Raw genomic sequence first — 55,584 nt, 5'->3', positions numbered from 1 at the left:
ACCACCTGCCAGACGGTGGAGGAGCGGAGCGAGGCCAGCGGCGTCAGGTTGGCGTCGTACACCCAGGCCACCGGCAGCGGTCTCAGCACCAGCCAGAGCACCAGCGCCAGGTGGCAGGCCAGGCCCGCCAGTCCGGTCAGCCGGAGGGAACGGTGGACGGCCGTCGCCGGCCCGGTCTCGGTCCCCGTGCCGGAACGCTCGTCGCGTGTCCTGGTGCCATCTCGCTGCACGGGGGGAAGGACGTGAGCCGGTGGCACGGCGGTTCCACACCGGGCGTGAACATTCCCGGCCGCGCCCCCGGCGCCCGCCGCTCCTCGTCCGGAGGGGCGGTCACTTGCAGGGGGCGGCGGTCGGCACCGCGCCGAACACGTTGTCCGGCGGCGGGCTGCCCGGCGTCACCGGGGTGGGCGAGGGGCTCGGGCTCACGGAGCCCTTGGCCACGCCGCGGCTCGGCGTCACGGCCGGTGCGGGGCCAGGCGGGGTGGCCAGCGCGGGCGGTACGCGCGGGGTGGTCGGGCAGGCCGTCCGGCTGGCCGGGGCGCCGGCGTCGACCGGTACGGCGGTCGGCCGGATGCCGCAGCCGGAGGCCAGCGCGAGCAGGAACACCACGCCGGCGGTGCGGCGCAGGGCGGTACGGGTGGTGCGGGTGGGGGCGGTCACGTGGCGTCCTTGTCGTCCTCGGCGGCGTCGCGGCCGGGGCCGCCCTCGCCCGCCGACGGCGGAGGCGGCGGGGCCAGCGGCAGTGTCAGGGTGAACACCGCGCCGACCTCCCCGTTGGCCGCCGTGATCGTCCCCCCGTGTATCCGGGCGTTGGCCATCGCGATCGACAGGCCCAGCCCGCTGCCCTCCGAGCGGGCCCGCCCCCGGTCCGCCTTGTAGAACCGGTCGAAGACGTGCGGCAGCACGTCCTCGGGGATGCCCGGGCCGCTGTCGGAGACCTCGACCACGACCGACTCCCCGGCCTGCCGGACCTTGACCCGCACCGGCGAGCCGCCGTGCTTGAGGGCGTTGCCGATCAGGTTGGCGAAGACCACGTCGAGCCGGCGCGGGTCGACCACGGCCAGGATGCCGCGCGGGGCGTCCACCTCGACGGCGTCGTACCAGGCCCGGCCGTCGATGCAGGACATGATCAGGTCCGCGATGTCCACCTCGTCGGCGACCAGCTTGGCGGTGCCGGCGTCGAAGCGGGTCACCTCCATCAGGTTCTCCACCAGGTCGGACAGCCGCCGGGTCTCGCTGACCACCAGCCGTACGGCCGGCTCGATCATCGGGTCCAGCGACTCGGCCTCGTCCTCCAGGATGTCGGTGACCGCCGTCATGGCGGTCAGCGGGGTGCGCAGTTCGTGCGACATGTCGGCGACGAACCGCCGACTCTGCGCCTCGCGCGCGCTCAGCTCCTCGACCTGCTCGTGCAGCGACTCCGCGGCGCGGTTGAACGTCCGGGCCAGATCGGCGAGTTCGTCCGAGCCCTCGACTTCGAGCCGGGTGTCCAGGTGCCCCTGGCCGAGCCGCCGGGCGGCGTCGCCGAGCCGCTTGACCGGCCGCAGCACGGTGGCCGAGGCGGCCTGGGCGAGCAGTGCCGAGCCGATCAGCGCGAGCAGGGTGGCGATGGCCAGCGACCAGCCCAGGGTGTTGAGGTCGGCCCGCTCGTTCTCCAGCGACTTGAACATGTACGCCGTCGGGCCGTTCGGCACCACCTTGGTGCCGCCGATCACGAACGGCCGGCCCTCCAGGTTCTGGCGCTGCCAGTACAGGTGGTACGGGTACGGGTTGCTCTCGGAGACCTCGCGCGGCTTGGCGACCGTGGACTGCAGCGCGGCCGGTACGTCGGCCAGCGTGAAGTGGGTGGGGTCGGAGGAGGTCGCCGGGCACTCCGGGTGCGCCGGGTCGACCACCACCACGTCGTAACTCAGACCGGAGCTGGCCACGTTGGACGCCAGCGCGGCCAGCTCGGGGCAGGCGGCGTCCAGCGGCAGCTCGGAGACGTTGCGGCTGAGCGAGACCCGGAAGTCGTTCAGCGCGGTGTCCTGGGCGCGCTTGAGCACCGCGTCGCGGTTCAGCCAGTACGCGATGCCGGAGGCCGAGACGGCGGCGAGCAGCGCCACCGCCGCGAACACCGCGATCAGCCGCACCCGCAGGGAGCGCAGCCGGCGCCACCGGCCCGCCGGGAAGCGCCGGGCAGTCTTCTGATGATCGGTCACAGGAGCCTGTCGTGGTACGGGAGTTCGGGAGTTCGGGATTCGGAGAGCCGGGGGCGGGGGCGGGTCAGGCCGGCGGGTCCAGCCGGTAGCCCACCCCGCGCACGGTGCGGATCAGCGTCGGCGCGGACGGCACGTCCTCGACCTTGGCCCGCAGCCGCTGGACGCAGGCGTCCACCAGGCGCGAGTCGCCGAGGTAGTCGTGCTCCCAGACCAGCCGCAGCAGCTGCTGGCGGGAGAGCGCCTGTCCGGGGCGGCGGCTGAGTTCCAGCAGCAGCCGCAGCTCGGTCGGGGTGAGTTGGAGGTCCTGACCGTCCTTGGTGACGGTCATCGCAGCCCGGTCGATGACCACGCTGCCGTACGCCGAGGAGTCCGAGCTCTCCCGCTCGCCGCGCCGCAGCACCGCCCGGATCCGGGCGTCCAGCACGCGCGGCTGCACCGGCTTCACCACGTAGTCGTCCGCGCCGGACTCCAGACCCACCACCACGTCGATGTCGTCCGAGCGGGCGGTCAGCAGGATGATCGGCAGCTGGTCGGTGCGGCGGATCCGCCGGCACACCTCGAAGCCGTCGATTCCGGGCAGCATCACGTCGAGCACGATCAGGTCGGGCCGCTGCTCCTTGAAGAGCCTCAGACCGTCCTCGCCGGACGCGGCGGTGGCCACGCGGTGGCCCTGGCGGGTGAGGGCGAGTTCGAGGCCGGTCCGGATGGCGTCGTCGTCCTCGATCAGAAGGAGGAAAGGCACGGCCCCATTTTGGCCCACCCGCAGCCCCGAATCACCCCCCGGAGCGATCACCGCCCGCACGGGAACCGGAACGAGCGCCACCGGCGTCCGGAACGGAGGGAGGCGGACCGGGGCGAAAGCCCCCCGCCTGTGACACCCCTGTGACAGTCGGCGGACAGCGCCATCACAACCGGCGGGCAGGATTTTCCATGTCGCCGCAGGACAGCGGGCCGCAAGGCCGGCTGGAGGGCGGCTACCGGAACCGCTCGAACCGCAACAAGGGGGCGCACGATGAACGCCATGCTTCAGACCCGGACCAACCCGGCTGTCCGCACCGCGCGTTCGTCAGCCACCGCCCACCGCACCCGGTACGAGATCAGGACCGACGAGAACTCCGGTGCCGTGACCGTACGGGGGTGCGCGCACAGCACCGGGGGGAACCCTGCCGCACGCCGGGTGAGCGGCGGTGGCAGGACGGGGGAGCTGTACGGGATCGGCCGGCTGGGGAGTTCGGTCGACTCCGCCAACACCCTCACGCTGCGGGGGATCCTCCCCGTCCGCGTCGAGGGCACGGACACCCCGGGGGGGAACCGGGGTACCGGGGGGAACGGTCTGCGCACGGTCGGTTCGGGGGAACCGTCCGGTCGCGAGGCCGCCGGTGCGACGCTGCTGCGGCTGAACCCCGCCGCGGCCCGCACCACCGAGGCCGGACAGGGAGGCGCGCAGGGGGAGCACTCGGCCGCCGCGGAGGACCACATCACGGAGTTCACCGCGTACGTGCGCGAGCGCCGCGCCTCCCTGTACGCCACGGCCTACCACCTCACCGGTGACCGCTACGAGGCCGAGGACCTGCTGCAGAGCGCGCTCTTCAGCACCTACCGGGCCTGGGGCCGGATCACCGACAAGGCCGCGGTCGGGGGCTACCTCCGCCGCACCATGACCAACCTGCACATCTCCGCCTGGCGGCGCCGCAAGGTCAACGAGTACCCGACCGAGGAGCTGCCGGAGACGGCCGGTGACACCGACGCGATGGGCGGCACCGAGCTGCGCACCGTGCTCTGGCAGGCGCTGGCGAAGCTGCCGGAGAACCAGCGGACCATGCTGGTGCTGCGGTACTACGAGGGCAAGACCGACCCGGAGATCGCCGACGTGCTGGGGATCAGCGTCGGCACGGTCAAGAGCAGCATCTGGCGCGCCCTGCGCCGGCTGCGTGACGACGAGCACCTGAACAAGTCGGGCGACACCGTCCGGGCGTTCGGCGAGCTGGTCGCGTAACGCGGCCGTCCGCGCGGCGCGGCGAAGGACTCCCGTCGGGGGACGGGAACGGACGGTCACGGTCCGGGGGCAGAGGCTCGGGGGAGCATGCCCGTGGGGGAGCCGAGGACCGTTCGGGAAGGGCGAAGGGCCCGGTGCGGGGGAGACGCACCGGGCCCTTCGTCGTGTTCCCGTTCAGACGGCGGAGAGCTCCCGCCGGCCGGCCGCGGCGCGGATCCGCCGCGCGGCCTCCGGGCCGGCGCACGCGTACGAGCCGAGCGCGACCTGCCGCCCGACGATGGAGCGCTCGGCCCGCATCAGCCGGAAGCCCCGGCGCAGCAGCACCGGCAGCGACTTGCGGCCCTCCCGGACGTCCCGGCGCAGTCGGCGCCAGGCCGTGGTGAGCGCGCCGTTGCGCAGGCACAGGGCGTCGCCGAGCAGGTCCTCCTCGGCGCACTCGGCGGTGATCTCGGCGGCGAAGATGCCCTCCGCGATGAAGGCCCCGGCGCCGTCCAGGTCCAGGACGCGGGTGCCGATCCGGCCGTTGTCCGGGATCGAGTACACCGGCACGTCGGCGCGGCCGTGCTCGTGCAGGGCGCGGATGACGGCGACGGCCTGGTCGCGGTGCCAGGCGAGCGGGGAGTCCCAGTCGACGGCGCCGTCGGGCAGCCGCGGCAGCGTGGGGTCGTCCCCGTCCTTGTAGAAGTCGTCGAGCTGGAGCACCGGCAGGCCGCTGAGCTCGGCGAGCGAGGACTTCCCCGACCCGGAGGGCCCGGAGAGCAGGATCACCCGGGCAGGCCCGGTCGGTGCGGGGTTCATGGGGGAGTCACTCACGGGACACCAGTCTGACGCATCCGGGCCCGTTACCGAAACCGGTCGGCGCGGACTCCTACCCCGGGTGCGCCCCCGACCGGGGACCGGCGAGGGCGGCGTGGAGCACCGGGAGGTAGCGGCTGTCCACCTGGAGGTAGACCAGGCCCTCGGCGCCGGGCGGCAGGTAGGCGGTGGCGGCCCAGTCCTGGCTGTGCCAGGTGTCGGGCTCGGGCTCGTGGAAGGCACCCCCGGAGGGCAGTTCGCGCCGGTCGGCTTCGCGCGTGACGAGGACCACGGCTCCGGCCCCGGGCGTGATGTGCAGGCTGCCGTTGACGTAGTCGGGCTGCCGGTCGGTCCGGGCCGAGCAGGGCACCCGGACCGGACGGCCGGCGGCCAGCCGCCGCGTGGTGCGGGCCACGTGCCACCTGCGGTAGAAGCCGTCCGCGAAGAGTGCCGTCAACTCGCCGATGAGCTCGCCCATGCGTCCCCCTTCGTCCGTCCCCGTCAGCGGTGATTCTGGCCCGGCGGGACGGGCGGGCGGGAGCGGCGAAAGTCGGCGGTGGCGGTGACGAAAGTCGTTGCGGGACGGCCGGGATCCGGCGGAACGCCGACGGACCCGCGCCAGGGGGGGGAGAGGCGCGGGTCCGTCCAATGACCGTCCGGGCCCTGGGGGGGTGAGGGCACTGGGGACGGCCAGTCTGTGGAGTTGTGACGCGGTGGCGACGGAGGGTCAGATACCCATCGGGTGCCAGACCGTCTTCGTCTCCAGGAAGGAGAGTAGCCGGTCCGTACCGGGCGCATTCGTCCAGTCCTGGGCGAACGGGTCCAGCTCCGGACGGACCACTCGCTTGAGGGTATCGGCGGCGGCCGCCTCCAGGGCCTGCGCCGCGCCGGGGCCGTCGGCGGCGATGGCCCCGGTGAGGTCCAGCGCGTTGACGTCCTGGTGCGAGGCCAGGGTGGGGGCGATGTCCGCGGTCCGGCCCGAGATGATGTTGACCACACCGCCCGGGACGTCCGAGGTGGCGAGCACCTCGCCCAGCGACAGCGCGGGCAGCGGGGCGTCCGCGGCGGCCGCGACCACGACCGTGTTGCCGGTGGCGATCGCCGGGGCGATCACCGAGACCAGGCCGAGCAGCGAGTGCCCGTACCCAGCCTGCGGGGCGACGATCCCGACCACGCCGGTCGGCTCCGGGGTCGACAGGTTGAAGTACGGGCCGGCGACGGGGTTGGCACCGCCCGCGATCTGGGCGACCTTGTCGGTCCAGCCCGCGTACCAGACCCAGCGGTCGATCGCGGCGTCCACCAGCGCGGCGGCCTTCTTCGAGCCGATGCCCTCGGAGAGCGCCACCTCGGCGGCGAACTGCTCGCGGCGGCCCTGCAGCATCTCGGCCACCCGGTACAGCACCTGGCCGCGGTTGTACGCGGTGGTGCCGGCCCAGCCCTTGACCGCGGCGCGGGCGGCCACGACGGCGTCGCGGGTGTCCTTGCGGGTGCCCAGCGGGGCGTTGGCGAGCCAGTCGCCCTTCGAGTCGGTCACCTCGTACACCCGCCCGCTCTCGGAGCGCGGGAACTTCCCGCCGACGTACAGCTTGTAGGTCTTGAGGACGTCAAGACGCTGGAAGGTCGTGTCAGACATCTCGGGCCTCGACATTCAGGTAGGGCTCCAGACCGTGGCGGCCACCCTCGCGGCCGTAGCCCGACTCCTTGTAGCCGCCGAACGGCGAGGTCGGGTCGAACTTGTTGAAGGTGTTGGCCCAGACCACGCCGGCCTTGAGCCGGTTCGCCGTCCAGAGGATCCGCGAGCCCTTCTCCGTCCAGATGCCGGCGGAGAGGCCGAACGGGGTGTTGTTGGCCTTCGCGACCGCCTCGTCGGGGGTGCGGAAGGTCAGCACGGAGAGCACCGGGCCGAAGATCTCCTCCTGGGCGATCCGGTGGGCCTGGCTGACGCCGGTGAAGATGGTCGGCTTGAACCAGAAGCCGCTGCCCGGGAGTTCGCACTCCGGGGACCAGCGGTCCGCGCCCTCGGCCTCGCCGGCGTCGGTCAGCTCGGTGATCCGGGCCAGCTGGGCGGCCGAGTTGATGGCACCGATGTCGGTGTTCTTGTCCAGCGGGTCGCCGACCCGCAGGGTGGACATCCGGCGCTTCAGGGCGTCCAGCAGCTCGTCCTGGATCGACTCCTGGACCAGCAGGCGGGAGCCCGCGCAGCAGACGTGGCCCTGGTTGAAGAAGATGCCGTTGACGATGCCCTCGACGGCCTGGTCGATCGGCGCGTCGTCGAAGACGATGTTGGCGGCCTTGCCGCCCAGCTCCAGCGACAGCTTCTTGCGGCTGCCGGCCAGCTGCTTGGCGATCGCCCGGCCGACCGGCGTGGAGCCGGTGAAGGCGACCTTGTTGACGTCCGGGTGCGCGGTCAGCGCGGCGCCGGTGCGGCCGTCACCGGTGACGATGTTGACGACGCCCTTGGGCAGACCGGCCTGGCGGCAGATCTCGGCGAAGCGCAGCGCGGTCAGCGGGGTGGTCTCGGCCGGCTTCAGGACGACCGTGTTGCCGGTCGCCAGCGCGGGCGCGATCTTCCACGCCAGCATCATCAGCGGGAAGTTCCACGGGATGACCTGGCCGGCCACGCCCAGCGGCTTCGGGTTCGGGCCGAAGCCCGCGTAGTCCAGCTTGTCCGCCCAGCCCGCGTAGTAGAAGAACCACGCGGCGACGGTCGGGATGTCGAAGTCGCGGGTCTCGCGGATCGGCTTGCCGTTGTCGATCGACTCCAGCACGGCCAGCTCGCGGCCGCGCTCCTGGATGATCCGGGCGATCCGGAACAGGTACTTGGCGCGCTCGCTGCCCGGCAGCGCCGACCAGTCGCCGAAGGCCTTGCGGGCGGCGGCGACGGCGCGGTCCACGTCCTCGTCGGTGCCCTGGGCGAACTCGGCGAGCACCTGCTCGGTGGCCGGGTTGACCGTCTTCAGGGCCTCGCTGCCGGAGGAGTCGACGAACTCGCCGCCGATGAAGTGGCCGTAGGAGCTGGCGATGTCGCCCGCGGCGGCGGGGGACTCGGGGGCCGGCGCGTACGTGAAGAGGCCTCCGGCCGGCTTGGCCGCGGGCTCCTCGATGTTCTTCTTCTTGGCCATGGTGATCAGTCCACCGTCACGTAGTCGGGGCCGGAGTAGCGGCCGGTGGCGAGCTTCTGGCGCTGCATCAGCAGGTCGTTGAGCAGGCTGGAGGCACCGAAGCGGAACCAGTGCGGGGTCAGCCAGTCGTCGCCGAGGGTCTCGTTGACCATCACCAGGTACTTCATGGCGTCCTTGGTGGTCTTGATGCCACCGGCGGGCTTCACGCCCACCTGGACGCCGGTGGCCGCGCGGAAGTCGCGGACCGCCTCCAGCATCAGCAGGGTGACCGGCGGGGTCGCGTTGACGGCGACCTTGCCGGTGGAGGTCTTGATGAAGTCGGCGCCGGCCAGCATCGCCAGCCAGGAGACCCGGCGGACGTTGTCGTAGGTCTGCAGCTCGCCGGTCTCGAAGATCACCTTGAGGTGGGCGTAGCTGCCGTCGGGGCGCTTGCACGCCTCCTTGACGGCGACGATCTCGTTGTAGACGTCGAAGTAGCGGCCGGAGAGGAAGGCGCCGCGGTCGATCACCATGTCGATCTCGTCGGCACCCGCGGCCACCGCGTCGGCGGTGTCGGCGAGCTTGACCGGGAGGGCGGCGCGGCCGGCCGGGAAGGCGGTGGCCACCGAGGCGACCTGGATGTCGGTGCCCTTCAGGGCGTCCTTCGCGGTGGCGACCATGTCCGGGTAGACACAGATGGCGGCGACGCGCGGGGTGGTCGGGTCGGTCGGGTCGGGGGTCCTGCCCTTGGCGCACAGCGCGCGCACCTTGCCGACCGTGTCCGCGCCCTCCAGCGTGGTCAGGTCGATCATCGAGATGGCCAGGTCGATGGCGTACGCCTTCGCCGTGGTCTTGATGGAGCGGGTACCGAGGGTGGCGGCACGCGCCTCCAGGCCGACCTGGTCGACGCCGGGCAGGCCGTGCAGGAAGCGGCGGAGCGAGGCCTCGGACGCCGCAACGTCCTGAAGGCCGCTGCCCGCAACGCCGGGGGCATTGGCTGCAACAGTGGACATAGTCACCAGACCAGCATATCTACGCGCGTAGCCGTCCGCCAGGGTGCCAACTTTTCGTGGCCGGACCGAGACCTCGGGGTGAGGGGCATGGGGCAGAATCGACGCCATGACCGATTCCGACGGCAAGCCCCACCAGGGCCCGGCCGCCCCCGACGGGGAGCCCGCGTACGCGGACCGCGTGTACCGCTCCGTCCCCGGCGTGATCTCCGGCGTGTTCCTGCTGGCCGTCGCCGCCTGGCTGATCGGCGACGCGGCGGTGACCGGCACCGGGAAGACCCCGTACGTCGCCCTCGCCGCGCTGCCGGTGTTCGCGTTCCCGGTGATCGCCTACACGCTCCGCCCGGTGGTGCGGGCCTCCAGCAGCCGACTGGTCGTGCGCAACCCGTGGCGGACCATCACCGCGCCCTGGGCCTCGGTGGACGCGCTGCGCGCCGGGTACTCGGTCGAGCTGCTCGCGGGCGGCAAGAAGTACCAGGTCTGGGCGGTGCCGGTGTCGCTGCGCCAGCGCAAGCGGGCCACCCGGGCGCAGAGCCGCGGCAACGCCGAGCACGCCTCCCGGACCGGACTCGGGCTGGGCCTGGCCGCGCGCACCAACCCGGTGGTCCAGGGCTCGCCGGACCCCACCCGCGCGTGGTCCGACCAGGTGACCGACGTGCTGCAGGAGATGGCCGAGCGCAACGCCCACCGCCCCGAGGCGGCCGGCCCGGTCGAGGTGCGCTGGTGCTGGTGGGTGATCGCCCCCGCGCTGGCCGGCCTGGTCGCACTGATCGCGGTCATCGCCGCCTGAGCCGGACCCCGTACGAGGAGGCCCGCCGGTCACGTACCGGCGGGCCTCCTCGTGACGGCGAACCGGACGCGTGGCCGTGCCGCGCCGGCGGGTCAGTGCTTCAACTGGGCGGCCAGGGCGTCGACCGCCTTCTTCGCCTCGGCCAGGCCGGCCCCCGTCCGCTCGCGGTAGGCCTTGATCGCGCTGATCTGCTTGCCGCGCCGTACGTGGTCGACCACCTCGGGCATCGTGCGGGGGTCGCGGGACGGTACGGCCGGCGGCAGGCCCTCGGGGCGGGGGTAGGGGATGCCGAAGTGGCCGATGATGGCGTCGAGTTTGGCCTCGATCGCCGCGAGTCGCTGCTCCGTGCTCACCTTGTCGAACATGTCCATGGGCCGAGAGCCTATGCCAGGCGGCCGGCCCGGACGCGGCGCGAGCGCCCCCGGACGGGAGGCGCTCGCGCGGGCGGCGGACGGTCCGTCAGCCGTCGATGCCGGCGGCCGCGGCCAGGTCCCGCTTGATGGTGTCGAGCAGGGCGGTGGCGCGCTCGCGGGTCGGGGCGAGGTCCGCGGCGGAGGTGACCGGGAGGACGACCTCCAGGTAGCACTTGAGCTTGGGCTCGGTACCGGAGGGGCGGACCACGATCCGGGCCGAGCGGACGCCCTCGCCGGACAGGTAGTAGCGCAGGCCGTCGGTGGGCGGCAGGTCGGCGGAGCCGGCCGCGAGGTCGTCGGCGCGGGTGACGGACAGGCCGGCCAGGACGGTCGGCGGCTGCTCGCGCAGGCGGGCCATGGCGTCGGCGATCAGCGACAGGTCCTGGACCCGGACCGAGAGCTGGTCGGTGGCGTGCAGGCCGTGCTCCAGCGCCAGGTCGTCCAGCAGGTCGGACAGGGTGCGGCCGGACTGCTTGAGGGTGGCCGCGAGCTCGGCGACCAGCAGGGCGGCGGTGATGCCGTCCTTGTCCCGGACGCCCTGCGGGTCGACGCAGTAGCCGAGCGCCTCCTCGTAGCCGTAGCGCAGGCCCTCGGCGCGGGAGATCCACTTGAAGCCGGTCAGCGTCTCCTCGTAGCCCAGGCCGGCGGCCTCGGCGATCCGGCCGAGCAGGGTGGCGGAGACGATGGTGGTGGCGAAGGTGCCCTCGGCCTTCTTCGCGACCAGGGCGGAGCCCAGCAGCGCGCCGACCTCGTCGCCGCGGAGCATCCGCCAGCCGACCGCGCCGTCGCCGCTGCCGGCCGCGTTGCCGTTGGTGGGGACGGCCACCGCGCAGCGGTCGGCGTCCGGGTCGTTGGCGATCACGATGTCCGGGCCGACCGAGGCGGCGGTGCGGAAGGCGAGGTCCATCGCCCCCGGCTCCTCCGGGTTGGGGAAGACCACGGTCGGGAAGTCCGGGTCGGGCTCGGCCTGCTCGGCGACCACGGTGGGCGCCGGGAAGCCGGCCCGGCGGAAGGCGGCGACGAGCGTGTCGCGGCCGACGCCGTGCATCGGGGTGTAGACGACGTCCAGCTCGCGCGGGCTGCGCGGGTCCACGATGGACACGGCGCGGGACAGGTAGGCGTCGACGACGTCCTCGCCGAGCACCTCCCAGCCGTCCTCGGCGCGCGGGACCTCGTCCAGCGAGCCGATGGCGTCGATCTCGGCGGCGATCCCGGCGTCGGCGGGCGGGACGATCTGCGAGCCGTCGCCCAGGTAGACCTTGTAGCCGTTGTCCTGCGGCGGGTTGTGGCTGGCGGTGACGGTGACGCCGGCGGCCGCGCCCAGGTGGCGGATGGCGAAGGCGAGCACCGGGGTGGGCAGCGGGCGGGGCAGCAGCGCGGCGCGCAGGCCGGCGCCGACCACCACGGCGGCGGTGTCCCGGGCGAAGTCGTACGACTTGTGGCGGGCGTCGTAGCCGATGACGACCAGGTCGCCGAGGCCCTGCTTCTTGACGTACGCGACCAGGCCGGCGGCGGCCCGGATCACCACGGAGCGGTTCATCCGCATCGGGCCGGCGCCGATCTCGCCGCGCAGGCCGGCGGTGCCGAACTGGAGGCGGTCGGCGAAGCGCTCGGCGAGCTCGGCCCAGGCGAGCTTGCTGTCCGACTCGGCCTGCGGGCCCTCGGCCCGGGCCAGCAGGGCGGTGAGCTCCTCACGGGTCTGCGGGTCGGGGTCCTCGGCCAGCCAGGTCCGGGCCCGGGCGAGGAGGTCGGTGGTGGGTGCCTGCGTCATGGTGCCTGCTCCATCGGAAGGTGCGTCGGTGCGTCGGCCGGAGGGTTCCGCGCGAGGGGTGAAGAGGTGTGCACACGCGGACGGGGCCCGCGGGCGGGTGTGATCAGCGGATCACGACCGCCTGCGGGCCCCGTCACTCATGATTCTGCGCCTGGGGGGCGTCAGATCCGCTCAAGGACCTTCGCCAGCAGCTCGCCCATGCGCTCGGCGGAGGCCTTGCCGGCCTCCAGCACCTCTTCGTGGTTGAGCGGCTCGCCGGTCATGCCGGCGGCCAGGTTGGTGACCAGGGAGATGCCGAGCACCTCGGAGCCGGCCTCGCGGGCGGCGATGGCCTCCAGGGTGGTGGACATGCCGACCAGCTCGCCGCCGATCACCCGGGCCATGTTGACCTCGGCCGGGGTCTCGTAGTGCGGGCCGCGGAACTGCACGTAGACGGCCTCGTCCAGGGACGGGTCGACCTCGCGGCAGAGCGCGCGCAGGCGCTTGGAGTACAGGTCGGTGAGGTCGACGAAGTTGGCGCCGACGATCGGGGAGTCCGCGGTCAGGTTGATGTGGTCGCTGATCAGCACCGGCTGGCCGGGGGTCCAGCCCTGGCGCAGGCCGCCACAGCCGTTGGTCAGCACGATGATGCCGCAGCCGGCCGCGGCGGCGGTGCGCACGCCGTGGACGACGGTGGCCACGCCGTGGCCCTCGTAGTAGTGGTTGCGGCCGAGGAAGATCAGGGCGCGCTTGTCGCCGATCTTCACCGAGCGGATCTTGCCGGCGTGGCCGGCGACGGCGGGGGCGGGGAAGCCGGGCAGGTCGGTGACCGGGAACTCGGCCACGGTCTCACCCAGGGCGTCGGCGGCCGGCACCCAGCCGGAGCCCATCACCAGGGCGACGTCGTGCCGCTCGGCACCGGTCAGCTCGCGCAGGCGCTCGGCGGCGGCCTGGGCGGCGGCGTAGGGGTCGGTGGAGACGACCGACTGAGGAGAAGCGTTCACGGGTCCGAGGATAGACGGGAATCGACTACGCGCGTAGAAAATTCGCCCGCGGCATGCCGGATCGTTACCCGGTTGACCCGAAAGCACAGCTCCGTGCCGCTTTTCGGGTGACCCTGCTTGTCGCTTTCCACACAGACGGGGTTCCACACCTCCGGGGCGCGGAGGGGTCGTGGGCGCGGCTCAGAGCCGCTTCGCGCTGCGCAGTCCCTTCGCGTACATGCCGTTGTCGTCGAGCCGGGCCGTGCCGCCCTTGTCCCCGAAGGTCGGGCCGTCCGCCTCCTCCCGGCTGGAGATGTACCGGGGGTGGCCGTCGGTGTCCAGTCCCAGGTAGATGCCGGTGTGGTCGAGCCGGGCGCCGGTGCGGGCGTCGATCTCGAAGAACACCAGGTCACCGGGTTGCAGCGGGTCGATCGAGGCCGGGCGCAGGGTGGTGTCCGAGCCGGTGGCGGTGGTCAGCGGGATCACCGGGACGCCCGGGCCGACCCGGGCCAGGCCGTTGGCGGTGCGGGGCAGCCCGTTCCCGGGCGCGTCCTTGGACAGCAGCGGGTAGCCGGAGCGGTAGCCGTACACCATCCGGACGAAGCCCGAGCAGTCGAAGGCGCCGTAGCGGGTCCTGTCGGGCTGCCGGGTCACCTTGTCGGCGAAGGTGTACGGAACGCCGAGGTAGTCGAAGAAGTCGGTCTGCTCCAGCCGCAGGTCGTTGCCGACCGAACCGTTGGGGTTGAGCGGGCCGAAGGAGGCGTCGCCCTTGAAGCGCACGCCCTTGGCGTCCTTCTCGGCGGGTGCCCCGGCCACGTACTGGGTGGCCGCGGCCAGCACGTCGTCGGCGGTGGAGCCGAGCGACTGCTGGAACCAGGCACGGAACCAGCCCTCCTGCTCGGCGCCCGGCTTCCAGGGCTGCGGCATCAGCCGGACCCAGCTGTCGGTCACCACGGTGGCGGTGGTGGTGCCCGGCTCGGCGAAGGTGCGGCTCGGGCCGGCCAGGACGGCGGTGCGGGCGTTGTCGGTCAGCGTGGCGACCACGCCGCCGCGGGCGTCCCGGACCACCGTGCGGTCCGGCCCGGCCAGCCGCTCGTAGCGGTACCGGTCGGGCGCGGCGGCCCGGGCGGTGCCGGCGTCCCCGGCGGAGGACGGTGCGGCGGCGGTGACCAGCGGCGCGCCGCTGCCGGCCGAGGGCTGCCGGTCGCGGTCCCGCAGCTGGACGGTGAGGTAGCCGCTGGCGGCCAGCAGGGTCACGGCGAGGCCGCCGCTGAGCAGGGACTTGCGGGTGACGGGCATGGGGGCTTCCGGTGGGGATCAGGTGCCGGGCAGGGCGCCGAGCAGGACGCCGGCGGTGAGGACGACGTAGTTGGCGAGCGTCACCGTGCTGGTGGCCATCAGGGTGGCCGCCCGGGGCTGGCGGACCAGCTGGTAGGCGATCAGGCCGGGCACGATGAAGCCGAGTGTCTGGTTGGCGTACAGGGTGGGCAGTTCGCGCTGCAGGACCAGCATCACGGTGGCCTGCAGCAGCACGCCGATCAGCACCACGGCGGCGAACAGCCGCTTGCCGTACAGGATCACCAGCTTCTGGACGACCCGGATGGCGAGGAAGGTCAGCACCGTCACGCCGATCACGATGGCCACCCGCTGGAGCGACTCGACCAGGGTGAGGGCCAGCCAGCCGGGGGTGATCATGCCGCCGGGGGAGAGGTTGGTGGTCAGGTAGCAGACCAGCGAGAAGACCAGGCCGAGCGCGATGCCGATGGCGGCGATCTCGGGGGTGAGCTCGGTGGGGATCACGGCTGGTCTCCGTAGGGGGCGGTGGTGCGGTGGTGGGGGTCGTACCAGGAGTCGGGGACCGGTTCGGGGCGGTGTACCGGCTCCGCGTACGGGGCCTGCGGCGGGTACGGCTCGGGTTCGGCGTACGCGGCCCGGTGCGGGTACGGCTCGGGTTCGGCGTACGCGGCCCGGTGCGGGTACGGCTCGGGCTCCGCGTCGTACGGGGGCCAGGGGTGGTCCGGCTCCGGGTAGAGCGGTTCGGGCTCGTGGTACGCGTACTCGGGCGCCGGCGGCCCGTCCGGGGCCTCGTCGGGTTCGAGCCGGGCGAGCTCCTCCAGGAACAGCTCGCCCTGGCCGTGGATGTTGCCGACGGCCACCAGCGAGGAGTCCGGCCCGAGTTCGGCCAGCAGCTCGGCGGTGAGCCGCTCCGGGTCGCGCTTGTCGCCGCCGAGGTCGACCACCCGGCCCGACCAGCCGGCCGGGATGCCGTCGCGGGCGCTCTTGGTGGGGTGGCCGATCAGGAAGACCGTGTCCGGGTCGAGGTCCGGGACGATCTGGCCCATCTGGCCGTTGCGTTCGACCCGGTCCGGGCGGCAGTTGATCACCACGTTGAGCGGGCGGTGGATCGCGCCGAGGCCCTCCAGCTGGCGGACGTTCATCAGGGTGGACTCGGGGTCGTTGGCGGCGAAGACGTTGGCGAAGCGCAGCCGCTTGCCGTCCGCGGTGCGGTAGCGCTCGACCGAGAGCACGCCCGGGTCCGGCGGGGCCGCCCACATGCCCTGCAGCGCGGTCTGCCGTTCCACGCCGAGGAGTTCGGCGACGGCGAGGGCGATCGCCACGTTCTCCTTGAAGGTGAACCAGCTGAACCCGCGCAGCTCCTCGTCGGTGACCGTCTCCGGGTCCACCACGATTAGCCGGCAGTCCCGCTTGGCCGCCTCCTCGCGCAGGATGTCCGCGCGCTCCCGCTCGGCGGTGACGCACACCCCGCCGACCGGCATCGAGCGCGACAGCGAGCGGGCGACGTCGTCCAGGGTCGGGCCCATCTCGGCCAGGTGGTCCTCGCGGACGTTGCACAGCACGCCGATGGTGGAGCGGATCAGCTTGGTCTGGTTGACCTCCTGGAGCGCCGGCATGACGGCCATGCACTCGATCACCAGGGCGTCCGGCCGGTAGGTGGCGGCGCGGCGGACGATGCCGATCTGCTCCACCACGTTGGCGATGCCGAACTTGCGGTAGACCGGCTCCTCGGTGGCGTCCGGGTGGATGAACCGGGCCGCGGTGCCGGTGGTCTTGGCGACCGTCACCAGCCCGCCGCCGCGCAGCGCGCCCGCGCACAGCCGGGTGATCGAGCTCTTGCCGCGGATGCCGTTCACCAGGACCCGGGTCGGGATCTGCTCCAGCGCGGCGAAGTGCCGGCGCTGCTCGACGATGCCGGCCACCAGCAGCACGGTGCAGCACACCAGCAGCACGACGTAGAGGAAGAGCACGGGAGGTCCTTCGGGCGGGGCTCGGCGGGCGGGCTCAGTGGGCGGAGGCGGGTGCGGACGCGGTGGTACCGGCGGGGGCCCGGCGGACGGCGCGCTCGGCGAGTTCGGCGCGCACCAGTTCCTGCCGGATCAGCTCCAGGCTGCGGGCGACGGCGCCGACCTCGTCGTGGTGGACGGGGTAGAGCACCGTGCGGCGGTCCCCGGCGGCCAGCGCCTCGGCGCTCGCGGCGAGCCGGCGCAGCGGCAGGCCGACGGCGATGTACAGCCAGCCGAGGCAGAGCGCGGCGGCGGCCAGGCCGAGCATGCCGGCCAGGACCGCGCGCCGGTCGGCCCGGTTCTGGTCGAGGTGCAGCCAGGCCACCGGGTGGGCGGTGACCACCGACCAGCCGAGCTTGGCGACGCCCCCGTTGCCGCCGAGCGGGGCGGCGGCGAGCAGGGCCGGGTCGCCGCCGTCGCGGACCACGTCGGCGGTGGCGGCCTTCTTGGCGTCGTCGAGGAGCTTGCGGGCCCGGCCGTCCGGCAGGTCCCCGAAGGAGCTGTAGCCCTCGTTGGCGGCCAGCACCCGCTGCCGGTCGTCGACCAGCCAGACCCGGCCGAGGCCGGGGCGGACCAGCAGGCCGCTGAGGAAGTCGGTCTTGAACTCGCCGACCAGGACCGGCCCCTTGGGCTCGGGCGAGCCCGCCTGCCCGGCATCGGCCGGTGCGTCGGTGAGGGCCGCGCGGGCGGCGATCCTGGGTTCCTTGCCGGAGCTGTTGAGCAGCAGGACGCCGCTCTCGCCGAGGGCCTCCGGGCCGGTGCGGTGCGGGGGCTCGCCGGCGTGGGCGAGCACCGCGCCGTCGGCGCCGAGGACGTACAGCGAGCGGTAGCGGTCGTGCTCGGCGAGGGTGTCGCGCAGCAGGTTCCCGGCCTTGCCGACGGAGGCCTCGGCGAGCGAGGGGGCGAGCGAACGCAGGTCCGCGTAGCCCTCGTTGAGCGCCTGGCGGATCCGGTCGGCGGCGGTGTCGGTGCGGTCCCGCTGGCCGGCCACGACCTGGCCGGGCACCCGGACGGTCGGGTCGTTGCCGCCGAGGAGGAGCAGCGGGCCGGACCAGCCGAGCACCAGGACGGCGCAGAGCGCGAGCGGGAGGGCGGTGCCGGGACGGCGCCCGTGGGCGGGAGCGGCGGCCGGGGGGCGGGCCGGGTCGAGGAGCTGGCGGCGCAGCTCCTCCAGGGCGCGGGCGATCCGTCCGGTCTCGCCGCGCTTCGGGCCCTTCACCGGCCGCTCCAGCCGGTCGCCGCGGGTGAGCCGGCGGGACTCCAGGAACAGCCCCAGCAGCGGGCGCTGCAGGCTGCGGACCAGGTACCAGGCGAGCAGCAGGGCCAGCACCAGCAGGGCGCCGGCGGCGGCCAGGCCGAGCAGGGGGTGGCGCAGGTCGCCGGGCTTGCCGTCGACGGTGCTGGTGGAGACCACGGTGAGGCCGAGCGGGGTGGCCTGGTCGTGGCCGCCGGCGGTGGCGACGGCGGCCCAGCCGGCGACCCGGCGCAGGCCCTTGTCGTCCGGGCCGCCGGCCAGGCTGCCGGAGGCCGTCGCACCGGGGACCGGGTGCTGCCGGACGGCGCGCTCGCGGGCGGTGGCGACCACCCGGCGGTCGCCCTCGGCGGTGAGCGGGGCGCCGGTGGTGTCCAGGACGGCGCCGGTGGCGTCGAGGACCTGAATGGTCTGTTCCTTGCGGGTGGCGATCCCGGGCAGCCGCAGGTTGTCGGAGGCGACCAGCAGGGCGCGGCCCTCGCCCTTGGTGGCGACCAGCGCGAAGGTGAGCAGCCGGGTGCCGGCGGTGGAGGGCACCAGGACGGGAGCGGGCGCGGTGTCGGTGACCTTGGTGAGGTCCAGACCGGCCAGCGGGACGGTCTCGCCGCGGGCGGCCAGCAGCCGGCCGGTGTCGGGGCGGACCACGACCGTGCCGCGCCACTTGTGGTACGCCTGGCCGAGCGCGGTCAGCACGGCGGCGGGATCGGCGGGCGCGCTCTCGTAGCGGGCGGCGGCCCGGGCCAGGTCGGTGGCGCTCTCGTGCAGTCCGGCGCGCAGCGAGGCGGCGGTGTCCTCGGCGGCGTACTGGTGGGACTCGCGGACGGCCTGCGGGGTGTCGTCGACGCGCAGCCCCCCGACGGCCAGGGCGGTGATCGCGGCGACCGCCAGCAGCAGGACCAGCAGCAGGACGATCGGCGGGCGGATCCCCCCGAGCAGCGGCATGTCGGCCCGGCGGCGGTAGCGGTGCTGCCGCGGCGGGTTGGGTGCCGTGCTCACGAGGGGCCTCGTTCTCCTCCGGGCTCGCCGCGCCGGCTCCGGGAGGGCGGCGGCCGGCCTTCCCGGTCAAGCGATGATCAAGAATTGGTCAAGCCGAACCAGCGTACGAAGCGGTTCGCCGAAAGCTGTCACATATCGGTTGCGATCCGATGGCGCTTGGGTCTCGATCCCTTCGAACCCGGCGTGGATCATGGCCGGGACGCCCGGCACGGTAGGTTCGACCGCCATGGAGACTCGGGGTTCGCGACGCAGGCTGCTGCCGCTGGCCGTGCTGCTGGTGCTGGCGGCGCTGGCCGGGGTGCTCACCCTGGCGGTGCGCGGCGGGCAGGACCGGCCGCGGGCCGTCCCGGTGCCCTCCGGCCCGGCCCCGGTGGACCTGGCGGCCCGGGTGGACGCGTACACCGCGGACTTCTCGCCGTCCGACCCGTACACCGCGCCGGACGCGGCCCAGCGCCGGGCGGTGGCCGACGGCGTGCTCGGCGCGCTGGACGGGCAGTCCGAGCCGGCGGGCCGGGAGCTGGCCCGGGCCGGCTACCGGCTGACCGAGTTCACCGAGGCCGCCACCGGCCGCCGGGTGGCCGAGATCGCCGAGACGGGCGGGGACGCCGGGGCCGGGGGGGACGGCGGCCGCGGCTGGGGCCGGATCTACCTGGACCTGTCGACGCGGCCGTACTGGTCCGTCCAGGTGCCGCACCCGGTGTCGGACGCCCGTACCGAGGCGCTCGGCGTGGAGCTGTTCCGGGCCGCGCCGGGCGGCGTGCTGGTGCTCGCCGGGGCGCACCGCCGGGCCGGGGCGGACGGCTCCTCGGACGTCGCGCACCGGTCCGACACCGTCTTCGCCGCCGTGGTCGAGGCGCTCACCGGGCGCGGGCTGCCCGGCATCCAGGTGCACGGCTTCGACGAGGGCAGCCTGCCGGGGCAGGACGCGGTGGTCTCCAGCGGCGCCGGGCAGGCCGGCCCGGCCGCCGAGCTCACCGCCGCCGGGCTGGGCCGGGCCGGGTACGCGGTCTGCCGGGCCTGGCGGGAGAAGTGCGGGCAGCTGGAGGGCACCACGAACGTCGAGGGCCGCTTCGCGGCCGGCGTCGGGGTGCCGTGGCTGCACGTCGAGCTGGGCAACGGGCTGCGCACCGAGCCGGCCCGGCGCGCGGTGGTGGCCGGGGTGCTGGCGGAGACCGCGCGCGGCTGGAGCGTCAGGCAGCCCTGAGGCGCCGGCCGGCGGGGGCGACGGGCGGCGGGGACGACGTCGGCGGGGACGACGGGGTGACGGTCAGCAGGGACGGCGTCGCAGGTCCATGACGTAGTCGTCCGGGGCGCCGGCACTCTCCGCGGCGTCGGCGATCAGGCCGAGGTAGCGGGCCGCGGGCAGGCCGCCCTCGTAGTCGTTGAGCACGTACGTCCAGACCGGGATGGAGCCGTCCAGGGTCTGCGCCCGCAGCTTGATCTTGCGGTAGATGCCGAGCTGGACGCCCTCCCAGCGGTCTAGGCCGTCCTCGTCCATCGGCGAGACGTCGTACAGCGAGACGAAGACCTGGTCCTTCTCGTCCTCGACGACGGTGGCCAGCGAGCCCTCCCAGCCGAGCTGCTCGCCGCCGAAGGTGAGCCGCCAGCCGTCCAGCCACCCCGTGCCGCGCAGCGGGGAGTGCGGGGCTCGGCGGGTCATCTGCCGGGCATCGAGGTTGGTGGCATACGCGGCGTAAAGGGGCATGGGTGCCAGCGTAGCCCGGGCGGCGGGCGGACCGGGGCGACCGGGCGATCCCGCGGAGGCCCGACCCCGGCGTGGCGGCGCTCTCGGCGTGCGGGACAATGGGGAGCGTGACTCGGATCGTGATCATCGGTGGCGGACCCGGCGGCTACGAGGCGGCTCTCGTCGCCGCACAGCTCGGCGCGGAGGTGACCGTCGTCGACCGCGACGGTCTGGGCGGATCGGCGGTGCTCACGGACTGCGTTCCGTCGAAGACCCTGATCGCGACCGCGGAGGTGATGACCACCTTCGACAGCTCGTACGAGGAACTCGGCATCATCGTCGCCGACGACACGCCCCCGAACGAGCAGGCCGCCAAGGTCGTCGGCGTGGACCTGGGCAAGGTCAACCGCCGTGTGAAGCGCCTGGCGATCGCTCAGTCCCACGACATCACCCAGTCCGTCACCCGCGCCGGGGTCACCGTGCTGCGCGGCCGCGGCCGGCTCGGCACCGGCGGGCAGGCCGTGGACGGCTCCCGCGAGGTCCTGGTGGACGCGCCCGACGGCACCGTGCAGTCGCTGCGCGCCGACGCGGTGCTGATCGCCACCGGCGCCCACCCGCGCGAGCTGCCGGACGCCCAGCCGGACGGCGAGCGGATCCTGACCTGGACCCAGGTGTACGACCTGGAGGAGCTGCCCCGCGAGCTGATCGTGGTCGGTTCCGGTGTGACCGGCGCCGAGTTCGCCGGCGCCTACCAGGCGCTCGGCTCCAAGGTCACCCTGGTCTCCAGCCGCGACCGGGTGCTCCCGGGCGAGGACCCGGACGCCGCCGAGGTGCTGGAGGACGTCTTCCGCCGCCGCGGCATGAACGTGATGGGCCGTTCGCGCGCGGAGAGCGTCAAGCGGATCGGCGACCGGGTCGAGGTGACCCTGGCCGACGGCAAGGTCATCGAGGGCTCGCACTGCCTGATGGCGGTCGGCTCGATCCCCAACACCTCCGAGATGGGCCTGGAGGAGGCCGGGGTCAAGCTCAACGACTGGGGCCAGATCCAGGTCGACCGGGTCTCCCGGACCACCGCCCCCGGCGTCTACGCGGCCGGCGACTGCACCGGCGTCTTCATGCTCGCCTCGGTGGCGGCCATGCAGGGCCGGATCGCCATGTACCACGCGCTCGGCGACGCGGTGCAGCCGCTGAACCTCAAGACCGTGGCCTCCAACGTCTTCACCGACCCGGAGATCGCCACCGTCGGCTACACCGCGGCCGACGTGCAGTGCGGCAAGATGGACGCCGTCGTGGTCAAGCTCCCGCTGCGCGGCAACCCGCGGGCGAAGATGCAGGGCATCCGGGACGGCTTCGTGAAGCTGTTCTGCCGCCCGGGCACCGGCATCGTGGTGGGCGGCGTGGTCGTCGCCCCGCGCGCCAGCGAGCTGATCCACCCGATCTCGCTCGCGGTGGACGCCAATCTGACGGTCGAACAGGTGGCCAGCGCCTTCACCGTCTACCCGTCCGTCTCCGGCTCGACCGCCGAGGCCGCCCGGCAGCTGCACATCCGCAAGCGGGCCGACGGCGAATCCTGAGCTCAAGGAGCGGAGTTGAGGGCGGCCGCCGATCGGTGGCCGCCCTTCGCGCAGGGGTGATCGTCACCCGGACGGCGGGCGCAGTCCCGGGTTGTTGACGGCGCGTATTGTACGGTCACGCGCCGCTCGTGCGTGAGCAATTCCCGCTACCAGCTGCAAACGCCTGAAAGCAGACGGTCACGCAGGTTACCGTCGGTTCTGTGTTTGCTGCAGAACGTCGCCAGTTGATCCTCGAAATGGTGCGCGCCAACGGAGCCGTCTCGCTCCGGGAGTTGGCCCGCGTCGTCCAGACCTCCGAAGTGACCGTGCGCCGTGACGTGCGGGCGCTGGAGGCAGAAGGGCTCCTCGACCGCCGGCACGGCGGCGCGGTGCTCCCCGGCGGCTTCAGCCGCGAACCCGGCTACCCACAGAAGACCCACCTGTCCGCGGCGGAGAAGAGCGCCATCGCGGACCTCGCCGCCGGCCTGGTGGAGGAGGGCGACGCGGTGGTGGTCGGCGCCGGCACCACCACCCAGGAGCTGGCCCGCCGGCTCGCCCGGGTGCCCGGGCTGACGGTGGTCACCAACTCGCTGCTGGTCGCCCAGGCACTGGCGCACGCCAACCGGGTCGAGGTGGTGATGACCGGCGGGACGCTGCGCGGCTCCAACTACGCCCTGGTGGGCAGTGGCGCCGAGCAGTCGCTGCAGGGGCTGCGGGTCACCAAGGCCTTCATCTCCGGCAGCGGGTTGACCGCCGAACGCGGCCTGTCGACCGCGAACATGCTGTCCGCGAGCGTGGACCGGGCACTGGTGCAGTCGGCCGCCGAGGTCATCGTCCTCGCCGACCACACCAAGCTCGGCACGGACAGCATGTTCCCGACCGTCGCCACCGAGACGATCACCCGCCTGGTCACCGACGAGCAGGCCACCGCGGACGACGCCACCGCCCGCGAACTGGACGCGCTCGCCGACTGCGGGGTGCAGATCGACCTGGCGCCGATCGGGGCCGCCCCCAGCGGGGACGCCCCGGTGCACGGCACCGGCAGCGGGCCGGTCCACCAGACCCAGCCGGGCCCGCTGGCCCGCCGCAGCGCCCCGCCCCCCGGCGGCGCCCCGCTGCCCGGCCAGCGCCGCCCCGGCGCCCACGGCGGCCCGGGCGGGCCGGTCGGCCACGGCGGGATGCCGGTCCGGCTGGCCGAGCTGGGCCTCCCGCGCGGACGCTGAGCGGAGAGGCTCCCGGGACCCGCTGGAAACACGACCGGTCCGCACACCCCGAAGGGCGTACGGACCGGTCGACGGATTGACGACCCTCGACGAGGGCGGGGATCAGTCCTTGATCTCGCAGAGCGCGGCGCCGCTGCTGACGCTCGCGCCCACCTCGGCCTTGAGGCCGACGACGGTGCCCGCCTTGTGGGCGTTCAGCGGCTGCTCCATCTTCATCGCCTCCAGGACCACGATCAGCTCGCCCTCGGCGACGACCTGGCCCTCCTCGACGGCGACCTTGACGATGGTGCCCTGCATCGGCGAGGCCAGGGTGTCACCGCTGACGGCCGAACCGGCCTTCTTGGCGCCCGCCCGGCGCTTGGCCTTGGCGGCACCCGCGGCACCGGCCGCCGGGGCCGACGCGACGCCCAGCGAGGACGGCAGCGAGACCTCGATCCGCTTCCCGCCGACCTCGACCACGACGGTCTCGCGGCCCTCGGCCTCCTCGCCGTCACCGGCCGCGCCGGCGAACGGCGGGATGGTGTTGTCGAAGTCGGTCTCGATCCACCGGGTGTAGACCTTGAACGGCTCGTCGCTGCCGTGCACCTCGGGCGCGAACGCCGGGTCGGTGACGACCGCCTGGTGGAACGGGATGGCGGTGGCCATGCCCTCCACCTTGAACTCGCCGAGCGCGCGGCGGGCCCGCTCCAGGGCCTGCTTGCGGTCGCGGCCGCTGACGATCAGCTTGGCCAGCAGGGAGTCCCAGGCCGGGCCGATGACCGAGCCGGTCTCCACACCGGAGTCCAGGCGCACGCCCGGGCCGGACGGCGGGGCGAACAGCGTCACGGTGCCGGGCGCGGGCAGGAAGTTGCGGCCCGGGTCCTCGCCGTTGATGCGGAACTCGAAGGAGTGACCGCGCACCTCGGGGTCGTCGTAGCCGAGCTCCTCGCCGTCGGCGATCCGGAACATCTCGCGGACCAGGTCGAGGCCGGTGACCTCCTCGGTGACCGGGTGCTCCACCTGCAGACGGGTGTTGACCTCCAGGAAGGAGATCGTGCCGTCCTGCGCCACCAGGAACTCGCAGGTCCCGGCGCCCTGGTAGCCGGCCTCCTTCAGGATGGCCTTGGACGCCCGGTACAGCTCGGCGTTCTGCTCGGGGGTCAGGAACGGCGCGGGCGCCTCCTCGACCAGCTTCTGGTGCCGGCGCTGCAGCGAGCAGTCACGGGTGGAGACGACCACCACGTTGCCGTGCTTGTCGGCGAGGCACTGGGTCTCCACGTGCCGCGGGTTGTCCAGGTACCGCTCGACGAAGCACTCGCCGCGACCGAAGGCGGCGACCGCCTCGCGCACCGCGGACTCGTACAGCTCCGGGATCTCCTCCAGGGTGCGGGCGACCTTGAGGCCGCGGCCGCCGCCGCCGAAGGCCGCCTTGATGGCGACCGGCAGGCCGTGCTCCCGGGCGAAGGCGACGACCTCGTCGGCGCCCGAGACCGGGTCCGGCGTACCGGCGACCAGCGGGGCACCGGCGCGCTGCGCCACGTGCCGGGCGGTGACCTTGTCACCGAGGTCGCGGATGGCCTGCGGCGGCGGGCCGATCCAGATCAGACCCGCGTCGAGGACGGCCTGGGCGAAGTCGGCGTTCTCCGACAGGAACCCGTAGCCGGGGTGGACGGCGTCCGCGCCGGAGTCGGCGGCCGCCTTGAGGACCTTGGAGATGTCCAGGTAGCTGGTAGCGGGGGTGTCACCGCCCAGCGCGTAAGCCTCGTCGGCCACGCGGACGTGCAGCGCATCCCGGTCCGGCTCGGCGTAGACGGCGACGCTGGCGATACCGGCGTCCGAGCAGGCCCGGGCGACGCGGACGGCGATTTCCCCGCGGTTGGCGATGAGCACCTTGCGCACTGTGGCTCCCTTCTTGAACCTCGTCGAGTTTATGGATTCCTGGGCAGTACCGGCGAGTAGCCCCCGGTTGTGAACTATCCCACACGCTCGGTGATGGGATCACGGGCCCCGCTACCGGCCGGTACGAAGACTTCGCAGGTCGCGAGCGGTGGGGTCACCGCGGTGGGGGCCACGGCGGGTGACGGGGCGACGGCGTGGCGGGACGGTGGCATGGGCCACACTCTCGCGCGGACCGCTCAAGCGGCACCGGAGCGGGCGCCGGGCCGCTGCACGGCCTCGGCCGTCACGTCGGCCGCGAGCTCCACCACGTCCGGCCCGTACGCCTTGGGGTTGACGACCCGGAGGACGAGGGCGAAGGTGCCGGTCTCGCCGTACCGCCGGGCGAGCCGACGGTGGTTTGCGACCAGGTAACGCACGGCGGCGTGGTTGGAGACCGCGGTCTGCCCGGCCACCAGGAAGGCGGGCCGGCCGTCGGGCGAAGGGTGCAGCCGGGCGAGCAGGGCGAAGGCCTGGCCGCCGGAGGGCGCGGAACCGGGCTCGTACCGGTACTCCTCGCCGCCCACTGCGAGCGACAGCTCCGGGGCGTTACCGCCCACGTCCTTGAAGGTCACCCCGGGCAGCCAGGAGGCCAGGTGTGCCGCCGTCCGGTCGTTGCTGGACGGGCCGCCGAGGCAGAACTCGGCCTTGTGACCCAGCCCCTGGCGGACGTCCTCGTGGCCGACGAGGTCGGCGTGCGCCCCGCACTCCTTGACCAGCGAGGCCAGCTCCATGAGTGCGAACACGTCGTTGCGCGAGACGCTCTTGCCGCTGGCCGAGGCGGTGTGCCGGTTCACCACCAGCAGGCACTCGCCCCCGGGCGGCATTCCGAAGAACGCGCGGATCCGCTCCAGCCGTCGTCTCCGCCGCAGGTTCTGCGCGAGCCAGCCCAGCCCGGCGCTGATGGCGCTGGCCACCAGTCCGAGCACCACGTTGAGCACGCTGTCGGTCATCGCCGCGTTCCCTCCCCGTTCGGACGGCGGTCAGCTTAGAGGCCCGACGGCCGGATGCGGCAGGTCAGTTGGTCCACAGATCGACGATCCGGACGTCCAGGTCGGCGAGCAGGCGGCGCAGCAGCGGCAGGGAGAGGCCGATGACGTTGCCCGGGTCGCCGTCGATGCCCTCGATGAACGGTGCCGAGCGGCCGTCCAGGGTGAACGCCCCGGCCACGTACAGCGGTTCGCCGGAGGCGACGTACGCGGCGACCTCGTCGTCGTCCGGAGTGCCGAAGCGGACGGTGGTGGAGGCGGTGGCCGAGGACTGCCGGCCCGTCACCGTGTCGATCACGCAGTGGCCGGTGCGCAGCACCCCGGCGCGGCCGCGCATGGACTGCCAGCGGGCCACCGCCTCGGCGGCGTCGGCGGGCTTGCCGAGGGCCTGGCCGTCCAGCTCCAGGACGGAGTCGCAGCCGATCACCAGCTCGCCGCCGGTGAGTTCGGCGGCGACGGCCTTCGCCTTGGCCTCGGCCAGCACGAGCGCGAGCTCGGCGGGGGAGGCGGCGCTGATCGCCTCCTCGTCGACGCCGCTGACCACCACGCGCGGGTCGAGACCCGCCTGGCGCAGCAGCCCGAGGCGGGCGGGGGAGGCGGAGGCGAGGACGAGGGCGCGTCGGTCGGTCATGCCCACCAGACTAGGGCGTCGCGGTGTCCGCCGTTCAGGTGAAGTACCGCGAGACCATCATCAGGACGGAGCCCACCACGACCAGGGCGAAGAGCACCCGGCCGGCCCGCTGCATCCGCTCCTGCATCCGACGGGCCTCGGGCGAGGGCTCGTCGCGGGGGTCTGACCAGAGCACCCGTCCAGAGTGCGCCGCGCCGGGGCCGGGCGCCTGAGTATCCGTACTCAGGTTTCGGGCGTTCCCGGCGAGTTCCCCGCCCGAGCCGCGCCTGGAGGCGAGGGGGCGAGTGGCGGAGCAGGAAGTCGGACGGGCCGACTTCCTGCTCCTCCTACGGTCGGCTCAGTGCGCCCAGCCCGAGGTCCGCCAGGCGTTGCGGCCGGGGTGGAGGGCGGGGCGGAGCCGGCGCGAGCGGTCGTTCCAGGGGGAGGCCGGGCCGGCGCCGGCCTGACGCGCCGCCTCGGCGGCGGCCTGCGCGGCGGCGGCCCGGGCCTGGACCACCGCCAGAACGGTGGCCAGCTCCTCGGGGGTCGGCTGCCCGTGCAGCACGTGGATCGGGGACATGGCTGGTTCTCTCCCGACAGGGATGGGGCCTACAGGGGGATGTTGCCGTGCTTCTTCGGCGGGAGCACCTCGCGCTTGCCGCGCAGCGCCCGCAGGCCCCGGACGATGTGCCGGCGCGTCTCGCTCGGCGCGATGACGGCGTCCACGTAGCCGCGCTCGGCCGCCAGGTACGGGTTCAGCAGGGTGTCCTCGTACGAGGCGATCAGCTCGGCCCGCTTCGCCTCGGCGTTCCCGGCCGCCTCGGCCTCGGCGATCTCCCGGCGGTGCAGGATGTTGACCGCGCCCTGCGCGCCCATGACGGCGATCTGGGCGGTCGGCCAGGCCAGGTTGAGGTCGGCGCCCAGGTGCTTGGAGCCCATGACGTCGTACGCGCCGCCGAAGGCCTTGCGGGTGATCACGGTGATCAGCGGGACGGTGGCCTCGGCGTAGGCGTAGATCAGCTTGGCGCCGCGGCGGATGATGCCGTCCCACTCCTGCTCGGTGCCGGGCAGGAAGCCGGGCACGTCCACGAAGGTCAGCACCGGGATGTTGAACGAGTCGCAGGTGCGGATGAAGCGGGCGGCCTTCTCGCTGGCGTTGATGTCCAGGCAGCCGGCCAGGTCCATCGGCTGGTTGCCGACGATGCCCACCGACTGGCCCTCGACCCGGCCGAAGCCGGTGATGATGTTGCCCGCGTACAGCGGCTGGGTCTCCAGGAACTCGCCGTCGTCGACGATGTGCTCGATGACCTTGCGCATGTCGTACGGCTGGTTCGCCGAGTCCGGCACGATCACGTCGAGTTCGAGGTCCTCGTCGGTGAGCGTGAGGTCGGCCTGCTCCGGGTAGGACGGCGGGTCGCTCAGGTTGTTGGAGGGCAGGTACGAGAGCAGGTTCTTGACGTACTCGACCGCCTCCTTCTCGTCCGAGGCCAGGTAGTGCGCGTTTCCGGACTTGGTGTTGTGGGTGCGGGCGCCGCCCAGCTCCTCCATGCCGACGTCCTCACCGGTGACGGTCTTGATGACGTCCGGGCCGGTGATGAACATGTGCGAGGTCTGGTCGGCCATCACCACGAAGTCGGTGATCGCGGGGGAGTACACCGCGCCGCCCGCGCAGGGGCCCATGATCAGCGAGATCTGCGGGATGACGCCCGAGGCGTGCACGTTGCGGCGGAAGATCTCGCCGTACAGGCCGAGCGAGACCACGCCCTCCTGGATCCGGGCGCCGCCGGAGTCGTTGATGCCGATGACCGGGCAGCCGGTCTTCAGTGCGAAGTCCATCACCTTGACGATCTTCTCGCCGAAGACCTCGCCGAGGGAGCCGCCGAAGACGGTGAAGTCCTGGGCGAAGACCGCGACCTGGCGGCCGTCGACGGTGCCGTAGCCGGTCACCACGCCGTCGCCGTAGGGGCGGTTCCTCTCCTGGCCGAAGTTGGTCGAGCGGTGCCGGGCGAACTCGTCGAACTCCACGAAGGAGTCCTCGTCCAGCAGTTCCACGACGCGCTCGCGGGCGGTCAGCTTGCCCTTGGCGTGCTGCTTCTCGACGGCCTTGGCGGAGCCGGAGTGCACCGCCTCGTCCAGCCTGCGCCGCAGGTCGGCGAGCTTGCCGGCGGTCGTGTGGGGGTCGTACGGCGCCTCGGTCATCCGGTGGCTCTCCCTGATCCATGGCCGCGACCTGTTCGAGTGCGCGCGGACCGGATCGGTGGGGCCCGCGCATGAGGGCAGGGCGGCGCTACGAACTACCGCTGGGTAGCGTAGCCAGCGCGGAGGGCTATCCGTCATGTCCTGGCGTTATGGCCATCGACACAGTTTTGTTGACGCCCGATCTGCGGGACGATGGGTCGGCCTACGCCCCCCGGCTGCGCTCACACCCTAGGGTCTTCCCCATGACCGCACCCGAGACTCCCCGCCGCAGCGGACTGCGCGGCTTCGGCCACACCGGACCGTCCCCCTGGACCGACCTGGACCGGCCGCCGCTCGACGAGGAGGCGCTGCGCCGCGACCTGCTCGTGCCCGGCGGGCTCTGGACCTCCCTGGACGTCGTCGCCGAGACCGGCTCCACCAACAGCGACCTCGCCGCCCGCGCCAAGGCCGGTGCCGCCCAGGGAGCCGTGCTGGTCGCCGAGGCGCAGAGCACCGGGCGCGGCCGGATGGACCGGCAGTGGACCGCCCCGGCCCGCTCCGGCCTGTTCCTCTCCGTGCTGCTGCGCCCCGAGGAGGTGCCGGTCGAGCGCTACGGCTGGCTGCCGATCCTGGTCGGGGTGGCCGCCGCCAGCACGCTCGGCCGGGTCGCGGAGGTCGAGGTGGGCCTGAAGTGGCCCAACGACCTGCAGGTGGAGATCGACGGCGCGGAGCGCAAGATCGGCGGCATCCTCACCGAGCTGGCCGGCGGCGCGGTGGTCGTCGGCCTCGGCCTCAACGTCACGCTGCGGGCCGAGGAGCTGCCCGTCCCGACCGCCGCCTCGCTCGCGCTGGCCGGCGCCGCCACCACCGACCGCGGCACCCTGCTGCGCGCACTGCTGCGCGAGCTCGCCGAGCTGTACCGCGAGTGGACGGCCGCCGCCGGGGACCCGCACGCCAGCGACCTGCTGCGCGCCTACGTCGACCGCTGCACCACGCTCGGCCGCCGGGTGAAGGTCCACCTGCCCGGTGACACCGAGCTGCTCGGCGAGGCGGTGGCGATCGACGGCGACGGGCGGCTGGTGGTTCGTACGCCCGACGGCGCACGCCGGGCGGTCGGCGCGGGCGACGTCGTCCACGTGCGCCCCGAACCCCGCTGAACGGCAGTCTTCACCTCTCCTTGACCCGGGCGGATGCCCCGGATCCGGCGATTCCGTGCGAACATTCCACCTGGCAGCGGTGTGAGGCGCGCCACTGCCCGCCTGGGTGGCGGGCGACGCGCCCGGACAGGTAGGACACGAGGCGAGTGCGGCGACCGCACGGGGACGGACCGGTGGCAGAGGACGGCAGCAGCGGCACGACGGCGGGCAGCCACGACCCCACGGTCGCGCTCGAACTGGAACGCCTGATCCTGGACGCGCCACGCCGTTACACCCCGTACCAGGCCGCGCGCGCCGCCGACGTCCCGATGGAGCTGGCCACCCGCTTCTGGCGGGCGATGGGCTTCCCCGACATCGGCCAGTCCCGGGCCCTCACCGACGGCGACGTGATCGCGCTGCGGCGGCTGGCCGGCCTGGTCGAGTCCGGGCTGCTGAGCGAGTCGATGGCGATCCAGGTCGCCCGCTCCACCGGCCAGACCACGGCCCGGCTGGCCGGCTGGCAGATGGACACCTTCCTGGAGAACCTCACCCAGTCCGTCGAGCCCGGGCTGACCCGCGCCGACGTCGCGTACCCGCTGGTCGAGCTGCTGCTGCCGGAGCTGGAGCAGTTCCTGGTGTACGTCTGGCGGCGCCAGCTGGCCGCCGTCACCGGCCGGGTGGTGCAGGCCGCCGAGGACCACGAGATCACCAGCGGGCGGCTCGCCGTCGGCTTCGCCGACCTGGTCGGCTTCACCCGGCTCTCCCGGCGGCTGGAGGAGGAGGAGCTCGGCGAACTCGTCGAGACCTTCGAGAACACCTGCTCCGACCTGATCGCCGGACAGGGCGGCCGGGTGATCAAGACCCTCGGCGACGAGATCCTCTACGTCTCCGAGGACCCGGCGACCGCCGCCGAGATCGCGCTCAGCCTGATCGAGGCGCTGGCCGGGGACGACGCCATCCCGCCGCTGCGGGTCGGCATGGCCTTCGGCACGGTCACCTCGCGGATGGGCGACGTCTTCGGCACCACCGTCAACCTGGCCAGCCGGCTCACCTCGATCGCACCCAAGGACGCGGTGCTGATCGACGGCGAGTTCGCCGCCGCGCTGGAGCAGAACGGCAGCGTCGCCCCGGCCGACTCGGAGGGGCCGGGCCTCGCCGAGGCGCTGTCGGCCGCCGCCGGGATGCCCGCCTCCGGGCTGCCGATGCCGGGGCCGGACGCCGAGGCCCGGTTCCACCTGCAGCCGATGTGGCGGCGGCCGGTGCGCGGGCTCGGGCTGGTCGAGCCGTGGCTGCTCACCCGGCGGCTGAAGCCGGAGTAGGCCGGCCCTCACGGCGGCCCGGATGCCCGCCCTGGCGGCTCCCGCCGGGCGGCGGCCTCGCGGCTCCCGCCGGGTGCCGAACGGTTGAAAGCCGTACGGTCTGGCGTAGCTGCTTCCCGGCAAACGGGGCATAACCGAACGAAATCGCCCTAGTCTTGGTGCAAGCGGCCGGTCGGGTGTGGCCGGCTGACGGGGGTCCGGCAGGACCGAGCACAGGGAGCGAGGCGAGCCGGTGGGCAGTGAGGCGACCATGACGGACCGCGGCTGCGACTGCGGCGGCTCGCCGCACCGGGACCCGCTGCCCGACCTGAGGCTGCAGTCCGTGGTCGAGCTGGCCCAGGACATGGCCGGCGCGCTCACCCCGCTGGAGGCCGTCCGGGCCGCCGCCGCCCGGGCCACCGAGGCGCTCGGCGCCACCATGGCCGCCGTCTCGGTCTGGGACCGCGAATCCGGCCGGCTGAGGGTCCTGGTCAACCACGGCGACCTCGCCCCCGGCGAGGAGGAGCTGCCCGAGGACGAGTCGTACCCCGTCGCCGACTTCCCCGAGATCGTCACGTACCTGGAGGAACGGTGGACCACCGGGCGCCTGCCGCGCGCCTGGCTGCAGTCCGCCGAGGACAGCGAACCGCACGCCGGTCACGTGCACCCGACCGCCGGCGCGTACTGCCGGGAACGCGCCGCGGCGCTGCGCCGGCGCGGGCGGGCCTGCTGCGTGGTCGCGCCGATCGTGCTGCACGGACAGGCCTGGGGCGAGCTCTACCTCGCCCGCTCGATCGGCATGCCCGAGTTCACCGAGGCCGACGCCGACTACGCGACCCTGCTCGCCGCCCAGGTCTCGGCCGGACTCGCCCAGACCGAGCGCCTCGCCGACCTGCGGAAACTCGCCTTCTCCGACCCGCTCACCGGCCTCGCCAACCGGCGCGCCGTCGATGCCCGGCTGGAGAGCGCGCTGCAGGCGCACAACCGGGACAACACCGTCGTCTCGCTGGTCGTCTGCGACGTCAACGGCCTGAAACGGGTCAACGACCAGCTCGGCCACGAAATGGGCGACCGGCTGCTGGAACGGTTCGCCCACCAGCTCTCGCTGGCCGCCGCCAAACTCCCCGGCAGCCTCGCCGCCCGGCTCGGCGGCGACGAGTTCTGCCTGCTCGTCGAGGGGCAGAAGGCCGACGAGGTGGTCGCCGTCGCCGAGGAGCTGTGCGCGCGGGCCCTCGCGCTGTCCGAGGGCGAGGGCGTCGCCTGCGGGGTCGCCTCCACCGGCGACTCGATCGGGCCCGTCACCACCCCCGACCGGCTCTTCCGGCTCGCCGACGCCGCCCAGTACCGGGCCAAGGCCGCCCGCGCCGCCCACCCCGTGGTCGCCGGACGCAGCCACGGCCCCGGCTTCTCACCCGACCCCACCGTGCTGCTCGCCGACGCCGCCGACCCCCACCACCGGGCCGACGGACGGCGCGGGTCCACCGGACGGGCCGGCGCGGGCGACCGGCGACGGTTCCGCGGCGCCGCCCACAGTGCCGACCCGGGCCAACTGCTCACCGCCGTCCTCGCCGCCCTCGACCAGGCCGCCACCACCCGGGCCGTCCACCCGGCCGACACCCTCGGCAAGCTCGTCGTCGTCGCCGAGACCTCCGCCCGGCTGCTCGACGCCGTCGGCTGGTGGGTCTCGTACGTCCCGCCCGGCTCCCACTTCATGCGCACCGCCCAGCACGCCGTCTACCGGATGACCAGCGGCCCCACCAGCACCCGCGCCGAGACCCAGCGCGCCCAGATCGAGGCCCCCGACGCCGTCTTCGACCTGCGGCACTACCCGATGACCCGCCGCGCCGTCCGCGGCAGCGCCTTCGCCCTCCGGGCCGGGGCGGCCGGCAACGACCCGGCGGAGGAGGCCATGCTCGTCGTCTCGGGCTACCGCGGCATGGTCGCCGCCGGCGGCCACAACCCGGCCGGCGGCTGGCTCGTCGAACTCTTCGCCGACGACGCCACCCTCCCCCTCGGTCAGGCCACCAGCGCCATGCGCGCCCTCGTCGCCGTCGCCCTCTCGGGCGCGGCGTCGCCACCGGTGGTGTGAGGGCGGCTCGCCTCGGGGGTGGGGTGGTGCGCGGTTTCGCCGTGTGGGGTGGGGGAGCCGGCCGCCTGTTGGCCGCGGTGCCGCCACCGGTGGTATGAGGCGGGCCTGCGTGGGGCGGGTGGCGCTTGGCGGCAGGTGGGCGTGTTCCGGTTTGGTGACCGGGGTGTCGCGGGTGGGTCGCGGTCGGGGGCCGGGGGGTGCCGGGGTGGGGGTGCCGATGGGATGGTGGGCGCCGGTCGAGCGGGAGCGGGGGCGGGTCGTGGGCAGACGGTGGGTGGGCGCGGCGGTGGCCGGGGTGCTGGTGCTCGGTGGTGGGGCGGCGCTGGCGGCTCCGGCGTCGGCGGCGTCGGCGGTGCCGGTGGCGCGGACGACGGGGGCGGCGCGGACGGCGCCGGAGCGGACGCCGCAGGTGCGGGACCGGGTCGGGGCGCACCGGATCGCCCAGCTCGCCGGGTCGAAGTCGAAGTCGAAGACGAAGAAGAAGGTGAAGCACGGCTTCTTCCACGGGTTCTTCCACGGCTTCTTCGGGTGGCTGACCACGCTCCTGCTGGTCGGCCTGCTGGTGACGGTCCTGGTCGTCCTCTGGGTCAGGCGTTCGAGCCGCCGCTAGTCGCGGATGGGTCGAGGGCCCGCACCGCGGCGTCGACCAGGTGGTCGGCGTGGTCGTGGGTGAGCGGGCCGAGCCGGTACTGCCGGCGGTAGTGGAGCGGGCCGTAGACGAGCTCGACGGCCAGGTCGAGGTCGGTGTCGGGGGCTGTCCGGCCCGCCTCGCGGGCGCTGCGGATCGCGGTGCCGCAGGCCACCGACCAGGGCGATCCCGCGGTGGCCGAGCGGCTGCGGGAGCTGTCGGCGGCCGGCCGGGCCGAGGGCGGCACCGCCCGGGCGGCCGATCTGATCGAGGCGGAGCCGGTCCGGTAGCCGGTTGCGGGGCGGGGTGGGGGGCCGCGGCGTGCGGTGCGGATCCGGACGGCGGAGAATCCGGATGGCGGGCACCTGTTGTCATATCTTCATTCACCTGATGTGATGGTGTATATGGATATGCACAGTGCTGTGGCCCCCGACGCTCCGCTGGTCCTGGTCGGCAAGGCCGACGTCAGCGCCGAGGACGTCCTGGCCGTCGCCCGGGGCAACGCCCGGGTCGAGATCGGTCCCGACGCGCTCGCCGAGATGGCGGCCGCCCGCGCGCGGATCGACGCCCTCGCGGCCGAGCCGCGTCCCGTCTACGGCGTGTCGACCGGCTTCGGCGCGCTCGCCGTGCGGCACATCAGCCCCGAGCTGCGCGCCCAGCTGCAGCGGTCGCTGGTGCGCTCGCACGCCGCCGGCATGGGCCCGGCGGTCGAGCGCGAGGTGGTCCGCGCGCTGATGTTCCTGCGGATGAAGACGCTGGCCTCCGGCCGCACCGGTGTCCGGCCGCTGGTCGCCCAGACCATGGCCGCCCTGCTCAACGCGGGCATCACCCCGGTGGTCCGGGAGTTCGGCTCGCTCGGCTGCTCCGGCGACCTCGCGCCGCTGTCGCACTGCGCGCTCGTCCTGATGGGCGAGGGCACCGCCACCGGCCCGGACGGCGTGGAGAAGCCCGTCGCCGAGCTGCTCGCCGCCGCCGGCATCGAGCCGGTCGAGCTGCTGGAGAAGGAGGGCCTCGCCCTCATCAACGGCACCGACGGCATGCTCGGCATGCTGGTGATGGCCATCTCCGACCTCAGCCGCCTGTTCACCACCGCCGACATCACCGCCGCGATGACCCTGGAGGCGCTGCTCGGCACCGACAAGGTGCTCGCCCCCGAGCTGCACGCCCCGATCCGCCCGCACCCGGGCCAGGCGCTGAGCGCCGCCAACATGCTCGCCGTCCTCAAGGGCTCCGGCCTCACCGGCCACCACCAGGACGACGCGCCGCGGGTCCAGGACGCGTACTCGATCCGCTGCGCCCCGCAGGTGGCCGGCGCGGGCCGGGACACCCTGGCCCACGCCCAGCTGGTCGCCTCCCGCGAGCTGGCCGCCTCGGTCGACAACCCGGTCGTGCTGCCGGACGGCCGGGTGGAGTCCAACGGCAACTTCCACGGCGCCCCGGTCGCGTACGTGCTGGACTTCCTCGCCATCGCCGCCGCCGACCTCGGCTCGATCTCCGAGCGCCGCACCGACCGGCTGCTCGACAAGGCCCGCTCGCACGGCCTGCCGGCCTTCCTGGCCGACGACCCGGGCGTGGACTCCGGTCTGATGATCGCCCAGTACACCCAGGCGGCGCTGGTCAGCGAGAACAAGCGGCTCGCCGTCCCGGCCTCGGTCGACTCGATCCCGTCCTCCGCGATGCAGGAGGACCACGTGTCGATGGGCTGGTCGGCCGCGCGCAAGCTGCGCCAGGCCGTCGAGAACCTCGGCCGGATCCTGGCCGTCGAACTCACCGCCGCCGCCCGCGCGCTGGAGATCCGTCAGCAGGCCGACTCGGCCGGCCGGATCGCCCCGGCGACCGCGGCCGCGCTGGCCGTCGCCCGGGAGGCGGGGGTCGGCGGCGCCGGCCGCGACCGCTTCCTCTCGCCGGACCTGGAGGCGGCCGCGGCGCTGGTCGCCTCCGGGGAGCTGGTGCGCGCGGTGGAGAAGGTCACCGGCCCGCTGGCCTGACCCACCGGCCCGTGCCGCAGGCCTGAGCCGCGGCCCGTCCGGCGCGGGGCGACCGGGACTCCCTAGTCCCAGTCGTCCCGCGGCCGGCGGTCCTGGTGGTTGCGGCGCTCGCCGAACGCGGCGGCGACGTTGACCCCGACGATGCCCGCCCAGCAGACCATCAGGCCGGCGAAGCCGCCGTTCGCGGCGTCGCCGGCGATCGCGGTCAGCGGGATGCCGAAGGCCATCGAGACCACCGCGAGCCCGGTGCCGGAGCGCTTGCCCCAGCCCTGGCGGCGCGCGCGGTGGCGGTCGTGGTGCGAGCGCGGCTCGTCGTCCAGCCGCCGGGCGACGGAGCGCTCGACCCGGGCGTCCAGTCGGGCGTCGAGGCGCTTCATGAAGGAGTCGAGGAGTTCGTCCTCGTACTCCTTGCCCAGCTCCTTGCGGGCCTGCAGGGTGGCGTCGAGGTCGCGCCGCAGGTCGTCCTGGCGAGTGTCCATGGGGGACAGCCTGGTGCCGCGGCGGCGCCCGGTCCATCCGTTCGCGGGGCGAATCCGGGCGGGCTCAGGGAGAAATCAGGGTTACCCCGAGCCGGGGGCCGGTGACCGTCGGAACCGGTCGGGAGGTGTCCGGATACTGTTCGATCCCGTCCGATCCGCGGGACGTCTCACGGGGCGTCCCGTCGTACGAGACGTCTTTGCCAGGCAGCGCGCGCTATTGCACAGTCGTCGTCCGAACCGCTCGCATCCGGAGGTACCGCTGATGACCGCCATCGACGAAACCGGCAGCGTCGGCCCCTCCGCCCGGCTGCTCCAGCTCTTCGAGGGCCACCGGCTGACGCCGACCCAGCGCCGGATCGCCCACTCGCTGGTGCGGCACGCCACCGAGGCGCCGTTCCTGTCCAGCGTGGAGGTCGCCGAACTCGCGGGCGTCAGCCAGCCCTCCGTCACCCGCTTCGCGGTCGCGCTCGGGTACGACGGCTACCCGGCGCTGCGCAAGCAGCTGCGCGAGCTCGGCGGCGGAGAGCCGTCCGCGCCGGAGACCCCGGACGACGCGGTGCGCAACGAGCACCAGCAGGCCGTGCTCGCCGAGATCGCGCACCTGCGCCACCTCGCCGAACTCCTCGCCGACCCGGAACCGATCACCCGGGCCGCCCGGCTGCTCGCCGCCTCCCGCCCGCTGCCGGTGCTCGGCCTGCGGGCCGCCTCGGCCCAGGCGCGCGGCTTCGCGTACTTCGCCGCCAAGGTGCACCCGGACATCCGGCTGCTGGACGAGGGCGGCAGCATGCTCGCCGACCGGCTGGAACAGGCCGCCGCGGCCGGGGCCGGCGCGTTGCTCTGCTTCGCGCTGCCGCGCTACCCGCGGGAACTGATGGACGCGCTGGCGGTGGCCCGGGAGTGCGGGCTGACGGTGCTCACCGTGGCCGACAGCGCCTTCGCGCCGGTCGCCAAGCTGTCCGACCTGATGCTGCCGGCCGCCGTCGGCACCGGGCTGGTCTTCGACACGGCGTGCGCCCCGATGATGCTCGGGCGGGTGCTGTTGCAGGCCATGTGCGACGAACTCCCCGGCGCGGAGGCCCGGTTGGAGGCGATCGAGCAGTCGGCGACGGCGCGCGGCCTCTTCCTGGAATGAGCGCGGCCCGGAGTGGGCGCCGCCGGGACACGGCAGGACACGGCAGGACACGGCAGGACACAGCAGGGACACGGCCGGAATAGCCGTCACCAACCCGGGCATCCCCTCCTGCAGGGGGTGCCGCCCATGCGCGTGATCCACGAGATGAAGTTCGTCGCCCGCCTGTCCTCGGGCGCCGACGAATGGTCCTGCCCCGCCTGCGGACGCCGCGTCACCCTGCGGCGCCTGCCCGAACCCGAACTGACCGTCCTCGACCCGGGCGACGAGTCCGCCGTCCACGTGGGCGTCATCGAACCCGACGCCCACGCCGCCGCGGCCGCCGAGAAGTACGGCCTCGGCCCCGTCCAGAACGTCCCCCGCCCGCCGTCCCCGCCCACCCCGGACGCCGACGACCGCCGCTGGCTCGCCGAGATCGGCATCGACTGGGACGGCGACGAGGCGGCCTGAGCGCGCGGCCCGCGCAGCCCGTACGGCACCGCCGGACGGGCGCTTCGGCGTGCCTGGGGGCCGTGGGCGCCCCCTGCTGATCGGATTGCTGCGGGGTCTGGTCGAACGTCGGTTGTTTAGTTATATTCAACCGGACCGAGCTTGAATGAATCCATCCGCAGGGAGGCCGGGACTATGGTGCAGCAGCAGGCGAGCGGGCCGCGCGAGGTGCGCGCGGCGCGTGGGACGGGGCTGACGACGCAGGGCTGGCAGCAGGAGGCGGCCCTGCGGATGCTCATGAACAACCTCGACCCCGAGGTGGCCGAGCACCCGTCGAAGCTGGTCGTGTACGGCGGCACCGGCAAGGCCGCGCGGGACTGGCGCTCCTTCGACGCCATGGTGAAGACGCTGCAGGGGCTGAAGCAGGACGAGACCATGCTGGTCCAGTCCGGCCGCCCGGTCGGCGTGATGCAGACCCACGAGTGGGCGCCGCGCGTGCTGATCGCCAACTCCAACCTGGTCGGCGACTGGGCCAACTGGGAGGAGTTCCGCCGGCTGGAGAGCCTCGGGCTCACCATGTACGGCCAGATGACCGCCGGCTCCTGGATCTACATCGGCACCCAGGGCATCCTCCAGGGCACCTACGAGACCTTCGCCGCCGTCGCCAACAAGCGCTACAACGGCACCCTGGAGGGCACGATCACCCTCACCGCCGGCCTCGGCGGCATGGGCGGCGCCCAGCCGCTGGCCGTCACCATGAACGGCGGCGTGGCGATCTGTGTCGACTGCGACCCGTCCCGCATCTCCCGCCGGATCGAGCACCGCTACCTGGACGTCGAGGCCAAGAACCTCGACCACGCCCTGCAGCTGGCCACCGAGGCCCGCGACAAGAAGCAGCCGCTCTCCATCGGCCTGCTGGGCAACGCCGCCGAGCTCTTCCCGCAGCTGCTCGCGATGGACGCGCCGATCGACATCGTCACCGACCAGACCAGCGCCCACGACCCGCTGAGCTACCTGCCGGTCGGCGTCGCCTTCGAGGACATGGCGACCTACGCCGCCGAGAAGCCCGCCGAGTTCACCCAGCGCTCCCGCGAGTCGATGGCCAAGCACGTCGAGGCGATGGTCGGCTTCCTGGACCGCGGCGCCGAGGTCTTCGACTACGGCAACTCGATCCGCGGCGAGGCCCAGCTGGCCGGCTACGACCGCGCCTTCGCCTTCCCCGGCTTCGTCCCGGCGTACATCCGCCCGCTGTTCTGCGAGGGCAAGGGCCCGTTCCGCTGGGCGGCGCTGTCCGGCGACCCGCAGGACATCCACAAGACCGACAAGGCCGTCCTCGACCTGTTCCCGGAGAACGAGTCGCTGGCCCGCTGGATCAAGATGGCCCAGGAGAAGGTGCACTTCCAGGGCCTGCCCGCGCGCATCTGCTGGCTCGGCTACGGCGAGCGCGACAAGGCCGGCGAGCGCTTCAACGACATGGTCGCCTCCGGCGAGCTGTCCGCGCCGATCGTCATCGGCCGCGACCACCTGGACTGCGGCTCGGTCGCCTCCCCGTACCGGGAGACCGAGGCGATGCTGGACGGCTCGGACGCGATCGCCGACTGGCCGCTGCTCAACGCCATGGTCAACGTCGCCTCCGGCGCCTCCTGGGTCTCCATCCACCACGGCGGCGGCGTCGGCATCGGCCGCTCGATCCACGCCGGCCAGGTCACCGTCGCCGACGGCACCGCGCTGGCCGGGGAGAAGATCCGCCGGGTGCTCACCAACGACCCGGGCATGGGCGTCATCCGGCACGTGGACGCCGGCTACGACCGCGCCGACGAGGTCGCCGCCGAGCGCGGGGTCCGCATCCCGATGGGCGAGCTGTGACCTCCGGTTTCGAGGAGATGTGGGCGGAGCTGCTCCCCGTGGGCCGCTCCGCCTCCTCCGGCGGCTACCGCCGCTTCGCCTGGAACTCCGCCGACGCCGAGTGCCGGGCCTGGTTCGAGCAGCAGGCCCGCAGCCGCGGTCTGGCGTACGAACTGGACCGCAACGGCAACCAGTGGGCCTGGCTGGGCGACCCGCAGGCCGGCGGGGCCGTCGTCACCGGCTCGCACCTGGACTCCGTCCCGGACGGCGGAGCCTTCGACGGCCCGCTCGGAGTGGTCTCCTCCTTCGCCGCGCTGGACGAACTCCGCGCCCGGGGAACCGAGCTCACCCGGCCGCTGGCGATCGTCAACTTCGGTGACGAGGAGGGCGCCCGGTTCGGCGTGGCCTGCATCGGCTCCCGGCTCACCGCCGGGGTGCTCTCCCGCGAGGCCGCGTACGAGCTGCGCGACGCCGCCGGGGTCCGGCTGCCCGACGCGATGGAGAAGGCCGGCTACGACCCGACCGGGATCGGCGGGGACGACGACCGGCTGTCCCGGATCGGCGCCTTCGTCGAGCTCCACGTCGAGCAGGGCCGCTACCTCGCCGAGGGGCAGCCGGTCGGCGTGGCCGGCGCGATCTGGCCGCACGGCCGCTGGCGGTTCGACTTCCACGGCGAGGCCAACCACGCCGGCACCACCCGGATCGAGGACCGCCGCGACCCGATGCTGACCTACGCCAACACCGTGCTGTCCGCCCGCAAGAAGGCGAAGCAGGCGGGCGCGCTGGCCACCTTCGGCAAGGTCGCGGTCGAGCCCAACGGCACCAACGCGATCGCCTCGCTGGTACGCGGCTGGCTGGACTCCCGGGCGGCCGACGAGCGCACCCTGACCGCGCTGGTCGCCGAGATCGAGCAGGCCGCCGCCGAACGCGGCGAGCGCGACGGCGTCCGGGTCGAGCTGACCCGCGAGTCCTACACCCCGGTGGTGGACTTCGACGGCCCGCTGCGCGACCGGCTCGCCAAGCTGCTGGACGCCCCGGTGCTGCCCACCGGCGCGGGACACGACGCCGGGATCCTGGCGTCCGCGATCCCGACCGCCATGCTGTTCGTGCGCAACCCCACCGGCGTCTCGCACTCCCCGGCCGAGCACGCCGAGGTGGCCGACTGCCTGGCCGGGGTCTCCGCCCTCGCCGACGTACTGGAGGACCTGGCGTGTCAGTGACCGCAGCGACCGCAGTGAGCTACTGGGCGCAGTACGCGTGGCTGCCGCACCCGAACGGGCCGGTGGTCGAGCGGGACGTGCTGATCGCCACCGGCCCCGGCGGCCTGATCACCTCGGTGACGCCGGACAGCGGGCCCTGCCCGTCCGGCGCCGTCCGGCTCGACGGGCTGCTGCTGCCCGGCCAGGCGAACGCCCACTCGCACGCCTTCCACCGGGCGCTGCGCGCGCACGTGCAGGTCGGCTCCGGCACCTTCTGGACCTGGCGCGACACCATGTACCGGTTCGCCGGCGCGCTCGACCCGGACGCCTACCTGGAGCTCGCCACCGCCGTCTACGCCGAGATGGCGCTGGCCGGGATCACCTCCGTCGGCGAGTTCCACTACCTGCACCACGCGCCCGGCGGCGCCCGCTACGACGACCCGAACGCGATGGGCGAGGCGCTGATCGAGGCCGCCGCCCGGGCCGGCATCCGGATCACCCTGCTGGACACCTGTTACCTGTCGTCCGGCTTCGGCGCCGAGCCGACCAAGCCGCAGCAGCGGTTCAGCGACGGCGACGCGGAGGCCTGGGCCGAGCGGGCGGACGCGCTCAAGCCGCGCGAGCACGCCCGGATCGGCGCCGCCATCCACTCCGTCCGGGCCGTCCCGGCCGAGCAGCTGGGCACCGTGGCGCACTGGGCGGCGGTGCGCGAGGCGCCGCTGCACGTCCACCTGTCCGAGCAGACCGCCGAGAACGACGCCTGCCTCGCCGCGCACGGCGTCACGCCGACCCGGCTGCTCGCCGACCACGGCGCGCTCGGCCCGCGCACCTCGGCCGTGCACGCCACCCACCTCACCGACGAGGACGTCAAGCTCCTCACCGACTCCTCCACGACCGTCTGCATGTGCCCCACCACCGAGCGGGACCTCGCGGACGGCATCGGCCCGGCCCGTCGGCTCGCCTCGGCGGGCTGCCCGGTCACCCTGGGCAGCGACAGCCACGCGGTCATCGACCCGTTCGAGGAGGCCCGCGCGCTGGAGCTGGACGAGCGGCTGCGCACCCGGACCCGCGGACACTGGACGGCCAACGCGCTGCTGCGGGCCGGCACCGAGGACGGGCACGCCTCGCTCGGCTGGCCGGAGGCCGGGCGGATCGAGACCGGCGCGCTCGCCGACTTCACGGTGATCGCGCTGGACTCCGTCCGCACCGCGGGCCCGCCGCCCCGGCTCGGCGCCGAGATCGCGGTCTTCGCGGCCTCGGCGGCGGACGTACGGCACCTGGTGGTCGGCGGACGGCACGTCGTCCGGGACGGCGTGCACCAGCTGGTGGCCGACGTGCCCGGCGCGCTGCGGTCCGCCATCGGCGCGCTGGACTGCTAGCCCCTCTCCTTCGGATCTTGCCGGGCCGACAAGATCCGAAAGAGAGGGCCCAGGGCGCACAATCCTCCCCCAACTCCCCTCGGAAGGGCTTGTCTTGAGCACCAGGACCACCTTGATCACGGGCATCGGCAGCCTGGTCACCAACGACCCCGGGCAGGGCACCGGGCCGCTCGGCCTGCTGACCGACGCGGCCGTGGTGCTGGACGGCGCCACCGTCGCCTGGGTCGGCCCGGCGGCGCAGGCCCCGGCGGCGGACGAGCGCTTCGACGCCGGGGGCCGGGCCCTGCTGCCCGGCTTCGTCGACTCGCACGCCCACCTGGTGTTCGCGGGCGACCGCACCGCGGAGTTCAACGCCCGGATGTCCGGGCAGGCGTACACCGCGGGCGGCATCCGCACCACGGTGGCGGCCACCCGGGCCGCGAGCGACGCCGAACTGGACGCCAACCTGGACCGGTTCGTCCGGGAGGCGCTGCGCCAGGGCACCACCACCATCGAGTGCAAGTCCGGCTACGGGCTGACGGTGGACGACGAGGCCCGGGCGCTGCGGATCGCCTCGCGGCACACCCCGGAGACCACCTACCTGGGCGCGCACGTGGTCGCCCCCGAGTTCGCCGAGGACCCGGCCGGGTACGTCGACCTGGTCACCGGCGAGATGCTGGACGCCTGCGCCCCGCACGCCCGCTGGGTGGACGTGTTCTGCGAGAAGGGCGCCTTCGACGGCGACCAGGCGCGGGCGGTCCTGACGGCCGGCATCGAGCGCGGGCTCACCCCCCGGGTGCACGCCAACCAGCTCTCGTACGGTCCCGGTGTGCAGCTCGCCGTCGAGCTGGGGGCCGCCTCGGCGGACCACTGCACCCATCTGACGGACGAGGACGTGGCGGCGCTGGCCGGCTCGGGGACGGTCGCGACGCTGCTGCCGGGGGCCGAGTTCTCCACCCGGGCCGCGTACCCGAGCGGGCGGCGGCTGCTGGACGCGGGGGCGGTGGTGGCGCTGTCCACCGACTGCAACCCGGGCTCCAGCTTCACGAGTTCGATGGCGTTCTGCATCGCGGTCGCGGTGCGGGAGATGGGCATGACGCCGGACGAGGCGGTCTGGGCGGCCACCGCGGGCGGTGCCCGGGCGCTGCGGCGCAGCGACGTCGGCGTGGTCGCGCCCGGCGCGCGGGCCGACCTGCTGCTGCTCGACGCGCCCTCGCACGTCCACCTGGCCTACCGCCCGGGCGTGCCGCTGACCGCCGCGGTCTGGCGCGCGGGCGTCCGCGAGCTCTGACCGACCGCCGGGCCCGGAGCCCGGGGGAAAACGACCGGGGCCGCCGTGGATCTCAGGAATCCACGGCGGCCCCGGAGTCGTGAGCCGGTCAGGAGGGCGTCAGTGGACGCCGCCCATGAGGGCCTGGACGCGCTTGCGGCCCATGTAGACCGCGCCGCCCGCGAGGGTGGCGAGGGCCGCCTGCAGCGCGATGATCCCGGTGCCGTCGAGGTTGACGCCGGCCAGCGAGAGCAGGCTGGTGGTGCAGTCACCGGCGGTGACGGCGAGGAACCAGACGCCCATCATCTGGGAGGCGTACTTCTGCGGCGCCATCTTGGTGGTGACCGAGAGGCCGACCGGGGAGAGGCACAGCTCGCCGATGGTCTGGATCATGTAGATCGAGACGAGCCACATCGGGGAGACCTTGCCGTCGCCCGCCATGTTCATCGGGACGATGAAGACGAAGAACGAGGCGCCGATCAGGACCAGGCCCATCGCGAACTTCACGATGGTGTTGGGCTCCTTGTTCCGGCGGGACAGCCACAGCCACAGCCAGGCGAAGACCGGCGCGAGCGCCATCACGAACAGCGGGTTCAGCGACTGGTACCAGGTGGCCGAGAAGCCGAAGCCGAGCAGGGTGTCCGCGGTGTTCTTGTCCGCGAACAGGGAGAGGGTCGAGCCGCCCTGGTCGTAGATCATCCAGAAGATGGCGGCCGCGGCGAAGAACCAGATGTACGCGGACATCTTGGACTGCTCGCCGGCGCTCAGCTCCTTGTCGCGCTTGATCCGGGTCAGGACGACGATCGGGATGAGCAGACCGGCGACGGTCAGCGGCACCAGGGCCCAGTTCAGCGTGTAGACGCCCAGCGCGACGACGGCGCCGTAGAAGACGGCGATCGCGAGGACGGCCGCACCGGCCTTCAGCAGCAGGCTCTTGCGCTCGGCGGGCACCAGCGGGTTCGGGACCAGGCTGCTCTTGGGGCTCAGGTGGCGGGTGCCCAGCAGGAACTGCAGCAGGCCGAGGCCCATGCCGACGGCGGCCAGCGCGAAGCCCAGGTGCCAGTTGTACTCCTTGCCGACCGTTCCGATGATGAACGGAGCGGCGAAGGCGCCGAGGTTGATGCTCATGTAGAAGACGGTGAAACCACCGTCGCGGCGCGGGTCCTCGGGGCCGTCGTAGAGGTGGCCGACCATCGTGGAGATGTTGGCCTTCAGCAGCCCGGAGCCGAGCGCGACCAGGAGCAGGCCGGTGAAGAACGCCGCCTGGCCGGGGACGGCCAGCGCGAGGTGGCCGGCCATGATCACGAAGCCGGCGACGGTGACGGTCTTGCGGGCACCCCAGACCCGGTCGCCGAACCAGCCGCCGGGGTAGGCCATGAGGTAGACCATGGAGACGTAGACGGAGTAGATCGCCGTCGCCATCGTCGCCTTCATGGCGAGGCCGCCGCCCTGGCTGCCGGCTGCCGCGTCGGCACCGCCGGAGACCAGGTAGTAGATCAGCAGGGCGCGCATGCCGTAGTAGGAGAAGCGCTCCCACATCTCGGTCATGAACAGCGTGGCGAGGCCTCGGGGGTGCCCGAGGAAGGTCTTGCCGCTGGGGGAGGTCGACGCGAGGTCGGCAGCCCGGGTGGTAGACGCCATGAGTAGTGGTTCCTTGCCTGACAGCGTCCGCCTAGGGGGGTGGCGGCGGACGTGGACGAAACCACTCTACGTGGCGATATTTGGCTGTATCAGATGACAAACGCGACGAATTAGGTATCGCGATGGCAAAGAAATCGGAAGATCCTCTCGATTGATCCATGGTAGATCGGGCCCTCTTCCTTCGGATTCAAGATCCAGAGGGGGATTCTTCGCCGAACCGCCGGTCTGCAACCACACGTTGAGATCAGTCGGATGCTTATATAACGATCACGCTCTGTGAACTACCTCACAGGACGTACGGGCATACCCCGGCGGACTACCATCACCCCATGACCTGTGTGCTGCTCGCCGAGGACGATCCGGCGATCTCCGAACCGCTCGCCCGGGCCCTGCGACGCGAGGGCTATGAGGTGCTCGTCCGCGAGGACGGTCCGACCGCACTCGCCGCCGGCCTCACCGAGGAGGTCGACCTCGTCGTCCTGGATCTCGGCCTGCCCGAGATGGACGGCCTGGAGGTCTGCCGCCGGCTGCGCGCCGACGGCAAGAGCTGCCCCGTCCTGGTGCTCACCGCCCGCGCGGACGAGGTGGACACCGTGGTCGGCCTCGACGCCGGCGCCGACGACTACGTCACCAAGCCCTTCCGCCTGGCCGAGCTGCTCGCCCGCGTCCGGGCCCTGCTCCGGCGCGGCAACGTCGACCAGCTCACCACCGGCGCGCACGGGGTGAAGATCGACATCGAGTCCCACCGCGCCTGGCTCGGCGACGAGGAGCTCACCCTCTCCGCCAAGGAGTTCGAGCTGCTGCGCGTGCTGGTCCGGGACGCCGGCCGGGTGGTCACCCGCGAGGAGATCATGCGGCAGGTCTGGGACACCACCTGGTGGACCTCCACCAAGACCCTGGACATGCACATCTCCTGGCTCCGCAAGAAGCTCGGCGACGACGCGGCCAACCCCCGCTACATCGCCACCGTGCGCGGAGTGGGCTTCCGGTTCGAGAAGAATTAGAGCCCCGTACGGAGACCCCGTACGGAGAACGGGGCCGGGCACGGCCGGTCGAGCGGAACACCTCGGGGAGCGGCAGCGTGAAACGCCGGATGATCAACTCGCTGCTGGGCGTCGTCCTGGTGGTGGTCGTGGTGTTCTGCGTGCCGCTCGCCCTGGTCGAGAAGCGCACCATCGTCAACTCGGCCCAGGACCGGGTGGACGCGGCCGCCGTCCGGGTGCTCGCCCTGGTCGAGAGCCGGATCGCGGCGGGCGAGTCGGTCACCAACGAGCGGGCCTTCGAGAGCCAGGTCACCGAGGGCAGCTACGTCGAGGTGCAGATCCCCGGCCAGCCGGTCCTGTCGGCCGGCCGGCGCCCGGCCGGTGACCACCTGCTGAAGGCCGTCGAACGCGGCAACAGCGGCGAGACCGTCACCGTCGAGCAGTCCCGCGCGGACGTCGACCACGAGATCGCCAACAACCTGCTGCTGCTCGGGGTGGTCGCCCTGCTCGCCGTCCAGGCCGCCGTGGCCCTCGCGGTCTGGCAGGCCAAACGGCTCGCCCGTCCGCTCACCGACCTCGCCGAGACCGCCGAGCGGCTCGGCTCCGGCGACCCGCGACCGCGCGACCGCCGCTACGGGGTACCCGAACTCGACCGGGTCGCCGAGGTGTTGGACACCAGCGCCGAGCGGATCGCCCGGATGCTCACCGCCGAGCGCCGGCTCGCCGCCGACGCCTCGCACCAGCTGCGCACCCCGCTCACCGCGCTCTCCATGCGGCTGGAGGAGATCACCGCCGTCGCCGAGGACCCGGAGACGGTCAAGGAGGAGGCGGCCATCGCCCTCCAGCAGGTCGAGCGGCTCACCGACGTCGTCCAGCGGCTGCTGACCACCCAGCGCGACCCGCGCAGCCCCACCGCCGTCGCCTTCGACCTGGACGAGGTCATCAAGCAGCAGGTGGAGGAGTGGGGCCCGACCCTGCGCGAGAGGAGTCGGGTGCTGTCGCTGGAGGGCCTGCACGGGATCACGGCCGTCGGCACCCCGGGGACGGTCGCCCAGGTGCTGGCCACCCTGATCGAGAACTCCCTGATGCACGGCGCCGGGACGATCACCCTGCGGGTCCGGCCGTCCGGCACCTCGGTGGTGGTCGAGGTGCAGGACGAGGGCGCCGGAGTGCCGGCCGACCTCGGCAACCGGGTGTTCGAGCGCGCGGTCAGCGGCCGCAACTCCACCGGCATCGGCCTCGCCGTCGCCCGCGACCTCGCGGAGGCGGACGGCGGGCGGCTCGAACTGCTCTCGCTGAAGCCCGCGGTGTTCGCGCTCTTCCTGGGGCGGAGCCGCAAGGACGACTGAGGCGTGTCCGAGGCAGTCCGGCCCGGGGGCCAGGAAGCCCCGCGACCGGGGTTCAGGAGCCCGGCAGTACGCCGAGCTGGCGCATCAGGCCCATGACGTCCCACTGCCACCAGCCCTCGCAGATCTTCCCGTCCCGGAAGCGGAAGGTGGTCGTGCCGCGGCCGACCACCGTCTTGCCGGTGTTCGGGACACCCATGAAGTCGGCCTTCTGGGTGGCGTTCCAGGTCCACCGGGTGGCGACCTCGTCGCCCTCGGCGATCTGGCTCTCGGTGGTGAAGGTGAAGTCGAAGGCGCCCACGTAGCCGGCGCAGCGCTCCCGGAAGGCGGCGGCGCCGACCGCGTCCGCCTCGCTGCCGTAGTCGTGGTCGCGGTAGTCGGGGGTCATGCACTCGTCGATGACGTCCAGGTCGCCGCGGGACAGCCGGTCCAGGACGAGGCTCGCGGTGGCCTTGTCGAACCGGGCGTCGCGGACCACGTCGAGGTCGGTGAAGGTCGGCGGCGCCTCGCAGAGCGCCACCATCTCGCGGAAGATCCGGTCGGTCTCGGGCAGGTCGGAGTTCTTCATCGCCTCCTCGTAGGAGGGGAACTCCACGATCTCCAGCACGTGCTTGGTGTCGGAGCGGTCGGTGCCGACGACCGCGTGGGAGGCGGTCCGCCTGCCCCGGGTCGCCTCCACCCAGCTGTCCATCAGCCGGTTGAGGTCGTCGAGCTTGTCGGTCTTGCAGTCGATGATCTGGACGAACGTCATGGCATGCCTCCTGCGTCCCCCTCGGCTGTGATCGTTCGCCGGCCGCGCTCGCCCTCCGTCACCACTGTCCTCCGGTGGCGGCGACCACAGCAAGCCCGGGAAACGGTGAGCCCCGGCGGCCGGAACGGCCTGCCGGGGCTGCGCGGGTTCGCGGGGTGGGCCTACTCGGCCTTGGCGTAACGGATCTGCTCGGCCGCCAGCATCAGCTCGGCCTGGGCGGCCAGCTCCCGACCGCCGGCGGCCTCCGCCGGCTCCTGGGCCGGCAGCTCGACCGGCTGCTCCGGCGTGGCCTTGAACACCCAGGTGCGGTACGAGACGAAGCGGAACACGGTGGCGATCGCGAGGCCGATCACCTTGGCGCCGATCTGCTGGTAGTGCGAGCGCAGGTCGAGGACGTACACCGAGAAGCCGAGGACGCCGGTCTCGATCAGCATGCCGATGCCGCTGTAGACCAGGAACAGCGTGATCTCGCGCTTGCGCGAAGCGGCGTCGCGGTCCCGGTACAGCCAGTAGCGGTAGCCGAGGTAGTTGGTGGCGATCGCGATCACCGTCGCCACGATGTTCGACCGCACCGAGGCCAGGCCCAGGGCGTTGATGCAGACCCAGAAGACGGCGAAGTTGACCACCACGCCGCTCAGGCCGACGATGCCGAACTTCACGACCTCGCCCTGGAGCCCGCGCAGTTTCTGCGCGAGCGAGGGCTTCGAAGCTGCGGTCGTCGCCATACCGGACTGCCTCCCTGTGCCTGCGGGACGAAAGGGCCGATCGCGGTGGCGCGGTCACCCCTTGAGTCCTGCGTGCACGCACATGATCGGACCGCGCAGACCAGGACCTGGCCGTCCAGGCTACCCGCTTCCACCGAACGGCTCAGCCGCGAGTGCCCCGACTTGACGTCTACGCGCGTCCGCTTCCGAGGGCCCCCCAGCGGCGACACGGCCCCCCACCGGCCCGGATATCCTGGCGGGGTGACTTCCCCGGGCAATGTGAATTTTCCAGTGGTGGGCATGATCGGTGGCGGGCAGCTGGCCCGCATGGCACACCAAGCGGGGATCCCGCTGGGGGTCAGGTTCAAACTCCTCGCCGACACGCCCCAGGACTCCGCCGCGCAGGTGGTCTCCGACGTCGTCCTCGGTGACTACCGCGACCTCGACACCCTGCGGCGCTTCGCCGCCGGCTGTGACGTGATCACCTTCGACCACGAGCACGTCCCGACCGAGCACCTGCGGGCGCTGGAGGCCGACGGCATCGCCGTCCGCCCCGGCCCGGACGCGCTGGTCAACGCCCAGGACAAGGGTGTGATGCGGGCCAAGCTGGACTCCATCGGCGTGCCCTGCCCCCGGCACCGGATCGTCGCCGACCCGGCCGACGTCACCGCCTTCGCCGAGGAGGGCTCCGGCTACCCCGTCGTCCTGAAGACCGTCCGCGGCGGCTACGACGGCAAGGGCGTCTGGGTCGTCGACGACGAGCAGGAGGCGCAGGCCCCGTTCCTGGCCGGCGTCGCCGTGCTGGCCGAGGAGAAGGTCGACTTCGTCCGCGAGCTGGCCGCCAACGTGGTCCGCTCGCCCAGCGGCCAGGCCGTCGCCTACCCGGTGGTGGAGAGCGTCCAGGAGAACGGCGTCTGCGCCGAGGTCACCGCCCCCGCGCCGGACCTCGACCCGGCCCTGTCCGACGAGGCCCAGCAGCTCGCCCTGCGGATCGCCGGCGACCTCGGCATCGTCGGCCACCTCGCCGTCGAGCTGTTCCAGACCCGCGACGGCCGGATCCTGGTCAACGAGCTGGCCATGCGCCCGCACAACTCCGGCCACTGGACCCAGGACGGCGCCGTCACCTCGCAGTTCGAGAACCACCTGCGGGCCGTCCTCGACCTCCCGCTCGGCGACCCCCGGCCGCGCGCCAAGTGGACCGTCATGGTCAACGTCCTCGGCGGCGACTACCCGGACATGTACCACGCCTTCCTGCACTGCATGGCCCGCGACCCCGGGCTGCGGATCCACATGTACGGGAAGGACGTGAAGCCCGGCCGGAAGGTCGGCCACGTCAACGTCTTCGGGGACGACCTCGAAGACGTCCGCGAGCGCGCCCGCCACGCGGCCGCCTACCTGCGAGGAACGATCACCGAATGACCTCCCCTCTTGTCGGCATCGTCATGGGCTCGGACTCCGACTGGCCCGTCATGGAGGCCGCCGCCCAGGCCCTCGACGAGTTCGAGATCCCGTACGAGGTGGACGTCGTCTCCGCCCACCGGATGCCGCGCGAGATGGTCGCGTACGGCGAGAACGCCCACCGGCGCGGCCTGAAGGCGATCATCGCGGGCGCCGGCGGTGCGGCCCACCTGCCGGGCATGCTGGCCTCCGTCACCCCGCTGCCGGTCATCGGCGTGCCGGTGCCGCTGCGCTACCTGGACGGCATGGACAGCCTGCTGTCGATCGTCCAGATGCCGGCCGGCGTCCCGGTGGCGACCGTCTCGGTGGCCGGCGCGCGCAACGCCGGCCTGCTCGCGGTGCGGATGCTCGCCGCCTTCGACCCCGAACTCACCGAGCGGATGACCGAGTTCCAGGCCGAGCTGAACAACCAGGCCACCGAGAAGGGCAAGAAGCTCCGCGCCAAGGTGGCCGGATCCTCCTCCTTCGGCTTCGGGAAGTAATCCCGCGCGAGGGGTTGGGGTAGAACAGCTCCCATGACTAACGAGCCGGACTCCCCGACCCCGCTGGACCGCGCCCGCGCCCTGCTGCGCACCGCCCCCGTGGTGGACGGCCACAACGACCTCCCCTGGGCGATGCGCGAGCAGGCCGGGTACGACCTCGGCGCGCTCGACCTCGCCGCCGACCAGAGCGAGCGCCTGCACACCGACCTCGCCCGCCTCGCGGAGGGCGGGGTCGGCGCGCAGTTCTGGTCCGTCTACGTCCCCGCCTCGCTGGCCGGCGACCACGCGGTGAGCGCCACCCTGGAGCAGGTCGACTTCGTCCACGCGCTCGTCGAGCGCTACCCCGACCGGCTCCGCCTCGCCCGTACCGCCGCCGACATCGAGGCCGCCCGCGCCGAGGGCCGGATCGCCTCCCTGATGGGCGCCGAGGGCGGCCACTCCATCGACTGCTCGCTCGCCACCCTGCGCGCCCTGTACGAGCTGGGCGTCCGCTACCTGACGCTCACCCACAACGACAACGTGCCGTGGGCCGACTCCGCGACCGACAAGCCGGTGGCCGGCGGGCTGACCCGTTTCGGCGAGGAGGTCGTCCGGGAGATGAACCGGCTCGGCATGCTGGTCGACCTCTCCCACGTCTCCGCCGACACCATGCGGGACGCCCTGCGGGTCACCGAGGCGCCGGTGGTCTTCTCGCACTCCTCCGCCCGCGCGGTCTGCGACCACCCGCGTAACATCCCCGACGACGTGCTCGCCCAGCTGCCCGCCAACGGCGGCGTGGCGATGGCCACCTTCGTGCCCAAGTTCATCCTGCCCGCCGCCATCGAGTGGACCCTGGCCGCCGACGAGAACATGCGCGCCCACGGCTTCCACCCGCTGGACACCACCCCGCCCGCGATGGAGCGCCAGCGCGCCTTCGAGGCCGCCAACCCGCGCCCGATCGCCACCCCGGCCACCGTCGCCGACCACCTCGACCACATGCGCGAGGTCGCCGGCATCGACCACATCGGCATCGGCGGCGACTTCGACGGCACCGCCTTCCTGCCGGACGGCCTGGACTCGGTGGCCGGCTACCCCAACCTGGTCGCCGAACTCCTGCGCCGCCACTGGTCCGAGGCCGATCTGGCCAAGCTCACCTGGCACAACGCGGTGCGCGTCCTGCGCGACGCCGAGTCCGTCGCAGCCTCGCTGCGCACCAGCCGCCGGCCGTCCATCGCCACCATCGCCCAGCTGGACGCCTGACGCCTCAGCCCAGCAGCGGGATCTCGATGGCCGGGCACCTGTCCATCACCATGGCCAGCCCGGCCTCCCGCGTCCGCCGGTACGCGGCCTCGTCCACCACGCCCAGCTGGAACCAGACCGCCTTCGCCCCGACGGCCACCGCCTGATCGGCCACCTCCCCGGCGAGGTGGCTGTTCACGAACACGTCCACCACGTCGACCGGGAACGGGATCTCGGCGAGCGAGGCGTAGCCCTGCTCGCCGAGAACGGTCTCGGCCTTGGGGTGCACGGGCACGATCCGCTTGCCGTAGTTCTGGAGGACCCGGGCCACCCCGTACGCCGCCCGGGAGGTGTTGGTGGACAGGCCGACCACGGCCCAGGTGTCCCCGGTGCCGGTGAGGATCCCGCGGACCGTCGCTTCGTCGCCGTAGCTCGTCATGCCGGTACCAACGCCGCTGGGGGGCAGGGGATTCCGGTGCGGGTGCGGTGCGGGCTCAGACGTCGAAGGCTTCGAGCTTGACCAGGGCCGTCCCGTCGCCGTCGTAGACGGCCCGCAGACGGACGGTCATGGCCTGCCCGCCCGGGGGTTTCGCCTGCGGCCCGAGCGCGTCGCCGAAGTCCAGCCCCTTCGCGCCGTCGCCCGTCACGCGCACGCGGGGGAAGGCCGTGGTCAGGCGCTGGGCCAGCTCCTCGCGGGGCATCCGGAACTCGGCGAGGTAGCCGCGGTCCTGCCATCCGCCGTTGTCGGTGCAGTGGACCCCGGTGGCCTGGGCGGGCAGCTTCCCGCCCGCGAAGGCCATGACCTCCTCGCAGTCGGCGGCGCCGGGCCTTCCGTCCCAGCTGCTCACCGCCCATCCCGCGTAGCAGACGGGCGTGAGCACGGCGGCGGCGGCCACCGTGCCGACCAGCCACCTGTACGACCTGCGCATGAGCAACCCCCCGGTCCTCAGTGATGGGCGGACCGATTCTCACACGAAAGATTGAACGTGTTCAATCGGAGGGGGGAGGGCGCTCAGCTCGGGCGGCCGAGGGCGCGGTAGGTCCAGCCGGCGGCGCGCCAGGCGTCGGCGTCGAGGACGTTGCGGCCGTCCAGGAGGCGGCGCTCGGCGACCACGGCGCCGAGCTCGGCCGGGTCCAGCTCGCGGAACTCGGCCCACTCGGTGAGGTGGAGGACGACGTGGGCGCCCTCGGCGGCCTCCAGCGCCGAGTCGGCGTAGGCGAGCGAGGGGAACATCTTGCGGGCGTTGTCCACGGCCTTCGGGTCGTAGACGGTGACCTGGGCGCCCTGGAGCTGGATCTGGGCGGCCACGTTGAGGGCGGGGGAGTCCCGGATGTCGTCCGAGTTGGGCTTGAAGGCGGCGCCGAGGACGGCCACCCGGCGGCCCAGGAAGCCGCCGCCGCACTGCTCGCGGGCCAGCTCGACCATCCGCGAGCGGCGTCGCATGTTGATCGAGTCGACCTCGCGCAGGAAGGTCAGCGCCTGGTCGGCGCCGAGCTCGCCGGCCCGGGCCATGAACGCGCGGATGTCCTTGGGCAGGCAGCCACCGCCGAAGCCGAGGCCGGAGTTGAGGAACTTGCGGCCGATCCGCTCGTCGTGCCCCAGCGCGGTGGACAGCAGGGTGACGTCCGCGCCCGCCGCCTCGCAGACCTCGGCCATCGCGTTGATGAAGGAGATCTTGGTCGCCAGGAAGGAGTTGGCGGCCGCCTTGACCAGCTCGGCGGTCGCGTAGTCGGTGACCAGGAACGGCACCCCGGCCGCGATCGGCTCGGCGTACACCTCGCGCAGCAGCCGCTCGGCGTGCTCGCTCTGGGCGCCGACCACGATCCGGTCCGGCCGCAGGGTGTCCTGGACGGCGAAGCCCTCGCGCAGGAACTCCGGGTTCCAGGCGATCTCGGCGCCCTCGCCGACCGGCGCCAGCGCGGCCAGCCGCTCGGCCAGCCGGGCCGCCGAGCCGACCGGCACGGTGGACTTGCCGACCACCAGGGTCGGGCGGGTCAGGTGCGGCGCCAGCTCGTCGATCGCGGTGTCGACGTACGACATGTCGGCGGCGAACTCGCCCTTGCGCTGCGGGGTGTTGACGCAGACGAAGTGCACGTCGGCGAACTCGGCGACCTCCTGGACGGAGTTCGTGAAGCGCAGCCGTCCGGTCGAACCCTCGTGCCCGGCCACGTGCTTGAGCAGCAGCTCGGACAGTCCCGGCTCGTACATCGGGACCCGGCCGGCGGTGAGCATCGCGATCTTGTCGGGGTCGATGTCCAGGCCCAGCACCTCGAAGCCGAACTCGGCCATCGCGGCGGCGTGCGTGGCGCCGAGGTAGCCGGTGCCGATCACGGAGATGCGGAGGGTCACGGGTTCTCCCTGGAGGCGGACTCGACCGGTCTGGAAGCGGACCCGACCGGTACGGATGCCCCTGATGCTATCCGTCCTGCCAGGGCGCACGGGGATCGGCCGTGCGCCCGGGACGCTAGGCAGCCGCAGGTCGGAGCCCTAGGATCTCTACTGAACGGTAGTTAACCCCGGATTCGACGTCGATCGGACCGGTTCGATCGGACCGGATCCGCCTTCGCCGGACTTCGGTCACTGGACGACGAGGCAGGCATCATGGCGGGCAGCGCAGGGGCGGCTGACTTCGATCTCTTCCGTATCTCCGAGGAGCACGAGATGCTCCGTGAGGCGGTGCGTTCGCTGGCCGAGGCGAAGATCGCTCCGTTCGCGGCGGAGGTGGACGAGCAGGGGCGGTTCCCGCAGGAGGCGTTGGACGCGTTGCAGGGCAATGACCTGCATGCGGTGCACGTGCCGGAGGTGTACGGCGGTGCGGGTGCGGACGCGCTGGCGACGGTGATCGTGATCGAGGAGGTCGCGCGGGTGTGCGCGTCGTCGTCGTTGATCCCGGCGGTGAACAAGCTGGGGTCGTTGCCGGTGCAGCTGTCGGGTTCGGAGGAGCTGAAGGCGAAGTACCTGGGGGCGCTGGCCCGGGGTGAGGGGATGTTCTCGTACTGCCTGTCGGAGCCGGAGGCGGGTTCGGACGCGGCGGGGATGAAGACCCGGGCGGTGCGGGACGGGGACTTCTGGGTGCTGAACGGTGTGAAGCGGTGGATCACCAACGCGGGTGTGTCCGAGTTCTACACGGTGATGGCGGTGACGGATCCGGAGCTGCGGTCGAAGGGCATCTCGGCGTTCGTGGTGGAGAAGGGCGACGAGGGTGTGTCGTTCGGTGCTCCGGAGAAGAAGCTGGGGATCAAGGGGTCGCCGACGCGTGAGGTGTACTTCGACAACGTGCGGATCCCGGCGGACCGGATGATCGGTGCGGAGGGCAGCGGTTTCGCGACGGCGATGAGGACGCTGGACCACACCCGGGTGACGATCGCGGCGCAGGCGATCGGTATCGCGCAGGGCGCGCTGGACTACGCCA

53 protein-coding genes (1 of these 53 only partly in view) are annotated in these 55,584 nt (G+C 73.2%); 22 read left to right on the top strand and 31 right to left on the bottom strand.

The window, feature by feature from the left end; all coding sequences use genetic code 11:
- The 4 genes from ACIRD3_RS28835 to ACIRD3_RS28820 all read right to left on the bottom strand — a co-directional run.
- Nucleotides 1–230, bottom strand: the start of a protein-coding gene (locus ACIRD3_RS28835; protein WP_402222399.1) for a VanZ family protein. Its footprint begins 379 nt before the window's first position; 230 of the gene's 609 nt are visible here — the first part of the coding sequence; the start codon lies at nucleotides 228–230; its stop codon lies beyond the left edge, outside the window.
- A gap of 100 nt (nucleotides 231–330) precedes the next feature.
- Complete coding sequence (locus ACIRD3_RS28830) at nucleotides 331–660, bottom strand: hypothetical protein (RefSeq protein ID WP_402222397.1); 330 nt, start codon at nucleotides 658–660, stop codon at nucleotides 331–333.
- Nucleotides 657–2,201 carry an ATP-binding protein gene (locus tag ACIRD3_RS28825; RefSeq protein ID WP_402222394.1) on the bottom strand — a complete coding sequence of 515 codons (1,545 nt, stop codon included), beginning with the start codon at nucleotides 2,199–2,201 and terminating at the stop codon, nucleotides 657–659. The genes ACIRD3_RS28830 and ACIRD3_RS28825 overlap by 4 nt, the downstream gene beginning before the upstream one ends.
- Before the next feature lie 64 nt (nucleotides 2,202–2,265).
- A complete protein-coding gene (locus ACIRD3_RS28820) occupies nucleotides 2,266–2,943 on the bottom strand; it encodes a response regulator transcription factor (protein WP_030257458.1) in 678 nt (225 codons plus the stop codon).
- Between the two features lie 591 nt (nucleotides 2,944–3,534).
- Between ACIRD3_RS28820 and ACIRD3_RS28815 the strand changes: the two genes are divergently transcribed.
- On the top strand, nucleotides 3,535–4,197 hold the full coding sequence (locus tag ACIRD3_RS28815) for a SigE family RNA polymerase sigma factor (RefSeq protein ID WP_360265355.1): 663 nt from the start codon (nucleotides 3,535–3,537) through the stop codon (nucleotides 4,195–4,197).
- A gap of 174 nt (nucleotides 4,198–4,371) precedes the next feature.
- On the opposite strand, the gene ACIRD3_RS28810 is transcribed toward ACIRD3_RS28815, so the two are convergent.
- The 5 genes from ACIRD3_RS28810 to deoC all read right to left on the bottom strand — a co-directional run bounded on the left by ACIRD3_RS28810 (nucleotide 4,372) and on the right by deoC (nucleotide 9,106).
- Nucleotides 4,372–5,010 (bottom strand): ATP-binding protein, encoded by a 639-nt coding sequence (locus ACIRD3_RS28810; RefSeq protein WP_402222391.1) that lies wholly within the window; start codon nucleotides 5,008–5,010, stop codon nucleotides 4,372–4,374.
- Between the two features lie 55 nt (nucleotides 5,011–5,065).
- A complete protein-coding gene (locus ACIRD3_RS28805; RefSeq protein WP_402222388.1) occupies nucleotides 5,066–5,470 on the bottom strand; it encodes a hypothetical protein in 405 nt (134 codons plus the stop codon).
- Nucleotides 5,471–5,719: 249 nt separating this feature from the next.
- A complete protein-coding gene (locus tag ACIRD3_RS28800; protein WP_402222386.1) occupies nucleotides 5,720–6,625 on the bottom strand; it encodes an aldehyde dehydrogenase family protein in 906 nt (301 codons plus the stop codon).
- Nucleotides 6,618–8,114 carry an aldehyde dehydrogenase family protein gene (locus ACIRD3_RS28795; protein WP_402222384.1) on the bottom strand — a complete coding sequence of 499 codons (1,497 nt, stop codon included), beginning with the start codon at nucleotides 8,112–8,114 and terminating at the stop codon, nucleotides 6,618–6,620. The genes ACIRD3_RS28800 and ACIRD3_RS28795 overlap by 8 nt, the downstream gene beginning before the upstream one ends.
- A gap of 5 nt (nucleotides 8,115–8,119) precedes the next feature.
- Nucleotides 8,120–9,106, bottom strand: a complete 987-nt coding sequence (gene deoC, locus ACIRD3_RS28790; protein WP_402222381.1) for a deoxyribose-phosphate aldolase — start codon at nucleotides 9,104–9,106, stop codon at nucleotides 8,120–8,122.
- Nucleotides 9,107–9,212: 106 nt separating this feature from the next.
- On the opposite strand from deoC, the gene ACIRD3_RS28785 reads away from it, so the two are divergent.
- On the top strand, nucleotides 9,213–9,893 hold the full coding sequence (locus ACIRD3_RS28785; RefSeq protein WP_402222379.1) for a PH domain-containing protein: 681 nt from the start codon (nucleotides 9,213–9,215) through the stop codon (nucleotides 9,891–9,893).
- 92 nt (nucleotides 9,894–9,985) lie between these two features.
- Here ACIRD3_RS28785 and ACIRD3_RS28780 read toward each other — a convergent pair whose 3' ends face one another.
- From ACIRD3_RS28780 to ACIRD3_RS28750, 7 genes are all read right to left on the bottom strand, one after another.
- Nucleotides 9,986–10,264 carry a ribosomal protein L7/L12 gene (locus ACIRD3_RS28780; protein ID WP_402222376.1) on the bottom strand — a complete coding sequence of 93 codons (279 nt, stop codon included), beginning with the start codon at nucleotides 10,262–10,264 and terminating at the stop codon, nucleotides 9,986–9,988.
- 88 nt (nucleotides 10,265–10,352) lie between these two features.
- Entirely contained in the window at nucleotides 10,353–12,077 is a 1,725-nt protein-coding gene (locus ACIRD3_RS28775; protein ID WP_402222373.1) for a phospho-sugar mutase, read from the bottom strand.
- Nucleotides 12,078–12,238: 161 nt separating this feature from the next.
- Nucleotides 12,239–13,060, bottom strand: a complete 822-nt coding sequence (locus ACIRD3_RS28770) for a purine-nucleoside phosphorylase (RefSeq protein WP_363570354.1) — start codon at nucleotides 13,058–13,060, stop codon at nucleotides 12,239–12,241.
- A gap of 180 nt (nucleotides 13,061–13,240) precedes the next feature.
- On the bottom strand, nucleotides 13,241–14,338 hold the full coding sequence (locus ACIRD3_RS28765) for an NlpC/P60 family protein (RefSeq protein WP_402222370.1): 1,098 nt from the start codon (nucleotides 14,336–14,338) through the stop codon (nucleotides 13,241–13,243).
- An 18-nt stretch (nucleotides 14,339–14,356) separates the two neighbouring features.
- Entirely contained in the window at nucleotides 14,357–14,839 is a 483-nt protein-coding gene (locus tag ACIRD3_RS28760; protein WP_363570358.1) for a poly-gamma-glutamate biosynthesis protein PgsC/CapC, read from the bottom strand.
- Nucleotides 14,836–16,305 (bottom strand): poly-gamma-glutamate synthase PgsB, encoded by a 1,470-nt coding sequence (gene pgsB / locus ACIRD3_RS28755; protein WP_402222367.1) that lies wholly within the window; start codon nucleotides 16,303–16,305, stop codon nucleotides 14,836–14,838. Before pgsB ends, ACIRD3_RS28760 begins: the two co-directional genes overlap by 4 nt.
- A 34-nt stretch (nucleotides 16,306–16,339) precedes the next feature.
- Nucleotides 16,340–18,589: a HAMP domain-containing protein gene (locus ACIRD3_RS28750; protein WP_402222364.1), complete on the bottom strand. Its 2,250-nt coding sequence runs from the start codon at nucleotides 18,587–18,589 to the stop codon at nucleotides 16,340–16,342.
- A 226-nt stretch (nucleotides 18,590–18,815) separates the two neighbouring features.
- Between ACIRD3_RS28750 and ACIRD3_RS28745 the strand changes: the two genes are divergently transcribed.
- A complete protein-coding gene (locus ACIRD3_RS28745; protein WP_402222362.1) occupies nucleotides 18,816–19,793 on the top strand; it encodes a hypothetical protein in 978 nt (325 codons plus the stop codon).
- A 63-nt stretch (nucleotides 19,794–19,856) separates the two neighbouring features.
- Here ACIRD3_RS28745 and ACIRD3_RS28740 read toward each other — a convergent pair whose 3' ends face one another.
- Complete coding sequence (locus ACIRD3_RS28740) at nucleotides 19,857–20,294, bottom strand: gamma-glutamylcyclotransferase (RefSeq protein ID WP_402222358.1); 438 nt, start codon at nucleotides 20,292–20,294, stop codon at nucleotides 19,857–19,859.
- Between the two features lie 98 nt (nucleotides 20,295–20,392).
- Here ACIRD3_RS28740 and ACIRD3_RS28735 point away from each other — a divergent pair, with 98 nt between their 5' ends.
- On the top strand, nucleotides 20,393–21,847 hold the full coding sequence (locus ACIRD3_RS28735; protein ID WP_402222355.1) for an NAD(P)H-quinone dehydrogenase: 1,455 nt from the start codon (nucleotides 20,393–20,395) through the stop codon (nucleotides 21,845–21,847).
- A gap of 236 nt (nucleotides 21,848–22,083) precedes the next feature.
- Complete coding sequence (locus ACIRD3_RS28730) at nucleotides 22,084–23,049, top strand: DeoR/GlpR family DNA-binding transcription regulator (protein WP_402222566.1); 966 nt, start codon at nucleotides 22,084–22,086, stop codon at nucleotides 23,047–23,049.
- A 102-nt stretch (nucleotides 23,050–23,151) separates the two neighbouring features.
- Here ACIRD3_RS28730 and ACIRD3_RS28725 read toward each other — a convergent pair whose 3' ends face one another.
- The 6 genes from ACIRD3_RS28725 to ACIRD3_RS28700 all read right to left on the bottom strand — a co-directional run bounded on the left by ACIRD3_RS28725 (nucleotide 23,152) and on the right by ACIRD3_RS28700 (nucleotide 28,761).
- Nucleotides 23,152–24,927 carry an acetyl/propionyl/methylcrotonyl-CoA carboxylase subunit alpha gene (locus ACIRD3_RS28725; RefSeq protein ID WP_402222352.1) on the bottom strand — a complete coding sequence of 592 codons (1,776 nt, stop codon included), beginning with the start codon at nucleotides 24,925–24,927 and terminating at the stop codon, nucleotides 23,152–23,154.
- A gap of 236 nt (nucleotides 24,928–25,163) precedes the next feature.
- On the bottom strand, nucleotides 25,164–25,916 hold the full coding sequence (locus ACIRD3_RS28720; RefSeq protein ID WP_402222349.1) for a hypothetical protein: 753 nt from the start codon (nucleotides 25,914–25,916) through the stop codon (nucleotides 25,164–25,166).
- A 64-nt stretch (nucleotides 25,917–25,980) separates the two neighbouring features.
- Nucleotides 25,981–26,583, bottom strand: coding sequence for a nucleoside triphosphate pyrophosphatase (locus ACIRD3_RS28715; protein WP_402222347.1), 603 nt, complete (start codon nucleotides 26,581–26,583; stop codon nucleotides 25,981–25,983).
- A 34-nt stretch (nucleotides 26,584–26,617) separates the two neighbouring features.
- Complete coding sequence (mmpB, locus tag ACIRD3_RS28710; protein ID WP_402222344.1) at nucleotides 26,618–26,758, bottom strand: morphogenic membrane protein MmpB; 141 nt, start codon at nucleotides 26,756–26,758, stop codon at nucleotides 26,618–26,620.
- A 162-nt stretch (nucleotides 26,759–26,920) separates the two neighbouring features.
- Nucleotides 26,921–27,142 carry an acyl-CoA carboxylase subunit epsilon gene (locus ACIRD3_RS28705; protein WP_402222342.1) on the bottom strand — a complete coding sequence of 74 codons (222 nt, stop codon included), beginning with the start codon at nucleotides 27,140–27,142 and terminating at the stop codon, nucleotides 26,921–26,923.
- A 29-nt stretch (nucleotides 27,143–27,171) separates the two neighbouring features.
- Nucleotides 27,172–28,761: an acyl-CoA carboxylase subunit beta gene (locus ACIRD3_RS28700; protein WP_402222339.1), complete on the bottom strand. Its 1,590-nt coding sequence runs from the start codon at nucleotides 28,759–28,761 to the stop codon at nucleotides 27,172–27,174.
- A 242-nt stretch (nucleotides 28,762–29,003) separates the two neighbouring features.
- Here ACIRD3_RS28700 and ACIRD3_RS28695 point away from each other — a divergent pair, with 242 nt between their 5' ends.
- From ACIRD3_RS28695 to ACIRD3_RS28680, 4 genes are all read left to right on the top strand, one after another.
- Nucleotides 29,004–29,897, top strand: a complete 894-nt coding sequence (locus ACIRD3_RS28695) for a biotin--[acetyl-CoA-carboxylase] ligase (protein ID WP_402222336.1) — start codon at nucleotides 29,004–29,006, stop codon at nucleotides 29,895–29,897.
- 173 nt (nucleotides 29,898–30,070) lie between these two features.
- On the top strand, nucleotides 30,071–31,195 hold the full coding sequence (locus tag ACIRD3_RS28690) for an adenylate/guanylate cyclase domain-containing protein (RefSeq protein ID WP_402222333.1): 1,125 nt from the start codon (nucleotides 30,071–30,073) through the stop codon (nucleotides 31,193–31,195).
- A 250-nt stretch (nucleotides 31,196–31,445) separates the two neighbouring features.
- Nucleotides 31,446–33,263, top strand: coding sequence for a diguanylate cyclase domain-containing protein (locus ACIRD3_RS28685; protein WP_402222331.1), 1,818 nt, complete (start codon nucleotides 31,446–31,448; stop codon nucleotides 33,261–33,263).
- 259 nt (nucleotides 33,264–33,522) lie between these two features.
- Nucleotides 33,523–33,873, top strand: coding sequence for a hypothetical protein (locus ACIRD3_RS28680; protein ID WP_402222329.1), 351 nt, complete (start codon nucleotides 33,523–33,525; stop codon nucleotides 33,871–33,873).
- Here the strand turns inward: ACIRD3_RS28680 and ACIRD3_RS28675 are convergent.
- Nucleotides 33,851–34,138, bottom strand: coding sequence for a TetR-like C-terminal domain-containing protein (locus ACIRD3_RS28675; RefSeq protein ID WP_402222326.1), 288 nt, complete (start codon nucleotides 34,136–34,138; stop codon nucleotides 33,851–33,853). The genes ACIRD3_RS28680 and ACIRD3_RS28675 overlap by 23 nt on opposite strands.
- Before the next feature lie 163 nt (nucleotides 34,139–34,301).
- On the opposite strand from ACIRD3_RS28675, the gene hutH reads away from it, so the two are divergent.
- Entirely contained in the window at nucleotides 34,302–35,879 is a 1,578-nt protein-coding gene (gene hutH / locus ACIRD3_RS28670; protein WP_402222323.1) for a histidine ammonia-lyase, read from the top strand.
- Nucleotides 35,880–35,941: 62 nt separating this feature from the next.
- Here the strand turns inward: hutH and ACIRD3_RS28665 are convergent, their stop codons facing one another.
- Nucleotides 35,942–36,358, bottom strand: a complete 417-nt coding sequence (locus ACIRD3_RS28665; RefSeq protein ID WP_402222321.1) for a hypothetical protein — start codon at nucleotides 36,356–36,358, stop codon at nucleotides 35,942–35,944.
- Between the two features lie 262 nt (nucleotides 36,359–36,620).
- On the opposite strand from ACIRD3_RS28665, the gene ACIRD3_RS28660 reads away from it, so the two are divergent.
- The 6 genes from ACIRD3_RS28660 (at nucleotide 36,621) to hutI (ending at nucleotide 43,609) form a co-directional block, all read left to right on the top strand.
- Nucleotides 36,621–37,490: a MurR/RpiR family transcriptional regulator gene (locus ACIRD3_RS28660; protein WP_402222319.1), complete on the top strand. Its 870-nt coding sequence runs from the start codon at nucleotides 36,621–36,623 to the stop codon at nucleotides 37,488–37,490.
- A gap of 126 nt (nucleotides 37,491–37,616) precedes the next feature.
- Nucleotides 37,617–37,937 carry a hypothetical protein gene (locus tag ACIRD3_RS28655; protein WP_402222316.1) on the top strand — a complete coding sequence of 107 codons (321 nt, stop codon included), beginning with the start codon at nucleotides 37,617–37,619 and terminating at the stop codon, nucleotides 37,935–37,937.
- A 174-nt stretch (nucleotides 37,938–38,111) separates the two neighbouring features.
- The gene (hutU, locus tag ACIRD3_RS28650; protein WP_402222313.1) at nucleotides 38,112–39,782 is read left to right on the top strand and encodes a urocanate hydratase; all 1,671 of its coding nucleotides are present in this window, start codon (nucleotides 38,112–38,114) and stop codon (nucleotides 39,780–39,782) included.
- A gap of 17 nt (nucleotides 39,783–39,799) precedes the next feature.
- Nucleotides 39,800–40,981: an allantoate amidohydrolase gene (locus tag ACIRD3_RS28645; protein ID WP_402222563.1), complete on the top strand. Its 1,182-nt coding sequence runs from the start codon at nucleotides 39,800–39,802 to the stop codon at nucleotides 40,979–40,981.
- Nucleotides 40,972–42,339 (top strand): formimidoylglutamate deiminase, encoded by a 1,368-nt coding sequence (locus ACIRD3_RS28640; protein WP_402222310.1) that lies wholly within the window; start codon nucleotides 40,972–40,974, stop codon nucleotides 42,337–42,339. Before ACIRD3_RS28645 ends, ACIRD3_RS28640 begins: the two co-directional genes overlap by 10 nt.
- A gap of 94 nt (nucleotides 42,340–42,433) precedes the next feature.
- Nucleotides 42,434–43,609 (top strand): imidazolonepropionase, encoded by a 1,176-nt coding sequence (gene hutI, locus ACIRD3_RS28635; protein WP_402222309.1) that lies wholly within the window; start codon nucleotides 42,434–42,436, stop codon nucleotides 43,607–43,609.
- 99 nt (nucleotides 43,610–43,708) lie between these two features.
- On the opposite strand, the gene ACIRD3_RS28630 is transcribed toward hutI, so the two are convergent.
- Nucleotides 43,709–45,229 carry a peptide MFS transporter gene (locus ACIRD3_RS28630; protein ID WP_402222306.1) on the bottom strand — a complete coding sequence of 507 codons (1,521 nt, stop codon included), beginning with the start codon at nucleotides 45,227–45,229 and terminating at the stop codon, nucleotides 43,709–43,711.
- A gap of 329 nt (nucleotides 45,230–45,558) precedes the next feature.
- Between ACIRD3_RS28630 and ACIRD3_RS28625 the strand changes: the two genes are divergently transcribed.
- Complete coding sequence (locus tag ACIRD3_RS28625) at nucleotides 45,559–46,233, top strand: response regulator transcription factor (RefSeq protein ID WP_030058577.1); 675 nt, start codon at nucleotides 45,559–45,561, stop codon at nucleotides 46,231–46,233.
- A gap of 77 nt (nucleotides 46,234–46,310) precedes the next feature.
- Entirely contained in the window at nucleotides 46,311–47,561 is a 1,251-nt protein-coding gene (locus ACIRD3_RS28620) for an ATP-binding protein (RefSeq protein WP_402222303.1), read from the top strand.
- A 52-nt stretch (nucleotides 47,562–47,613) separates the two neighbouring features.
- On the opposite strand, the gene ACIRD3_RS28615 is transcribed toward ACIRD3_RS28620, so the two are convergent.
- Complete coding sequence (locus ACIRD3_RS28615; protein ID WP_402222301.1) at nucleotides 47,614–48,309, bottom strand: ester cyclase; 696 nt, start codon at nucleotides 48,307–48,309, stop codon at nucleotides 47,614–47,616.
- Nucleotides 48,310–48,470: 161 nt separating this feature from the next.
- Complete coding sequence (locus tag ACIRD3_RS28610) at nucleotides 48,471–49,034, bottom strand: GtrA family protein (protein ID WP_402222298.1); 564 nt, start codon at nucleotides 49,032–49,034, stop codon at nucleotides 48,471–48,473.
- Between the two features lie 258 nt (nucleotides 49,035–49,292).
- Here ACIRD3_RS28610 and ACIRD3_RS28605 point away from each other — a divergent pair, with 258 nt between their 5' ends.
- From ACIRD3_RS28605 to ACIRD3_RS28595, 3 genes are read left to right on the top strand one after another with little or no spacing between them, the layout of a single operon-like run.
- Nucleotides 49,293–50,432, top strand: a complete 1,140-nt coding sequence (locus ACIRD3_RS28605) for a 5-(carboxyamino)imidazole ribonucleotide synthase (protein ID WP_402222296.1) — start codon at nucleotides 49,293–49,295, stop codon at nucleotides 50,430–50,432.
- A complete protein-coding gene (gene purE, locus ACIRD3_RS28600; protein WP_402222293.1) occupies nucleotides 50,429–50,953 on the top strand; it encodes a 5-(carboxyamino)imidazole ribonucleotide mutase in 525 nt (174 codons plus the stop codon). The genes ACIRD3_RS28605 and purE overlap by 4 nt, the downstream gene beginning before the upstream one ends.
- Before the next feature lie 33 nt (nucleotides 50,954–50,986).
- Nucleotides 50,987–52,192, top strand: coding sequence for a dipeptidase (locus ACIRD3_RS28595; RefSeq protein WP_402222291.1), 1,206 nt, complete (start codon nucleotides 50,987–50,989; stop codon nucleotides 52,190–52,192).
- Between the two features lie 4 nt (nucleotides 52,193–52,196).
- Here ACIRD3_RS28595 and ACIRD3_RS28590 read toward each other — a convergent pair whose 3' ends face one another.
- From ACIRD3_RS28590 to ACIRD3_RS28580, 3 genes are all read right to left on the bottom strand, one after another.
- The gene (locus tag ACIRD3_RS28590) at nucleotides 52,197–52,610 is read right to left on the bottom strand and encodes a CoA-binding protein (RefSeq protein WP_402222290.1); all 414 of its coding nucleotides are present in this window, start codon (nucleotides 52,608–52,610) and stop codon (nucleotides 52,197–52,199) included.
- A 55-nt stretch (nucleotides 52,611–52,665) separates the two neighbouring features.
- Complete coding sequence (locus ACIRD3_RS28585; protein WP_402222287.1) at nucleotides 52,666–53,100, bottom strand: hypothetical protein; 435 nt, start codon at nucleotides 53,098–53,100, stop codon at nucleotides 52,666–52,668.
- Between the two features lie 83 nt (nucleotides 53,101–53,183).
- Nucleotides 53,184–54,521 carry a UDP-glucose dehydrogenase family protein gene (locus tag ACIRD3_RS28580; protein WP_402222284.1) on the bottom strand — a complete coding sequence of 446 codons (1,338 nt, stop codon included), beginning with the start codon at nucleotides 54,519–54,521 and terminating at the stop codon, nucleotides 53,184–53,186.
- 252 nt (nucleotides 54,522–54,773) lie between these two features.
- Between ACIRD3_RS28580 and ACIRD3_RS28575 the strand changes: the two genes are divergently transcribed.
- Nucleotides 54,774–55,584: acyl-CoA dehydrogenase family protein (locus ACIRD3_RS28575; RefSeq protein WP_402222281.1), on the top strand; the 811-nt coding region annotated here is incomplete at its 3' end.

This window comes from Kitasatospora sp. NPDC093550 (assembly GCF_044764985.1).
Lineage (GTDB): Bacteria > Actinomycetota > Actinomycetes > Streptomycetales > Streptomycetaceae > Kitasatospora.
The sequence above is the reverse complement of the archived record's forward strand: the minus strand, read 5'-3'. Positions and strand labels throughout refer to the sequence as shown.

Excerpts from the sequence above, each read along its gene's own strand:
- ACIRD3_RS28585 (WP_402222287.1), bottom strand. The coding sequence starts at position 53,100 with ATGCGCAGGTCGTACAGGTGGCTGGTCGGCACGGTGGCCGCCGCCGCC.
- ACIRD3_RS28785 (WP_402222379.1), top strand. The coding sequence starts at position 9,213 with ATGACCGATTCCGACGGCAAGCCCCACCAGGGCCCGGCCGCCCCCGAC.
- purE (WP_402222293.1), top strand. The coding sequence starts at position 50,429 with ATGACCTCCCCTCTTGTCGGCATCGTCATGGGCTCGGACTCCGACTGG.
- ACIRD3_RS28645 (WP_402222563.1), top strand. The coding sequence starts at position 39,800 with ATGTGGGCGGAGCTGCTCCCCGTGGGCCGCTCCGCCTCCTCCGGCGGC.
- ACIRD3_RS28765 (WP_402222370.1), bottom strand. The coding sequence starts at position 14,338 with ATGCCCGTCACCCGCAAGTCCCTGCTCAGCGGCGGCCTCGCCGTGACC.
- ACIRD3_RS28655 (WP_402222316.1), top strand. The coding sequence starts at position 37,617 with ATGCGCGTGATCCACGAGATGAAGTTCGTCGCCCGCCTGTCCTCGGGC.
- ACIRD3_RS28590 (WP_402222290.1), bottom strand. The coding sequence starts at position 52,610 with ATGACGAGCTACGGCGACGAAGCGACGGTCCGCGGGATCCTCACCGGC.
- ACIRD3_RS28630 (WP_402222306.1), bottom strand. The coding sequence starts at position 45,229 with ATGGCGTCTACCACCCGGGCTGCCGACCTCGCGTCGACCTCCCCCAGC.
- ACIRD3_RS28735 (WP_402222355.1), top strand. The coding sequence starts at position 20,393 with ATGGGGAGCGTGACTCGGATCGTGATCATCGGTGGCGGACCCGGCGGC.
- ACIRD3_RS28685 (WP_402222331.1), top strand. The coding sequence starts at position 31,446 with ATGACGGACCGCGGCTGCGACTGCGGCGGCTCGCCGCACCGGGACCCG.
- ACIRD3_RS28745 (WP_402222362.1), top strand. The coding sequence starts at position 18,816 with ATGGAGACTCGGGGTTCGCGACGCAGGCTGCTGCCGCTGGCCGTGCTG.
- hutU (WP_402222313.1), top strand. The coding sequence starts at position 38,112 with ATGGTGCAGCAGCAGGCGAGCGGGCCGCGCGAGGTGCGCGCGGCGCGT.
- ACIRD3_RS28625 (WP_030058577.1), top strand. The coding sequence starts at position 45,559 with ATGACCTGTGTGCTGCTCGCCGAGGACGATCCGGCGATCTCCGAACCG.
- ACIRD3_RS28720 (WP_402222349.1), bottom strand. The coding sequence starts at position 25,916 with ATGACCGACAGCGTGCTCAACGTGGTGCTCGGACTGGTGGCCAGCGCC.
- deoC (WP_402222381.1), bottom strand. The coding sequence starts at position 9,106 with ATGTCCACTGTTGCAGCCAATGCCCCCGGCGTTGCGGGCAGCGGCCTT.
- ACIRD3_RS28775 (WP_402222373.1), bottom strand. The coding sequence starts at position 12,077 with ATGACGCAGGCACCCACCACCGACCTCCTCGCCCGGGCCCGGACCTGG.
- ACIRD3_RS28795 (WP_402222384.1), bottom strand. The coding sequence starts at position 8,114 with ATGGCCAAGAAGAAGAACATCGAGGAGCCCGCGGCCAAGCCGGCCGGA.
- ACIRD3_RS28610 (WP_402222298.1), bottom strand. The coding sequence starts at position 49,034 with ATGGCGACGACCGCAGCTTCGAAGCCCTCGCTCGCGCAGAAACTGCGC.
- ACIRD3_RS28705 (WP_402222342.1), bottom strand. The coding sequence starts at position 27,142 with ATGTCCCCGATCCACGTGCTGCACGGGCAGCCGACCCCCGAGGAGCTG.
- ACIRD3_RS28800 (WP_402222386.1), bottom strand. The coding sequence starts at position 6,625 with ATGTCTGACACGACCTTCCAGCGTCTTGACGTCCTCAAGACCTACAAG.
- ACIRD3_RS28615 (WP_402222301.1), bottom strand. The coding sequence starts at position 48,309 with ATGACGTTCGTCCAGATCATCGACTGCAAGACCGACAAGCTCGACGAC.
- hutH (WP_402222323.1), top strand. The coding sequence starts at position 34,302 with ATGCACAGTGCTGTGGCCCCCGACGCTCCGCTGGTCCTGGTCGGCAAG.
- ACIRD3_RS28730 (WP_402222566.1), top strand. The coding sequence starts at position 22,084 with ATGGTGCGCGCCAACGGAGCCGTCTCGCTCCGGGAGTTGGCCCGCGTC.
- ACIRD3_RS28740 (WP_402222358.1), bottom strand. The coding sequence starts at position 20,294 with ATGCCCCTTTACGCCGCGTATGCCACCAACCTCGATGCCCGGCAGATG.
- ACIRD3_RS28780 (WP_402222376.1), bottom strand. The coding sequence starts at position 10,264 with ATGGACATGTTCGACAAGGTGAGCACGGAGCAGCGACTCGCGGCGATC.
- ACIRD3_RS28805 (WP_402222388.1), bottom strand. The coding sequence starts at position 5,470 with ATGGGCGAGCTCATCGGCGAGTTGACGGCACTCTTCGCGGACGGCTTC.
- ACIRD3_RS28715 (WP_402222347.1), bottom strand. The coding sequence starts at position 26,583 with ATGACCGACCGACGCGCCCTCGTCCTCGCCTCCGCCTCCCCCGCCCGC.
- ACIRD3_RS28660 (WP_402222319.1), top strand. The coding sequence starts at position 36,621 with ATGACCGCCATCGACGAAACCGGCAGCGTCGGCCCCTCCGCCCGGCTG.
- ACIRD3_RS28700 (WP_402222339.1), bottom strand. The coding sequence starts at position 28,761 with ATGACCGAGGCGCCGTACGACCCCCACACGACCGCCGGCAAGCTCGCC.
- ACIRD3_RS28695 (WP_402222336.1), top strand. The coding sequence starts at position 29,004 with ATGACCGCACCCGAGACTCCCCGCCGCAGCGGACTGCGCGGCTTCGGC.
- ACIRD3_RS28665 (WP_402222321.1), bottom strand. The coding sequence starts at position 36,358 with ATGGACACTCGCCAGGACGACCTGCGGCGCGACCTCGACGCCACCCTG.
- ACIRD3_RS28595 (WP_402222291.1), top strand. The coding sequence starts at position 50,987 with ATGACTAACGAGCCGGACTCCCCGACCCCGCTGGACCGCGCCCGCGCC.